Raw genomic sequence first — 57,487 nt, 5'->3', positions numbered from 1 at the left:
CCGGCTACCTGCTGACGCCCGAGTTGCACGATGCCTTGGCGGCCAGGATCGGTGCCGGCGTGGCGCGCAACAGCCTGCGGCCGATCGCTGGCGGCTCGATCTCGCGCGCGCTGCGGCTCGCTGGCACCGACGGTCGACAGTGGTTCGTCAAACTGAACGAGGGCGGCCTGGCCGAGATGTTCGCCGCCGAAGCCGACGGTCTACAGGCGCTCGCCGCCTGCCCGGCGCTGCGCGTTCCCGCGGTCTGCGGCTACGGCGTCGCTGGCGCTCAGGCCTATCTCGTGCTCGCCTACCTCGACCTGCGGCCGCTGCGCGAGCACGCCGCAACGGCCGGCACGGCGCTTGCCGAACTGCACCGGATGAGCGCCCCAAACTTCGGTTGGCGGCGCGACAATTTCATTGGCAGCAGCCCGCAGGCGAATACCGCGAGCACCGATTGGCCGCACTTTTTCGCCCGTCGCCGTCTGCAACCGCAACTCGAACGCGCCGCGCGCCAGGGCTACGCCGGCCGCCTGCTTGCCGACGGCGAACGCCTGGTGGACGCCTTGGCCGTACTGTTCGCCGACGAGCAGCCGCGGCCCAGTCTGCTGCACGGCGACCTATGGTCGGGCAATGTGGCCTCAGACGCCGCCGGCCGGCTCGTTCTCTTCGACCCCGCCGTCTACTTCGGTGATCGTGAAGCCGATCTGGCCATGAGCGAACTCTTCGGCGGCTTTCCCGCCGCCTTTTACGCCGCATACCGGGCTGCCTGGCCGCTCGCCGCCGGCTACGCCGTGCGCAAGACGCTCTACAACCTCTATCACGTGCTCAACCACCTCAATCTGTTCGGTCGTGGCTACCTGGCGCAAGCCGAGGCGATGATCGGGCAACTGCTGGCCGAGATCAAGCGCTGAGACGCGCTTCCCGTGGGTGGCGACGAGCGGCCGCGGACAAGCGATTGCCCCGGCACCCTGAAGTCGACTTGCGCACGGCGGTAGCTGTCTTCTATTACGTTACTGCCGCCATTCGTAATCGTCGTCCAGTCATCCTGCCGAAAGCAGGATGACCTCGATTTCCTCGGTGATGTCTTCCTGGCGCTGCGCGTTGTAGGCCTGCTGTAGATGCTCGCTGTCTTCTTCCAGCCTTTTCAGCGATCGGTCCATATGGGCGTGCCGCTGCCGATTCTCGGCCATCAACGAACTGTAGAGCACTTCGTTCAGCGCCGCGTAGAGGTAATATCCGGTCAGGGCTGTGCGTAGCTCCCCGTCAGGCAGATTGGTTTCCGGCGGATAGGGAGAGGCATCCGGCGCCGGCAGGTCACGCAGTGGCAGCAGGTGGCGCAGGCGGATATCGCCGGTGGCATCGCAATGGTAGAGGACCGACAGACCACAACCGGCGAGTTCACCGGTGGTGAGCAGCCGATTCAGTTCGCGGGTCAGGCGCAACAGCACCGCCGGCACCTCGTCGGCAACGCTGGCGCCGGGGAGTCGCAGCACTGCGAGTTCGCTATCACCAACGAGCCGACTGGCCAGGCGATGGCCCAGCGTGAGGACGTACCCAGGGGTGGCTTGGTTGTTGCAATGCGCTTCGCGGTAACGCAGCAACGCCTCGTTGAAGTCACCGCAAAAGCCCTGCTCCGAGCCGATCAGGATACATATTTCGCAAGCGGGCTCGGCAACCGGCAGCAGTTCTGGATGCCAGGCGAGGAAGGTGGCCGCTGTCTTTTCGATACTGGCCACCATCCTTCGTTGCGTCAGCAGAAACTCCTGCAGGATGTGCGTTTCCATCAGTGCGACGCCGCGCATGGCGGACATGATCCCAGAAATTTCCGCCAAGGCGCCCAGGCGTCTCGACAGTTCACGCCGCCGGCTCATCTCGCGTGCCTTGTAGCGCGGCACGAAGCGCCTGCCGCCACTCCTCCCGGCTGTTTTCCAGGCGCAAAGACGAGAGCCGCGGGTCTGCGATCAGCGAGGAAAGTGTCGTCGCCAACTGATCCTTCGCCAGTCCGTCGAACCAGCCCTCGTTGTAAGCAAGCAACCAGGCCATGTGCTGTTCGGGCGCCAGAGGGGCCAGGCGTTCCTGCTTCAGTAACTCGCGCAGCAAGCTGCCACGCCGGATCTTGGCTGCGACGCCGGCCTCCAGTCGCGAGCCGAAACGCGTAAAGATCTCCAGCTCCTGAAACTGCAGGTAGTCGAGTTTTATTCGCCCAGCCTCGGCCTTGATCGCCGGATGCTGGGCTTTGCCGCCAATACGCGAGACTGAACGGGTGATGTCGATCGCCGGCAGAAACCCTGCCGCGAACAAGCGTGGGTCGAGATAGACCTGGCCATCGGTAATCGAAATCAGGTTGGTCGGGATATAGGCGGAGAGTTCCCCCTGCTCGGTTTCGATCAAGGGTAATGCCGTCATGCTGCCGCCGCCGCTAGCCGCGGCCAAACAGGTGGAGCGCTCAAGCAGGCGCGAATGCAGGTAGAAAATATCGCCCGGATAGGCTTCACGCCCGGGCGGGCGGCGCAAGAGCAACGACAGCTCGCGGTATGCCTTGGCGTGCGTCGTCAGATCGTCGTAGACCACCAGCACATCCCGCCCGGCCGCCATCCAGCCTTCTGCGAGGGCGCAGCCGGCAAACGGCGCAATGTATTTGAGCCCCGGCATGGCAGTCGCTTCGGCGACCACCACACAGGTGTATGCCAATGCGCTTGTCCGCCGCAGCGTTTCGATCGTCGCCACGACACTGGAGCGTTTCTGGCTGATCAGCACATAAACACACAGCACCTTGCGCCCCTTCTGGGCAATCACGGTATCCAGGGCGAGCGCGCTTTTTCCGACTCCCGCATCGCCGATGATCAGTTGGCGCTGCCCCTTGCCAATCGGAATCATCGTATCGATCATCTTGCAGCCGGAAACCAGCGGGCGATCAACAAAATCGCGCGCCGGAATGGGTGGTGAAGCGGTCTCCAGCGGTCGACGTGAGGTCGCCGGTATCGGTGCTCCGCCATCGAGCGGACTACCCGTCGGGTCAACCACACGACCAAGGTAGGCATCGCCGACCCCGATATCCAGCGTTCGACCGGTCAGATAGGCTGCCGCCCCGGCCTTCAGTTCCAGCTCGCCTCCACCCTGATTCAGCAAAATGGCGCCGATTCGTTTCGCCCCAAGATGAAAGACCAGGCCGCGGCTACCATCCTCGAAGCGCAACACCTCATCCATCGCAGCCGATGGCAAGCCATCTACCCAGGCTATGCCATCGCCAAACGAGATGACCCGCCCCTGCTCGACCAGTCGCAACTGCGGGTCGTAAGCTTTGAGCCAGTCAGCCTGACGCCGCAGCGGCGAAGTCAGCGACTCATCCGTCGACATGATTGGCGGCTGCCGCAAAACTGGCTGACTCATCAGTGAAATTGAAATGGACTTGCCAGGCGCCCAGGGAGATGCGCAAGCCAGCCAGTAGCCCCGGAGCCACTTCAAAAACCACGGCTACCGGCCGACCCAGGCGCTGGCTCAAGGCCTCGACAACCCGGCCGCGCTGCGCCTCATCCAGCGCAAAGGCGCTGCTTACCTTGGCCTCGAGCGCCGAGTCCCCGGCCGCCGCGCGCAAACCGGAAAGCTGTTGATCGGGAAGCTTCGCCCAATCCGCGAGCAGCAGATCGAGCATGCGCGCTTCCAGCGCGGGGGTCGCCAAGCGGCCGAGCAAGGTCGTGACAAACTGCTGCGCCTGGGCCAGTGCTGCGGTTTCCATTTCGCGCCGCATTTCCTGTTGTCGATGCGCGTCGACCGCCGCATTTCGCGCCCGCTCATCGGCCAGATCCTGCGCCAAGGATTGCATCTGCCGCGAGCGCTCAAGCGCCAGCTCGGTTTCCAGTTCAGCTCTCGCTTGAGCTTTTTCCTTACCCCAGTCAGCCAGCCGACCCTCGTACTGTGCCTGCAGACTGTGTGCCCGCAGTTCGGCTGCATGCGCTTCGCGCAAGGTTTTCTCGATGCCGGCACGTCGCTGGTTCAGCGTCTCCAGCACCGGTTTGTAGAGAAAGCGCTTGAGTATCCAGACCAGGACCAGGAAGTTGATGATCTCAAGCGCGAAAGTGGTCCAGTCGATGTGCATGACCGGTCCTATTTGAGCAGATATTCAAGAAGTGGATTGCGAAAGAGGATGATGAGGACGATCACCAGCACGTAGATGGCCAGCGACTCGATCATCGCCAGGCCAATGAATAAGGTTCGGGTAATGGACTTCTCCGCTTCCGGCTGCCTGGCAAGCGCCTCCAGCGCCTGGGTGATGGCCTTGCCCATGGCCATTGCCGGAAAAATGATGCCCAGCGCAATGGCCAGTCCGGCCACGATGGTGGATATCAGGGCAAACCAGTGCAGGTCGCTCATGGCTTGTTTCCTTCCTTGTTTGAATGGGTGGATGTCTGTTCGGCTTGGGACTGCATGCCGCCGGCGATGTAGATCAGCACCAGCATGCCGAAGATATACGCCTGAACCAGCGCCTCGATGACGTGCAGCATCAGGACGGGCACAGGAACCAGCAGCCCGGCAACAAGCAGGACGAGCAGCGCGGCCATTTCCAGGCTCATGATGTTGCCGAAGAGACGCACGGCCAGGGCCAGGGTGCGTGAGAACTCGCCGAGGATATGGAAGGGCAGAAGCACCGGACTGGGCGAGAGGTAATGGCGCAGATAGGCGCGCGGACCAGCGCTGCGAATACCATACCAATGGACCGACAGAAAGACCAGGACGGCCAGCGCCATCGTCGTCGACAAATCGCCGGTCGGCGCATGCAGCCCCGGGATCAGGCCGATCAGGTTGGCTACGGCAACGAAAATCCACAGCGTCCCGACGAAAGGCAGCAACAGTGTCGAACGTTCCGCCAGGACGGTCGCAATGGCCGAATCAATCGCCTGCACGACCCCCTCCAGCGCGCTCTGCATCATGCCTGGCTGTTCGACGGACAAGCGGCGGGTCGCCAGCCAGCAACCAAACCCGAGCACCAGCAGAATGCCCCAGGTGGTGACGACCGTTCGCGTGATGGCGAAAGGTCCGATGCTGAAAATGACGCTGAGCGCTTCCATCACCAGTTCTTCCGGATGAAGGCACAGACATTGAACACGCCGAACGCCAGACCGAGGACGATCAGATTGATCGTCCACCGCACCGAATAGCCTTCGCTCAAGCCATCCAGCCAGCGTCCCAGGTAAGCCCCACCGATCAGCGGCGCCAGGAAGAGCACCGACAAGGTACCGAGAAAGACGCTCTGGGCGAGCAGCGAGCGGCGTTCGCGCTCGGCGCCCTTGAGCCGTTCGCTATCCCGGTGCACCATGCGACGCCACTTTTCGTCGTTCATACCGGCCACCGGTTCAGTTGATGCAGGCGCCGGAACAGCTCATGTTCGAGGCGCTGCAGGTTGTCCTTCACGGACTTGAGTTCAGCCTCTTCGGCGGCCAATTGCCCGTTCAGCAACTCGGACACCCGCTGGCAATCGTCGTCGCGCAGATAGCGGCGGGTGTTCAGAAAAAGCTGGTTATCGGCGAATGACAGCACCGCGCCGGGACAGGCCAGGTAATGCCACTTCCCGTTCGCCAGGCGGAAACGGGCGAGGCCGTAGGCGAGCACGGTGATGAAGCGGGCTCGCCCGGACAGAATGCCAAAACTGCCGCTGGCGTCCTGGCCGACAAAACTGTCGACGCCTTCGATGCATTCGTAAAGCGCCGCACTTTGCAGATGCAGGGTAAACCCGCTGCTCACGCCACACCGCCTTTCCCCGCCAGACTACCCTGCATGTAGCAAGCGTCCTCGGGCAAGCCGTCGCAATCGCCACGCAGCAAGGCCTCGCAATCGCTCAGCGTGCGCTCGAGGGGAACCGAGGCACCGGCAATGCCGGTATGGTCAGCCACCACGAAGAAAGGCTGGGTCAGGTAACGTTCCAGTCGCCGCGCCCGGTGCACGATGCGCCGGTCGGCCTCGGACAGTGCTTCCAGGCCGAGCATGGCAATGATGTCTTCGAGGTTGCGGTAACGCGCCAGGTGTTCGCGCACCCTCTGCGCCACCCGGTAATGACGGTCGCCCAGGACGCTGCGATCCATGGCCCGACTGCCCGAGGCGAGCGGATCGACGGCTGGATAGATCCCCCTGGCCGCCTGCTTGCGCGAAAGGATCACCGTCGTATCGAGGTGCGCGAGGATGGCGCCGACCGCCGGGTCGGTCATGTCATCAGCCGGCACATAAACGGCCTCGACCGCGGTAATGCTGCCGCGCCTGGTCGACAGGATGCGTTCCTGCAATTCGGCCACTTCGGAAAGCAGGGTCGGCTGATAGCCGACAGTCGCCGGCATCCGCCCGAGCAGGCCGGACAATTCGCTGCCTGCCTGGACAAAGCGAAAGGCGTTGTCCATCAGGAACAAAACCTCCTTGGCGACCGTGTCCCGCAAATACTCGGCATAGGTCAATGCCGATAAGCCAATGCGGAAACGGACGCCTGGCGACTCATCCATTTGCCCAAACACCATCAGCGTGCGCGGCATCACCCCAGCATCCTGCATGTCGTGCCAGAGTTCATGGCCTTCCCGGATACGTTCCCCGACGCCGGCAAAGACTGAAACCCCCTGGTGCAGACGCACGATGGCATTCATGAATTCCATGATTAGCACGGTCTTGCCCACCCCGGCGCCACCGAACAGGCCGGTCTTGCCACCGCGCACGAAGGGGCAGAGCAAGTCGATGACCTTGATCCCGGTAAGCAGCACGTCGCCGGCACCAGCGACTTCCGACAAAGGAACAGGCGCCGCCACAATCGGGCGCATGGCTTCGGGAACAAGCGGCGGGCCACCATCGAGCGGCCAGCCGAAAATATCCAGCAAGCGCCCGAGGCAATCCGGCGTGACGGGTATCTGCAAACCGCCGCCGCCATCGAAAACCGGCATCTGCCGCTTCAGGCCACTGGTACGATGCAGGGCAATGGCCCGCACCCGATGTTCATCGAGATGGCGATGCACCTCAAAAGTGAAACGCTCCCCGTTCAGGCAAACGTAAATCGCCCGGTGCAACGGTGGCAGGCGGGAACAGCGAACATCGACGACCGGCCCTTGCACCTCCTCGATGACACCCAAAGGCGGGCCAGCCGGCGCCGGGCAACCCGGCACCAGTTCCTGATAGGCAGACGATGGCCCGCATGTGTTCATGGTCAAGATGCTTTCGCCAAAGTCCCGATACGGGGTTTTCCCAGCAACTCGTCAGCATGAGGCGCATGCGGAAGACCTTTGGTTAATACATTGTAGGCTTCCGTCGTTCCCTTGGCGCAACAGGGCAGGTCAATGTCCGGCGCAAAGGCAGTGCCGGCAGGTCGTTCCGCAGTCGGCCGCGCGGTTGTCTCACCGCGTCCGGGCGAGCAGCAGCGGACGGCTGGTGATCGCCTCCGAGCCGCCTTTCGATGCGCCAAGCGGAGATACCAGCTCGCCCCTTTGTAAGTCAGTGCAACCGCTCGCGCCGAGAGCTTGCGTCGTGTAGCCGCCCCAAACCCGTTGATTCTTCAGTTTGTCGAAGCCGTTCTCGCAATCGGCCCGATCCCGGTAGAGCCGACCCCTGGCCGAGGCAAGGTGTCAGCGTTGGTTACCAGGACGGCGTACTCGCAGACTTTGGTCTTCTCGGAAGGGCCAATCAACTACAGTTCTGGCGGGCGACTCTGGCCGCTTGTCTGAATGACCAGACTCGATTTGAGGAACTTGCGCAGGACCACCACGCGCCGTGCGCTGCTCCAAGCCATCAACCGGAGCTCACCTTCGACGCGCTGTACCCGACCTCGGCACCTGCCTGGTGGCCGTAGAGCATCTTGACGCTGGTATCGATGTCCAGAATACGGGGTGCGTGTTCTCCGAGAGCGTGCTGTATTCATCCAGGCCGTACTCCTGACCAAGCTGGACCGCGCGCACCGCGCGTTCTGCCTCGCTGCAGAGCTTGGCTTGGTTCGGCGCCAGGTGCGCCAGCACAAGGCGCAGGCTTTCGTCGCTGATGGTTTTCGTCATGCGGAGAAGCTGCGGCGCGACTTCGTCGCCGCGTCGCCCAGTCAAATGCGCGTAGCGCCACAGCCGGGCAGTTCCGCTTCTGTGGCGACGAGCGCCAGCCAAGACGTGCAAGCGCCCGTTCTACGCGCACCGGCGCGTTGTGCCTTGCTTGGCAGGCCCGGCCCGCCCGCGCTATGCTTGACGCCAGGCTGAAACGCAGACGCGTGGCCGCCGAAGCGAGCATCAACTTCGTCATCCACCTGGCAAAGGAGACCGGGCGTGCCGAGCAGCCCATCGTTCTGGAACAAGCGACGTGTTTTGGTCACCGGCCATACCGGATTCAAGGGGAGTTGGTTGTCGCTCGGCTTGCAGATGCTCGGCGCCGAAGTCGTCGGCTATGCACTCGCGCCGCCGACGCAGCCCAACCACTTTGTCGTCGCCGACGTCGGCCGCGGCATGACTTCGCTGCTCGGCGACATCCGGAACGCCGACGCGCTGTCTGCCGTCTTCACCCGTTACCGCCCCGAAGTCGTCTTCCACCTGGCAGCGCAGGCGCTGGTCCTGCCCGCCTACGAAGACCCGGCGACCACGTATTCGACCAATGTCATGGGAACGGTGAATCTGCTCGAGGCGGTTCGGCGTCATCCCGGCGTGCGCGCCGTGCTCGTCGTGACCAGCGACAAGTGCTACGCCGACGGCGCTGCCACTCGCCCCTGCCGCGAGGACGATCGCCTCGGCGGGAATGATCCGTACAGCAGTAGCAAGGCCTGTGCCGAACTCGTCTGCGCCGCTTATCGCGCGTCGTACTTTGCTGACGGCACCGCCGGCGAGCCGCCAACCGCGCTCGCCACGGCACGCGCCGGGAACGCGATCGGCGGCGGTGACTGGTCGGCAAATCGCCTGATCCCGGACGCACTGCGCGCCTTCAGCGAAAACCGGCCGCTCGCCGTACGCCATCCGGCAGCGGTTCGACCCTGGCAGCACGTCCTCGACGCGCTCGCCGGCTACCTCGTGCTGGCCGAAGGACTCTATGCGCGCGGAGGCAAACTGGCCGATGCCTGGAACTTCGGTCCGGCTGAGGCGGCTAAGCACAGCGTTGCCGATGTTCTGCAGGAACTCGTCCGACTGTGGGGCGGAGCAGCCGCATGGACGACTGACGAGACGCCTTCCCGGCACGAAGCCGACGTCCTGCGCCTGGACGCCACGAAAGCCATTGGCCAGCTTGGCTGGCGCCCGCGCTGGTCGCTCGACGAGGCGCTGGCGATGACCGTCGAATGGTCTCGCGCCTACGTGCAAGGCCACGCCATGGCGGTCGTTTCGCGCCAACAGATCGCCTGCCATGGACTGGCGTCGACCAGCCCGATCCAGATTGCTCCAGTGAGTCTCCAATGAGCGCCGACCTGCTGCGCCGACAAATTATCGAGCTGGTCGAAACGTACGCCGCCGGTATGAGCACCGGCAACGCCTTTCGTGCGGGCAGCACGCCGATCCCGCCCGCCGGCAAGTTGATTGGCGCGAGCGAACTGTCGAACATGGTCGACGCCGTGCTCGACGGCTGGCTCACCGGCGGCCGCTTCAACAGCGCTTTCGAGCGCGCGCTTGCCGACCATCTGGGGATTGACTACGTCCTGACGACCAACTCGGGTTCTTCGGCCAACCTGCTGGCGTTCAGCGCACTGGCCTCGCCCAGCCTGGGCGAACGCGCCCTGCGACCCGGCGACGAAGTGATCACGGTGGCGGCGAGCTTTCCAACGACGGTCAACCCGATCCTGCAGAACGGCTGTGTGCCGGTCTTCGTCGATCTTGCGCTGCCCACCTACAACATCGCTGTCGAGCGCATCGAAGACGCGATTTCCGATCGCACGCGCGCGATCATGCTGGCGCACACGCTGGGCAACCCGTTCGAAGTCGACGAAGTCTGCCGAATTGCCCGCCAACACGGCCTATGGCTGATCGAAGACTGCTGCGACGCGCTCGGCTCGACCTACGACGACCGTCCGGTCGGTGGCTTTGGCGACATCGGAACGCTCAGCTTCTACCCCGCGCACCACATTACGACCGGCGAGGGCGGCGCCGTATTCACGCGCAGCGCCGAACTGAAGCGCATCCTTGAATCGCTGCGCGACTGGGGCCGCGATTGCTACTGCCCGACAGGCTACGACAACACTTGCGGTCGGCGTTTCGCCCGGCAGCTTGGCGAGTTGCCATTTGGCTACGACCACAAATACATCTACGCACAACTCGGCTACAACCTGAAGATCACCGACATTCAGGCCGCCTGCGGACTGGCGCAGATCGACCGCCTGGCCGAGTTCGTCGACGCACGCCAGCGCAACTTCGCCTATCTGGCGGCGCGGCTCGCTCCGCTGCAGGACTTCCTGCTCCTGCCGCAAGCCACGCCGCGCAGTCGGCCCGCCTGGTTTGGTTTCCCGCTCACCTTGCAAGCGGCCGCCGCTTGTGACCGCGTCGACCTGTTGCGCTACCTCGACGAGCACCGTATCGGCACGCGTCTGATCTTTGCCGGCAATCTGACCCGGCAACCCTACATGGCCGGGCGTCATTACCGCGTCGCCGGTTCGCTTGGCGCGACTGATCGTGTCATGAACGACAGCTTCTGGCTTGGTCTATGGCCGGGGCTGAGCGAAACGATGCTCGATTACGTCGTCGAAAAGCTGGGCCACTTCATGGGCGTTGGGCTGTGAGGCCGTGCTCTGCCGGCGTCGAAGACGCTGGCGAGGGCACCCGCCAGACGCATCGGGGACTCGCCGGGATGCCGCGGCCCGTCACGGTGCCGCTCGTCGACCTGGCGCAGATCGTCGAGCGTTGCGCACCATTGTGGCAGCAACTTGCCGGGCGACACCTCCTGATCACCGGCGGAACCGGCTTTTTCGGAACCTGGATTCTCTCTGCCCTGGCGGCTGCAAATGCCGCGTGCAAGCTTGGTTTGCAGGTGAGCATCGTCAGCCGAACTCCCGCCCAGCAGCGCGCACGCCTGCAGCACCTCGAAAAGGAAATGGCGTGTAACTGGATCGCCGGGACTGCGGGCGATTTTGCCTGTCCGCATCAGCCACCCGACTTCATACTCCACCTGGCCACGGCAACCAGCGCCTACGCGGGCGAAACCGATGCGCACCGGATGCTCGTGGAGAAGCTGATGGGCATCCGGCACGTGCTCGAGGTCGCTCGGCGATCAGGCGGCGCGCGCCTTCTGGTGACGAGTTCGGGGGCGGTATATGGTCGGCCCGGCGCGCACCTCGAGCAGATCCCGGAAACCTGTTGCACTGCCCCCGACCCGATGAACGCCGCGTCGGCGTACGGGAACGGCAAGCGGCTGGTCGAACAATTCTGCGCCGCCAATGCCGACTTGCCGATCGTCGTCGCGCGCTGTTTCTCCTTTCTCGGTCCGCATCTACCGGTCGACGCCCGCTTCGCCGCGGGCAACTTCATCCGTGACGCAATGGCTGGTGAACCGATCACCGTGCACGGCGACGGCCGGGCGATCCGCAGCTATCTTTATGCCGGCGACCTGGTCGTCTGGCTGTTGACCCTTCTGCTGCAGGGAAAACCGGGTACGGCGTACAATGTGGGCTCGGACGAAGCAGTAACGATTGCCGAACTGGCCACACGCATCGCCGCGCTCACCGGCCAGGCCGAGTTGCGAATCCTCGGCACGCCGGGGAACGGACCGGCTGAGTGCTACGTACCGAGCATCGATCGGGCACGTGAGCACTGCGGGCTGCGGGTATACACTGATCTCGACGAAGCGATATGGCGGACGCTGGAGTGGCATTTGCGGCAGCGGAAAACTCGGTTCGGGATCGTGACCCCATGACCGTCAGCCCACCTGTCGTACTGCGCGATGGTCGATCTTGCTCCAATCACGATAGGAAGCCCGGAATGACGCTCAGGAAGGTCATCTATACTCCGGATGGAGCACTCGTCACTGGCGAGGGCGGTCGGCTGGACCGTCTGCGTTCAGTTTCTGAGAGGTTTGCCCGAACCAGCGAACTGGTATGGTGTCTGTTCATTCGCGACTTCAGCGGCCGCTACCGCCAGTCGATTCTTGGTATCGCCTGGGCCTTGATCCTGCCCTTGGCGACGGTTGGCGTCTTTCTGCTAATGAATCGCTCGGGACTCGTCACACTTGGCGAAGTCGGTGTTCCGTATCCGGTCTATGCAATGACCGGTTTGACCTACTGGACCTTGTTCGCAACCGGGGTGAGCGCCTGCGCAAGCTGTCTGATCAATGCAAGCAGCATGCTGGCGAAGATCAACTTCACGCGTTCGGCCCTGGTCTTTTCTGCCGCAGCACAAGGCGGGGTGGAATTCCTGATCCGCGGCCTGCTGACCGGCGCGGTGTTTGTCAGCTTCGGATCGACTCCCCACAGTCTTGCGCTTGCCCTCCTCTGCACACTACCTTTATTCCTTTTCACGCTTGCGGTCGGCTTCATCCTGGCGATCGTCGGCAGTCTTCTGCGCGACATCATCAACGCGCTTGGCACCTTGTTGGCGGGCCTTCTCATCCTGACGCCCATTCTTTACCCGGTGGCCGCTGGCTCGCCGCTGGCCACGCTAAACACATACAATCCAATCAACTATTTGATCGGCTTTCCGCGCGAGTTGATTTTGTACGGGACGGCCAGCATGCTAGCCGCTTTTCTCGCAAGCGCAACGTTCTCGGTACTGCTGCTGCTGGTTGGCTGGCGGCTGTTTTGCGTTGCTCAGACAAGAGTCGTTGAAAGAATCTGATGTCTGAGGAGCCGCTGATCAGCGTCGAACGGCTCGGCAAGAAGTTCGGCAAGTCGCTCAAGCATAACATGCTCTACGGTGTTGCCGACCTCACTCGAGATTTCCTGGGCCAGTCCCGACGCGGCGCAACGCTGCGAGAAGGCGAGTTCTGGTCGCTTGAAGACATCAACTTCCAAGTCGGGCGGGGCGAATGCCTTGGGATCATTGGACCAAACGGCGCTGGGAAATCCACTCTCCTGAAGCTTCTCAACGGCATTATCGCACCCGATCAGGGGCGGGTCGAGATCGCGCACCGAGTTGGTGCGCTCATCGAGGTTGGCGCCGGGTTTCATCCGATGCTGACCGGACGCGAGAATATCTTCGTGAACGGCGCCATTCTCGGCATGTCAAAGGAAGAGATCGGCAAGAAGTTTGATGCGATCGTCGACTTCGCTGATATCGGCGCCTTTATCGATTCCCCGGTCAAACACTACAGCTCAGGCATGTACGTTCGCCTCGGTTTTGCCATTGCTGCGCAAGTGGAACCGGATGTCCTGCTCATCGATGAGGTTCTCGCGGTGGGCGACGCGGGATTCCGCAGCAAGTGCTACAACTGCATCGGTCATTTGGCATCGCGTTGCGCAATTGTCTTCGTTTCGCATGCAATGGCAGCGATCAGCCGCCTTTCCACTCGCGTGCTGGTGCTCGATCATGGCCGGGCTGTCTTCCACGGGCAGCCACCTGAAGCGATCTCGTGCTATCACCGCTTATTCGATGCGCGGGTTCAGCCAAGCCGTCAGGGGTTAGGCACTGCACGCATTCACTCGGTCGAGTTCATCGACGCCAGCGGTCGGAAAGTCCGTTCAATCCGGCAGGGACAGCCTCTCGGCGTGCGGCTTGCTGTCTACAGTCAGGTAGCGATCACCAATGTCTGCCTCGACTTGGTTTTTGTCAGTCTGGCCGATGAAGTCGTTGCCGAGTGCAATAGCCAGCTTTCCGGCATGAGCATCGATCTGATGGCGAACAGGGAGATCCAAGTTCTGGCTTTGATTGACTCCTTCTCACTGAACGCTGGCGACTACCGGCTTTCCGCCCTCGTTCTGTCGGCTGATATGGTGACGCACTATGACTGGCAGAAGGACGTGGCCAGCCTTGAGGTATGCGCCGATCGCGTAGGCGTCGCCGGACAGCAGTATCGAGCACAGTGGACAATCGAAGAGCGAGCATCGATGGACAGCAAGGAAGCGCGGTGAAAGACATTCTTCGGTGGCTTCTCCGGCAGCACCCGACCAGCCGACCTGAACCCGAACGCTTTGCCCTGCATAGCGGGGAAAGGCAGACCGCAACGACGCTCGAGCAAGTTCGCTTCGACCATGTTGCGCGCTATGAGTTGGCAGTGTGCCTCGTTAACCAGAGATACCCGATGCATTGCCATGGATTTGGTCTTGATGTCTTCTGCGGGACCGGCTATGGCACCCACATGATCAGCCAGAGGGTTAATTGCCCCGTATTGGGGATAGACGCGTCCTGTGAGGCGATCGCGCTGGCAAATAGTCATTTTTCCGGCCCCAAGACCTTCTATTGCGCAAAAGTCTTTCCTTTCCTCTTACCGTGCGCGGCGTTCGACTTCGTCGTGTGCCTGGAGTCGATTGAACATGTCGCGCAGGGCGAAACCTTTCTTCAGGTCCTCGCGCAAAGCCTGAAACCGGGTGGCTTGCTGGTCGTATCGAGCCCAAATTCAGCTTGCTGGTCGCTGGAACTGAACCCTAATCCATTTCACCATTGTCATTATGCGCAGAAGGAACTGATTGACTTGGCAACGAAAGACGGTCTTTTCGCCTTCGCAATGTCCTACGCACAAGATCTCTACCATTTCGAAGCCGGCCGTATTGTGCAGCCGCTCCCTCCGGAAGCGATGCACGTTCGCCCCGGAGCCGACGGCCAGGTGCTGATCATGGTCTTTACACGAAGGGGCTGACGCATGTTCCTGTCGTATCTACTGCCATTTCCGGCACGCGGGCAACCGGCGCTGTACCTGTGGGTTCTCTACAAACAGATCGCGCATTTCACACCTCAGGAGATTGCCTTCATCGGGTCAGCGGCATACTTCCGCTCACCCGAAGAGTACCAGCGCTCCGCGCGGCGCGACATCTCGACCGAGTCTCAGGAGATTTATGGTTTCCGGATCCCGGCACAAGCCGAGCTTGATTTGTACACACGCTACGTGATGCCCGACGATGTGTTTTTCGATTGGCAGGCGCTCGAGCCGACTGCTGACGGTGTGATGCGCCGGATTCTCAGCGAACGCTGCCCGCAGTTTGAGAGCGCTCTACGCCGCGTGCTTGATGAATCGACCTGCGAGTACGAGGTCGAGGCAGTTCTCACATGGTGCAACATGCCTAGTCTTTCGGCGGTTGCCGCCGAGTACGGCCTGCCTGTTGTGCACGGCGAGCTTGGTCCCTTGCGCGGCCCGTGCTACCACTGGACCGCTTACTTTGACCGCTCCGGCGTCAACGGGAACACCGAATCAGCGCAGCGCTACGAGCGTTTCCTGCGCGAGACAGATTCCGCTGACGTTCCGGTCCTTGGCACGCAGGAACTCCGTGACCTCCTGGTCGTAACGCGTTCGGTAGCGGCGCCAGCGAGCGGCCACGACTTTGAAATGGGTGTTGCCCTACAAGTCGAGAATGACTCCAACATCATTGCCTACGCCAATGGTTGGAGCAACGAACGGCTGATCGCTGCGGTCGCTTCTGCCTACGGCGACAACAACATTCTGGTACGCAAACATCCCGGCGGCTTGCACGACTATGGTCAGGTCTGCGCAAACGTCGATCAATCTGCCAACTCGATCGAGTTCATTAGGCGCTGTGCCGGCATTGCAACGATCAACTCGAGCGTAGGGCTCGAGGCGCTGCTGTTCGATCGCCATTCGATCATTCTGGGCGACAGCCCCTTCCGATTCGCCGCACAAGGGCACCTTGGCGCTGCACCAGCAAACCGGACCTCGGCCGACCACCTGCGGGCTTTGAACTTCCTGCTTTTTGGCTATCTTGTTCCCTATGAATTCGTGTTCGACCCTGGCTACCTACGCTGGCGTCTGTCCGAACCCAGCGAGTTGGCGATCTATCAATTTCACCTGGATTACGTTCGCCAACGGCGGCATTGCATCGACGATGGTGCACGCTTTCGGCCGCTCGGCCTCGGACTGACCGAGCGTGGACTGATGAGTTTCTGGCAATCGAAGACGCACAGTATGTGCTACCGCATAGCAGCGCTGCGGTTGCAGCTCGACGAAATGAGCGAACGCCACGCTGTGGTCGAACGTACCTTAGGCAATACCCTTGCCTCGTGGTCTTGGCGGCTGACCGCGCCCCTGCGCTGGATACACCGAAGGAGCCAATGGCGAACGCGCAGGCGCACTCCGCGGTCATGCCCTTGATTCGGTGGCTACGCACGATCGGAAAGGGGCTGTTCGCACCGGCCAGCAGAGCGTTGTCGATGCGAGCGGGCGCCGCGCAAGGTGGGCCTGTTTCCCGCCTGGTGGCGCCGGCTGATGGTTCTGGCAGGCATCCTGGGTGATCGACAGCGACTGTCAACTTTCACGTGAGACCGACGAATGACCCTCCGACTGCGTAGCCAGACCCTGCGCAACGTTATGGCGTATTGGCAATTGCGCGGCGCGCGGGCAACCCTACAACATGCGCTCTCGGAAATCGCCAAGATGAGAAGGAGGCAGCCAGACAAGAGTTTCGCTTCCATTGTCGGCGGAGAACTATTCGACCGCGACAGAACTGTCGCCTTTGATCATGAACCACGCGTTTCAATAATCATCTGCAATCTCGATGGACTGCCCCATCTCCCGGCGCTCTGCGACGCGCTGACCGCCCAAAGCTACACCAACTTCGAAATCGTCTTTGTCGACAACGCGTCCACGGATGGCTCGCCCGACTATCTGCGCGAGCGCTTTCCCACGGCGAAGCTGATCCGACTGACGCGAAACCTTGGTTTCGCCGCAGCCAATAATGTGGGCTATCTGGCAGCCGTCGGCGAGCTGGTCGCTTTTCTCAACAACGATACCGTCCCTCACGAAGACTGGCTGGCGGAGCTCGTCAGCGAGCTACGTCGTCGACCGTTCGCCGGTTCTGCCGTTCCCAAAGTCCTCTTCAATCGCTTCTTCAGCCGACTGACGATCACCTGTACGGAGCAAGCCAGCTTATCGGCGACGACCCTGCTGGACAGCCTCGACTATCGCAAGGTGTTTGTGGACGAGCATGAGCTCAACAGCGAAGAGGATATCGCGATCAACGCAAGCCTGACGCTGGTGCTGCCGCAACAGGAGAACCCAGTGATTTTCGAGTTCAGATCCGCGGGTGAACTGGCAAGAGTGAGAATCCAGCGCGAGCAAAGAACGGTTGCCTCCGGCTACACGTCACGCGACACTCATCTGAGACTGGAAATCGCCAACTCGTGGCGAAGTGTCGCCCACTGGTACCGGGTCATCAACAACGCTGGTTCGACTTCGCATCGGATCTTCGCTACTGCCGACCGGGGATATGGAGAGATTGACGCGAGCCAATACGATCGCCGGACGGTGGTCGATTACATGTGCGGTTGTGCCGCGCTGGTCCGCAGGTCAGCTCTTGGTGCTGAGCTCCCCTTTCGCGAAGAGTTTTTTGCCTATTTCGAAGATAGCGAGCTCTCTCTTCGGTTGCGGCGACGGCGGTTCCCGATTCTCTACGTGCCGCGATCGGTCGTTCTCCACACCCACAGCGCAACGGCCAGCACTAACAGCACCTTCCGGAGCTACTTGATCAAGCGTAACCGTCTGATCTTCATGTACCACCGAGTACCGGTAGCTCTCCGACGTGCGTTGTTGATCTTGGCTGTGTTGCGCGAACACGGTACCGATCGGCGCAGGAAAACGCTTCGCCTTGCCCGCAGGGTTTTTCAACTGTATGCCCTCGCTCGAGACCCCAAACTGCTGGCGGGCGAATGCAACGACCAAGCGCTTCGGGACGCGCTGCTGCTCGTCGCCAACGCCCCGGTACCAACCGTCCCGCGCAAGCGGGTGTGCATTTACAACGATTACTGGAACTCATGTGGGGGAGGCGAGGCGCATGCGCTGGAATTCGCTCGCTACTTCATGGACAAGGGCATTGAGCTCACCCTCGCGTCGAAGAGCAGCATCGATGTTGCTCGGTTGTCCATGCTTTTCAACATAGATTTGCAGACCGTATTGCTTTTCACCAAGCCCGACTTCTGCTCGGCGGACACGCAGCATTTTGACCTGTTCATCAACTCCACGTATCAGTCGACGCTGGTTTCGCGCGCTCCGTACTCGATGTTCATCGTTAGCTTCCCATCCCGGAAGAGCAGCAAGGCCTTTCGTAGCTCGTATTTCTTCGCCTTCAATTCCGACTTTACGCGCGATTGGTCGTCGCGATTCTGGGGGGAAACGAATGGCGCAGTCATCGAACCGGTTGTTCGGGAGATCGGGATGGCGGCTGACCTGTCGGCCAAACGAAACCTCATCCTCAACGTTGGCCGCTTCTCCAATCGTGGACACGCGAAGAACCAGCACGTTATTGCGCGAGCGTTTATCGCCGCGTTGGAGGCGAACCCGGCGGCCAACTGGCATCTGGTGCTCGCCGGGACGCTTGACCAAACAAGTCGGGTTGACGTGGAGTATTTCGGCAAGCTCCTCGAGACGAGTGCTGGCTATCCCATTTCCTTGGTCGAAGGTGCAGAGAAACGGGATATCGCTGCTTTGTATGCTCAGGCGAAAGTCTATGTGCACGCTGCTGGACTTGGCGTGGATAGCGAAGAGCGCCCAGAGCTGAGCGAACATTTCGGGATGACTGTAGCTGAGGCGATCCACGCCGCATGCTATGTCATTGTTCACAATAGCGGGAACCCGCCTTTTATGGTGCAAAAACATGGATTTGGATCAACCTATCAGTCCGAGGGCGAACTCACCAGAATGCTGGCAGAGATGATCGGCAAGAACGACTTGACGGTCGATCGGCCACCAAGGCCGGGCTGCGAAAAAGCGTTTGCGCCTGAGGTTTTCACCCGGAAGCTGGCGGCAGCACTGCAGTCGATTGGATTCACGCCCTAGGTGCGACACGACCCGAACCCGACGCAGAGCAGCGCAGCCAGAGGCACACTCTGCGCGATCATCGTCACCTATGACGAGCGGCACGAGTACTTGGCGCGAGTTCTTGGTCGGCTTGTCGAATGCCATGTAGACCAGATTGTCGTCGTATACAACGGCAACCAACCGGCGGATGGGTTGCCGGACGTCGTCAACATCTCGATCATCAACGCGCAGAACCTCGGTAGTGCTGGCGGCTTCCGCGCGGGAATTGAAGCAGCGCTCAGACTTGACGTTGACTACCTGCTGCTTCTCGACGACGACAACCTACCCGCCACAGACTGCATAGAACGCCTGTGCACCACCCACGCTCTACTTGGCGGAGGACCATCGCTGGCGCTACAGGCGTTTCGCCCGGCGCAGCCATGGCAATGCGCTGTCCTCCATTACGGCGTGGCGCCGATAGGACGACGCAACACCTACGGCTGGTTCAATCTGGCGAACGAAAGGTATCTCTTGGGTAGGCAGCTTGGCCTGCGCGCTACCAAGGGGTCACCGCTCGACGCGCCTTTCAAGCTCGCGAGAATAGAGTTGGCTGCGTATGGTGGTCTATTCCTGCGCCGCGACGGCCTGCTGGCTCTAGGCGAGCTGCCTGATCCACGTTACTTCTGCTACTACGACGACTTCGAGTTCTCTAGTCGGCTCGTTCGCCGAGGGCTGTCGATACGCCTCTGCGCCGACGCCGTAATCGAAGACATGGAAGCATCGTGGCACGTACCCGCGGAGCGGGTACATCCGGTCTTTTCGCCAGGGGTCTCCGACCAGCGTGTGTACCTTGACTTGCGGAACGCTTTCATCTTCTATCGCACACGACAAACGAGCCGCGCCCTGTACGCGCTCAATGGACTTGGCTTCTGGCTTGGTTTGGCCTATCTTGCGCTCTTTCGTTCGGCTGACGTGCGTACCACGCGACGGCGGCTAGCCTTGATTCTGCGAGCGGTGCGCAGCGGAACGCGCGGTCAGTTCATAGCCTACGGCAAGTAGACAACGGCTCCGACGTCTGACGGCGGTGTCTGGTATCTGATACGGGTGTGGCCGACACGCCGACATCCGTCGCGCGGTCCACTCTGCGCTTCGGCTGATCGGCGATTTGCCAGCCGAGCAGTACCAGGCCTGTCAGGAACCTACGCATTCGGAGATGGACGAACTGCACGAGTCGCTGGTGGCCCGCCGCGATGTGACCATAGTTTGTCATGGCGACTAGGGGCTGAGCGATCAGCAACTCGTAAGTTAGCAGCGCGGTACCATATCCCTGACCCCGCCTCCGCGCAGGAAAGTCCATTGCTATAGGGCGGGTTGTGCGGCGTCGGTGCGCTGCGGCCGCCGTCAAGGGTACGCTGCGCCGGGCTGCAGCCGCCCTTGACCGTGCGCACCGTTTGAGCGCGCCCGACGGAGGCCCGAACCACCTGCCAGACAGCCACGCTGACCGGCGTTTATCAGGCGAGAGAAGGGAGCAAGCTTGGCGGTTTGTCATCAGACCAACCAAGCGAACACGCCGCAACCGTTCGACTTGACGGCGCAATGTGCCCATCGCGTGTGCCCACAATTTGGGGATTGGGCACGCTCTTGGGCACCGTATTAGCAGGATTGACACGCGAAAAAAAGACCGCCTTATGCATCAAACGCTTTGCTTAAACACATCTTCTTGTCCGACGCGGGCCATGACAAAAGGATTCAAAAGCCTGTTTACTTGCCGATGCAAAAGCGGCTGAAGATCTCCCCCAGGAGTTCGTCCGGAGTGAACTCGCCGGTAATCGCGCTCAGGGCGAACTGCGCCAGGCGGAGTTCTTCGGCAAACAGTTCGAGGTGGCTGGTCAACGCGCGCGCTTCACAGAGATGAGCGGCTGTTTCCCTGAGCGCCGCCAGGTGGCGTTCGCGCGCAATGAACACGGCTTCGGTCGGCTGCCAGCCGGCCAGGCGGAGGAGTTCCTGGCGTAGCAGTTCGATGCCTTCACCGGTCTTCGCCGATAAGGCAAGCCGCACACCCGAGGCGCTTTCCTGCCGCTCCGGTTGGCGTTTCGCCAGGTCGATCTTGTTCTCGACCGTGATGCGTAGCAGCCCGGCGGGCAGACGATCGGCAATCGCCCGGTCTTCTACCCCGACACCAAGGCGTGCGTCGACCAGTTGAACCACGACATCCGCCCGCTCGAGTTCGCGCCAGCTCCGTTCGATACCGATCTTCTCGACCTCGTCGCTGGTTTCACGCAAGCCGGCGGTATCGATCACGTGCAGCGGGATTCCTTCGATGCTCAAGGTACCGCGCACCAGGTCGCGCGTCGTACCCGGATGAGCGGTGACGATGGCCAGTTCGTCGCCCGCCAGGCGGTTGAGCAGACTGGACTTGCCGACGTTCGGCTGACCGGCGAGGACGACATGCAGACCGCTGCGCTGCAAGCGGCCTTGCTGCGCGCGTGCGAAAACCCGTTGCAAACGTTCATCCATGCGCGCGAGTCGGCCAAAGGCATCGGCCGCGGCAAGGAAGTCGATTTCCTCGTCGGGAAAATCGAGCGTCGCTTCGACGAGCACGCGCAAAGCGATCAGTTCGTCGAGCAACGCTCGAATCTCGCGCGAGAACTCGCCCTGCAGGGAGCGCACGGCACTGCGTGCCGCAGTTTGCGTTTCGGCGTCAATCAGATCGATGACGGCTTCCGCCTGCGCCAGATCGATCTTGCCGTTGAGATAGGCGCGCCGGGTGAACTCGCCCGGTTCGGCGATGCGCGCTCCCAACTCGAGGCAGCGGCCGAGCAGCATGTGCAGGACAACCGGCCCACCATGCGCGTGCAGCTCGAGCACGTCCTCGCCGGTGAACGAGTGCGGAGCAGGAAAGTAGAGAAGCAGGCCACGGTCGATGACGCTGCCCTCGGCCGCCATGAAGTCGGCTACACGCGCCACACGGGCAACCGGCCGCTTGCCGCTCAAGGTAAGGGCAAGTGCACTCAGTTCGCTGCCGCTGATGCGGACGATGCCAATGCCGCCACGCCCGGCCGGCGTTGCGATCGCGGCGATCGTCGCCGGCTGGCTCGTGCTATCGCGTGCTTCAGACTTTGCTGTCGTTGGCCGCCTTGGTTCCACCTTCGATCATTCGCGTGATCTGCCATTGCTGGGCAATCGACAGCAGGTTGTTGACCACCCAGTAGAGGACCAGACCAGCCGGAAAGAAGAAGAACATCACGCCGAAGATGAAGGGCATCATCATCATCACCTTGGCCTGTATCGGGTCGGGCGGCGTCGGATTGAGCTTGGTCTGCACCAGCATGGTGACCATCATGATCACCGGCAGAACGTAGTAGGGATCGGCTGCCGAGAGGTCGGTGATCCACAGTATCCATGGCGCATCGCGAATCTCGACCGCGCCGAGCAGCGCCCAGTAGAGGGCGATGAAGACCGGGATCTGGACGGCGATCGGCAGACAGCCGCCAAGCGGGTTGATCTTCTCGCGCTTGTAGAGCGCCATCATCTCCTGGTTGAGCTTGGCGCGGTCTTCGCCGTAGCGCTCCTTGAGCGCCATCAGGCGCGGCGTAACCGTGCGCATCTTGGCCATCGACTTGTAGCTCGCCGCCGACAGCGGGAAGAAGAGCAGCTTGATGGCGACGGTCAGCAGGACGATTGCCCAGCCCCAGTTACCGACGATCTTGTAAATGGCTTCGAGACACCAGAAGATCGGTGCCGCCACGATCGTCAGCCAACCGTAATCGACCACCAGCGGCAGGCCCTGCGCGCCGATGCCGCCGTCCGTTTTCGGCTTGGCGAGCTGTTCGAGCGTCGCCTGAATCTGCGGGCCAGCATAAAGCGAGACCGTAGATGCCAGGCGCGAGCCGGGCGCGACGACCGGGACGGGGACGATCACTCCGGCGGTGATCATCAGGTTGGCGCCACCGTCAAGCTTGCGCACGTAGAACTCGCGCGCTTGACCGACTTCCGGTATCCAGGCGGCGACGAAGTAATGCTGCACCATCGCGATCCAGCCATTGTCGGCGCGCGTAGCGAACTTGGCGTTGCCTTTCACAATGTCGTCAAAGGCCACCTTCTGGAATTTCTCCTGGTCGGTATAGACGGCCGGCCCGGTGAAGGTTGAGACCATCGAACTCTCGCCATCTGGTGCCTTGGTATCCCGCTGCAACTGGTAGTAGGCGTGCGCCGCGACTTCCTTGTCGCTCGTATTCTCTACCTCGTGCGTAACGCCAATCAGGTAGCTGCCGCGCGTAAAGGTATAGATTTTTGCCACCTTGAGGCCGTTGCTGCCTACTGCCTCCAGCCGGAGTTCGAGCGTCTGCGCGCCGGTCGCCAACTCGCGGGTGCCTGGCGCGACGGTAAATGCCGTCTTGTGATTCGGCAGACCTTCGCCGATCAGGCCGCTTTGCGCGACATACAGGTGCTGCGCACCGAAGAGCGAGAGTGTCTTCTCCTTGTTGATGCTGTCCTTGTAGTCCTTGAGTTCGAGGCGGACGATGTCGCCACCTTGCGTTGCCACATCGACAACGAAGAGATCGGTGCGTACGGTGACTATTTCTCCACGCTGGGTCGCCGGCAGCGTAGTTCCTTGCGGCGCCACCGGTGTGACGGCCTGCGGCGCGTGCAGACTACCACTCGGCTGCGGCGCTGGTGCCGAAACGCTGGCCGGCGGGGTTGCCGGGCTTTTCGCTTGATTGAACTTCAGCCAGGCATCCCAGAGCATGACCAGCGAAAAGGTGAAGATGAGCAGCAGGAGCAAACGTCGATTATCCATGCAAGCCTAGGTCAGTCGATTGATTTTTCAGGGTACAGGGTCGAAACCCCCGGGGTTCCACGGATGACAGCGAAGCAGCCGACAAGCAGCCAGGTATGCTCCCTTGCCGGCACCGTACTTCTCGACCGCCTCCGCTGCGTACTCAGAACAACTTGGCGCAAAGCGACAACGCGGCCCGAGACACGGGCTTATCGCGTAACGGTAGAAGCGTATCAGCACCAGGAGTAGAGTTTTCACAGCCCCATTTGTCGCGTCGAAGCCATCCTGACCAACAAGCCCCTGATCTCCTGTGCCAGCTCCCGCCGTTCGAGGCGCGCCGGTTTGGCGGCCAGGCGCAGAACGAAATCGCAGGCCGCCAGCCGAACACGAAGCAACCGGAAGCTCTCCCGGGCGAGGCGGCGTACCAGATTGCGATCGACCGAGCGGCGCAAGAAGCGTTTGGCCACGACCAGACCCAGGCGCGCTCCGCCCGTTTCCAATGCACTGCGCGGACGGTAATGTAGCAGGAAATGGCGGCTCTTCAGCGCCCTCCTGAAACCAAAAACGGATGAGTACTCATCCGTCTTCAGTAAGCGATAGTGCTTGGGAAACGCGGCTGAGCAGGCGCCAACCCCGCTCGCTTCGGTCGGCTGGCCGTTCAAACGGCCAGGCGATGGCGACCTTTGGCGCGGCGCGCCCTGATCACGGCGCGGCCGCCACGGGTAGACATACGGACTAGAAAACCGTGCGTGCGCTTGCGTCGGACAACCGACGGCTGGTAAGTGCGTTTCATGTTTGAACCTTCTCGGTCAAAGCGGGAAAAAACGCGTGATTAGACTGCTCTGGAGCATGTTTTGTCAAGGCTATATTTTTCTTCTTGCTGTGGATAACTTCCGGCCAACAGGTTAGAATGCGCCTCTTGCGCCACGCGGAGGCCGGCCGGCCTGCCCGGCGCACACGGCCTGCCCGCGGGCAGGCTCGCTGCCTGCCGCTCGCCCCAAGCCGACATGACCGCTGCAATTAACCAGTTGAAAAGACGATGACTTGTGACCGGTTGCTGCTGCAAGCACACGCCCTGCCTGGCCGCGATGACGCGCGATGAATAGCTTCTGGGCGTCCTGCCTGAGCCGGCTCGAAGAGGAACTTCCGCCTCAGCAGTTCAACACGTGGATAAAGCCCTTACGCGTCGATGGCGTGGATGGCGGCGAGCAACAGATCCGCCTGCTTGCACCGAACGGTTTCATCCTCAAATGGGTCAAGGAACGCTACTTGGCACGCATCGAGGAGATGAGCGGCGAGTACTTCTCCACCCCGGTCAGCGTTTGCCTGACGCTAGGCGAGCGCACGCCGCTGCCGACGCCAACGGCCACCAGCGAGAACGCGGCGGTCGCCAAAGCTGGGCCGAGCAACGGCGAAACACGCGCCAAGGCCACGTCTCCGGTCGACAAGGAGAGGAGCAGCTACGAAAAGACCCGGCTGATTTCCTCGTTCACCTTCGACAATCTGGTCGTCGGCAAGGCGAACGATCTGGCGCGCGCCGCTTCCCGGCAAGTTGCCATCAGCCCGGGCGAAGCGACCTACAACCCCTTGTTCATTTACGGTGGCGCCGGACTCGGCAAGACGCACCTGGTGCACGCGATCGGCAACCAGATCGTCGGCGCCTATCCGGAGAAGGTCGTTCGCTACGTGCATGCCGAAGACTACTACTCGGATGTCGTCCGCGCCTACCAGCAAAAGTCCTTCGACGTTTTCAAGCGCTACTATCGTTCGCTTGACGTACTGCTCCTCGACGATGTTCAGTTCTTCAACGGAAAGAACCGGACGCAGGAAGAGTTTTTCTTCGTTTTCAACTCGTTGATCGAGTCTCGCAAGCAGATCGTGATCACCTGCGACACCTATCCGAAAAACATCTCCGGGCTTGAGGACCGCCTGATCACGCGCTTCGACTGGGGTCTGACGGTACAGATCGAACCGCCGGAAACTGAGATGCGGGTCGCCATCTTGAAGAACAAGGCGCAGATCGAGAACGTCACGCTGGACGAGGAGGTCGCCTTCTTCATCGCCAAGCATCTACGTTCGAACGTCCGCGAACTCGAGGGGGCGTTGAAGAAGGTCCTCGCCTATTCGGCTTTCCATGGGCAGACGATCGGACTCGAACTGGCCAAGGAAGCGCTGAAGGACGTGATCGGTTCGGTCAATCGTCAGATCACCGTCGAGAACATCCAGAAGACGGTAGCGGATTATTTCAAGATCAAGGTCAGCGATCTCTTCTCGAAAAAGCGCACGCGCCAGATCGTTCGCCCACGCCAGATTGCCATGTGGTTGGCCAAGCAACTGACTTCGTTGAGCTACCCGGCGATCGGCAGCGCCTTTGGCGGGCGTGACCACACGACGGTGCTGCATGCGGTGCGTACGATCGACGAGCTGCGCAGCCGCGACAACGAGCTTAATCACGATGTGCACGTCCTGCTCCAGGTCCTCAAGGCCTGATGGCGCTGTAGAAACCGGTGGATAGGCGGCGGACGCGTTGTGGAAAAAGTGCTGAAAAGCAGCCTGTGGACAGGTCTTCCGCTTTTCTCCACAGCCCCATACCTCCCCCATACACCTGATAGACTGTCTACAAGATACTGAATTGAAATATAAGAATCATATACTCACAGGTTTTCCTGGACCATAGTCTTTATAGGATCTAGATACATGCTTCTTGTTAGAACCCGGCGGGAGACCTTACTGGCACCCCTGCAGGCGGTCTCCGGGATAGTCGAAAAGCGCCATACACTGCCCATTCTTGCCAACGTGTTGCTGGAGAAGAAGGGTGATCTGCTGACCCTGTTGGCAACCGACGTCGAGATGCAGATCACCACTTCAAGCAGCGGTGCGGCGGGCGATGAGGATGGAGCGATTACCGTCGCGGCACGCAAGCTGCAGGAGATTCTGCGTTCGCTGCCAGAAGGCATCGAAATCAGCCTGGTGCTCGACAACCGGCGCCTGCAGCTGCGTGCCGGGAAGAGCCGCTTCAACCTGCAGACGCTGCCCGCCGAGGATTTTCCCTGCATGTCCCTGGCCGAGGGCGAGAGCCTGAATCTGCGGCTGACGCAAAGGGATTTGCGCCATTTGCTGGCGCAGACGCAGTACGCCATGGCCAATCAGGACGTGCGCTATTACCTCAACGGCTTGTTGCTGATGATCGCGGACGGCGAATTGCGCGCGGTCGCTACCGACGGCCACCGGCTGGCGTATGCCAGTGTGCCGGTCATCGATCTACCGGCTGACGCCAGGCACGAGCTGATTCTGCCGCGCAAGACGGTGATCGAGCTCGGCCGCCTGCTTGCCGACAGCGACGAACCGGTCGAGGTTGGCGTGCTCGACAACCAGGTCTGTTTCCGCTTCGCGTCGATGAACCTGGTCTCCAAGCTGATCGACGGTCGTTTTCCAGATTATCAACGCGTGATTCCGGCGAGTCTGCGCAATGTCGTCGTGGTCGAGCGCAACGCCCTGCTCCAGTCGATGATCCGCGCGGCCATTCTGACCAACGAGAAGTTCCGTGGCGTCCGCCTGATTCTGAACGAAGGCAGTCTGCAGATCGTCGCCGCCAATACCGAGCAGGAAGAAGCCGAGGACGAAATCGAAGTCGACTACCACGGCGAACCGCTCGATGTCGGTTTCAACGTTACGTATCTGCTCGATGTGCTCAACAACACGAACGCGGAGACCGTTCAGTGGGGCTTCAACGACGCCAACTCGAGTGCTTTGCTGACGGTTTCCGGTAACGAGCGATTCAAGTACGTCGTAATGCCGATGCGCATCTGAGAGCTTGTGAAGGAATAGTGATGAGTGAAGAGAACGTGCAGCCCGTCTACGACGAGGAGAGCATCCAGCAGCTCGAAGGCCTGGAGGCGGTGCGCAAGCGGCCGGGCATGTACATCGGCGACACTTCGGACGGCACTGGTCTGCACCACATGGTCTTCGAAGTGGTGGACAACGCCATCGACGAAGCGCTGGCTGGCTACTGCGACGATATCGTCATCACGATTCACGCCGACAACTCGATTTCGGTGAGCGACAACGGGCGCGGCATACCGACCGGCATCAAGTTCGACGACAAGCACGAGCCGAAACGCTCGGCGGCCGAGATCGTGATGTGCGTTCTTCATGCCGGCGGCAAGTTCAACCAGAACTCGTACAAGGTTTCCGGCGGACTGCACGGGGTCGGCGTCTCCTGTGTCAATGCCTTGTCGAAGTGGCTGCGCCTGACCATCCGGCGCGATGGACGCAAGTATCTGCTCGAATTCCAGCGCGGCGCCGTCGTCGATCGGCTGATCGAAATCGAGCGCGGGGTCGAGGTTTCGCCGCTCCGCGTGGTCGGCGAAACCGAGAAGCGAGGAACCGAGCTGCACTTCATGGCGGACGAGGAAATCTTCGGCCAGGTCGAGTTCCATTACGAAATCATCGCCAAGCGCTTGCGCGAATTGTCCTTCCTGAACAATGGCGTGAAGATTCGTCTGCAGGATCAGCGGACGGGCAAGGAAGAGGATTTCGCTTTTTTGGGTGGCGTCAAGGGTTTCGTCGAATACATCAACCGGACGAAGGCCGTGCTCCATCCCAACGTCTTCCACGCCAAGGGAGACTCGCCGGGAATTAACGGGACGATCAGCGTCGAAGTCGCCATGCAGTGGAACGACAGCTACGTCGAACAGGTCCTCTGCTTCACCAACAACATCCCGCAGGCCGACGGCGGAACGCATATGACCGGCTTGCGCGCGGCCATGACGCGCGTCATCAATCGTCATATCGAGGAAAACGAAATCGCCAAGAAGGCGAAGGTCGACATCACCGGCGACGACATGCGCGAAGGCCTGGCCTGCGTTCTGTCGGTCAAGATGCCCGATCCGAAATTTGCCTCGCAGACCAAGATGAAGCTGGTTTCGTCGGAAGCGCGGCCGGCCGTCGAAGAAGTCGTCGCTGCCAAGCTGAGCGAGTTCCTGCAGGAAAGGCCAGCCGACGCCAAGGTGATCACGAGCAAGATCATCGAAGCCGCGCGCGCGCGCGATGCGGCGCGCAAGGCGCGCGAAATGACCCGCCGCAAGGGTCTGCTCGACGGCGTCGGACTTCCCGGCAAGCTGGCCGATTGCCAGGAGAAAGACCCGGCGCTCTGCGAACTCTACCTGGTCGAGGGCGACTCCGCCGGCGGCTCGGCCAAACAGGGGCGTGATCGCCGTTTTCAGGCCATCCTGCCGCTCAAGGGCAAGATTCTGAACGTCGAAAAAGCGCGTTTCGACAAGCTGATCTCGTCGCAGGAAATCGCCACGCTGATCACCGCGCTCGGCACCGGAATCGGCAAGGACGAATACAAGCCGGAAAAACTGCGCTATCACCGCCTGATCATCATGACCGACGCCGACGTCGATGGCGCGCATATCCGGACACTGCTGCTCACCTTCTTCTATCGGCAGATGCGCGAGCTCGTCGAAAGCGGCCACATCTACATCGCCCAGCCACCGCTGTACAAGGTCAAACACGGCAAGACCGAGCGCTACATCAAGGACGATCAGGCCTTGAAGCAGTTCCTGCTCAGCCTGGCGCTGGACGGCTCGGTGCTCACACCGCGCGCCGGAGCGCCCGAGATCGCCGGCACCGCACTGGAAGAAATGGCGCGCGAGTACCTGCTCGCCGAAGCTGTGATCAACCGCCTGTCGCACCTGATCAATCCGGAAGTACTGCACGCCTTGATCGAGGCGAATCTCAGCCTCGATCTGAGCGACGAGACAGCGGCGGCGAAAAGCGCCGAAGCACTGATGAACGCCGTCGGCAGCAAGCTGGGAATCACCATCGGGACGCGCTACGACACCGCCAAGGAGCGCTGGCAGTTGCGCCTCGAGAAAGTGCTGCACGGCAATCTGAAGCTCGGCGTGATCGATGAGGACCTGCTGGTCAGCGGCGACTACGCGCAATTGCGCAAGACGGCCGAGCTCCTCGCCGGGCTGTTCGGTCCCGGCGGCGTCGTCGTGCGCGGAGAACGGAAGCAGTCGGTCAGCAGCTTCGCCGAGACGATGCAGTGGCTGCTGAGCGATGTCGAACGCAGCATCAGCAAGCAGCGCTACAAGGGGCTGGGCGAGATGAATCCCGAACAACTGTGGGAAACGACGATGGACCCGAAGGTCCGCCGCCTGCTCAAGGTACAGATCGAGGACGCAATCGGCGCCGACGAGACGTTCAGCACCCTGATGGGCGAACTGGTCGAACCGCGACGCAACTTCATCGAATCGAACGCCCTGGCGGCGCGCAACATCGACGTCTGATCGTCTGGCGCGCGCCCGGCGGTCGATTCCTTGGGCGAAGCCTTGCACGGTAGCGTGCCACGCTGTTCGAGCGATCGGCACGACCGGCGCCTGGCGGAAACCGCGCAATGCGATGCTGGAATCGGCCGCTTTTCCCACCCGCCTCTGGATGGAGAAAGATCATGTTTTCCGGAATCGTTGCTGCAATTGGCCAGATTGTCGACATCACACCGCGTGGTGATGGTGCGGGAACCGTTCGCCTGAAGATCGATGCGCGCCAGCTTGCGCTCGACGATGTCGCCTTGGGCGATTCGATCGCGTGCAGCGGCGTCTGCCTGACCGTTGTGGACCGGCAAGACGCGTTCTTCTTCGTCGATGTCTCGCCCGAGTCGCTCGCATGTACGGTCGGTTTGGCCGCACCCGGCCCGGTCAATCTGGAAAAGGCGCTGCGCTTGGCCGACCGTCTCGGTGGCCATCTGGTTTCCGGTCACGTCGATGGGGTCGGCGAAGTCGTCGCTTTCGACGCACTGGGCGACAACCGGCTGCTCACGATACGCGCGCCGGAAGCGCTGGCCCGCTACATTGCGCGCAAGGGGTCAGTCACCGTAAGCGGCGTCAGTCTGACGACCAACACCGTCGACGGCGCGGTGTTTTCGATCAATCTCATCCCGCACACGCTGCAGGCAACGACGCTCGGCTTTCTACAGGTCGGTGACCGGGTCAATCTCGAAATCGATCTGATTGCGCGCTATTGCGAACGGCTGCTCGGCGTTTCGGATAGTGTCAAATAGCTGATTAAATCACTTGAAATGCAGTGAGTTATTACACAACCGGACACCGCTGGATATGGTTGATTATGTGAATCGGTGAGAGGTGGCCCCGTTTGTTTGGACAGAAAACCCGCTTTGATAAGTGGAGCCCTGCCGGTCGTGGCCAAGTGACCAGTATTGCGGTTGGTTTTGACTTTCCGGGATTTTATCCCAGCCGAATAGAGCTCGGTGGAGCTTGTGGGCGAGGGGACGCGCGGTGGGAAAGTCGCCAGACTTTTCCACGGCAAGCGGCCCGGTGCGCGCCAGCGCATCGTCCACAAATCCACGGAGCCCCTTGCTCATGCCCTACGCCGCCGGTCGCGTTGCGGCCGCGAGTGCTGCGAAGCCATCGTCTTGCGGGAAGCCTGCCCGCCTTGGTGAGCGCATGTTCTAAATAATCGTTTTCCAGCGTCAACTGGCCGATCTTGGCGTGCAGTTTCGTCAGGTCCGGATCACTGCTCGCGGGGCTTCCGGCGTTTCCAAATACCTGAACCGCACGCTCTGTCAGTTGCCGCTTCCAGTCCGTAATCTGGTTCGGGTGAATGTCATACCGCTGCCTGCGCCAACTCCGCCAGCGTCTTGTCGCTCTTGAGCGCCGCCAGTGCCACTTGCGCCTTGAATGCCGGTGTGTGGTTCCGCCCCGTCCTTCTCGTCATGCTCTTGCTCCTGTTATGGCCGCTCCCGCAGCCGTTCGTGGGGGCAAGGCTACCACTTATCCTGCTGTCCGAATTTCCGGGGCCACCTCTGTTGCGGCATTGCTGACAAATTTCATCGACTGGCAGCTCCCTATCTATTTTTTCTTGATCAGATAGTACTTTGGCATCGGGGTTAATGCCCCCAATGTCCCTCGAAGTCGAACGAGAGTTGTCGCTGGTGCCGGATAGCCAGCAGGTAAATCGTTCCACCAATCTGCACGTAGAGCAGCAGGTAATCCTTGAGCACGTATTCGCGCAACGCCTCCGGGTCCGTGGTCAGCGCCAACAACTTCGCTCGTAGCGTCGCCAAGGCATTGGTGGTCTCGACGGAACGCGGCTGCCGGAGCATGAACGGCCTGCCCATGCCGGGGAAGCGTTCAAGGTTGGGAATGACCGTTTCCAGCAATTCATCGAGCAGACCATCGTAGGCCTGCGGCGCTTCTGGTTCGGTCAGGAAGCGTTCGATCTCTTCCAGATTGCGCTCGAAGTTAGACGTGAATTTGATGACAAGCATTTTCGCCATGCGCAGCACCTGAGCGGTCAGGCGCTACGCTTGCGTTTCAGGGCAGTGATGGCGCTGCGGGCATCTTTGACCTTACCGGCAGCCACATCATCGAGGCCTTTGCCAGCCTCGTCGATCAGCAACAAGTGGATGCGCTCACGCTCCAGCTGGTGGTAGTAGTCCAGCCGCTGGGCATCGATTAGAGCGATGTAGCTTTCGCCGTTCTTGGTGATGATCTTCTCGGCACCGCCCTTGACCTCTTCGGCCAGCTCAGAGAAGTTGGCACGGGCGTGCGAGAGGGGGATAACGTCGCTTGCAGCAATTCCCATGTTGGTCTCCTAAGTTGCACGAGATGTGCAGTATTTTGTACATCATACGCTTAGGTGGCCGGAAGCGAAAGTGGAACCAGCGAGGCTCATCGGGGGGCACAGTCGGGCAACTACGGAATGCAGGTTCGACGCGATATGGCGGTCCAGTTCGTCCCAAATATCGATCAGCGAGGCATCGCCACTGAAACGATTGATCCATCCTTCGTTGGAGAACGCCATCACCAAGTTCGCGTCGCGCCGCATCTTGATCTGTGGCAGATCAGGATTGGCATCGTTGGCTAAATCGACGGACTCCAACGCGTGCGGGCCGAGATCGACGCAAGCGTAGCTCAGCAGCGCGCCCGCTTGCCCAGAACATTGCTTGCCCAACGCAATGCCAAGATGGCAACCACCTGCGCCGATGCCGATGATTGTGCATGAGGGGGCTGGTGATGCGACGGCGGGAAGACTCAGGCTGGCAACACCGGCGCCAAGCCCCATCAAGAACTCTCGTCTATCCATCATTCAACCGCAGTTGCCAGAAGGCAATCGACACCGCTGCGGTTACCACTCCGCCAGAATTTGTTCATCGGTCTTCTCCACAACACCACCGGTGACGCTGCCTCTCGGTGGCTCCCTCGGTTTTACTGCTCGCACCAAGACGTCACCTTAATCAAGGACGCGAACATAGACCTTGTCACCGACCCGTAAGCCTGCGCATTCCACGACCTGGCGACAAATACGAAGTCCAGGACTGTTACCCCAGCGGGTAATCCGCACTCCCATGTCTATCTCCTTCGGCTACACATCGGCAATCAAGCGAAAATTGCTCAACGGTCGCAGCCGCGAGCGATGAGTTTGGCGTGGTGAGCAGCGTTGATGCCTTACCGATGGCTCAGGAAGGTCGGTTGAGGCGTGCGTAACCGGCCTTGACCATGTACCGGTTACGCTACCTACGGCGTTAATTTCCTTCCCGTTTCATGGGCGTGACCCCGATGTGCCACGAAATCGGGAAGCCCTTGATGTCAGTGCGCACGTGCTGACTCGGGTCGATCCAGTAGGCCGGGTCGATGATGTATTCCGTACTCGCCTTTCCAGCCAACCCCGGTTGCCTGACGAAGATCACGTGGCGATCTATCTCGGTTTCGGGGTCAAAAGCGACGAGTCCGATGCAGACATCCGGCAGCGATGTGATACCTGTGCTTTCTTTCCAGATGGTTGCCGTGAAACGCCAGTGTGCTGACAACTTGGCAATCAACGCATCGTCCATAGAAGTGTAGGGGCCATGCACCGGATGTTGAAAACGATCCACCGCTACGGCATGGACCTCGTCGAGTGTTTTGCCCACGATGGTCGCTATGCAAGCCAGCCATAGAAGGACTCTTTCTGAGCGACGCGAGCAAATGCAGGTTTGGAATTTTGAGTGGCGCTGGGCGCTGCGGTAGAGGGGATAGCCATCTGGCCTCCTTGAAAAGTAGTGCAAGGAAAAGGCGCAGCACTACCCGCCCGATGGGCGAGGCCTCGGGTTTGGTTTCAACGAGTAGGGAGTTTGCCAGACGGCGACGCCGCACCCGATACGAATTTCGGGGGCTATCCGATCAAGCGAGTGTTGCTGCGCAGTGAGTCACGTACCGGTCTGCAAGCCGGTGGCCTGCCGCAAACGCGACAGCGAATTGTTACCCAGGCCACCAGAAAATGCTGAAGTGAAAAACTTTGCCGCTGGCGCCGCCAAGACATTGCTCGTCCGGGCTACCCGGCTTGGGCGAGCGAACATTCCTGGCTACACGTGTGTCTAGTGTGGGAAAATGCGCGATTAGCTATGGATTTAACGGCGTCTTCTGGCCGAAAGATCGCTGCATTCTATTGGCATATGTTGTTGACGGTATCGGTGACGGTATACGACGTGTTGCCCTGCTAAACACCGCATGGATACTGAGTTATGAAGCAATTAAACATAATCGCGCTATTGCGAACGGCTGCTCGGCGTTTCTGGTAGTAGCAAGCCGGCAACTGAAGTTTAGCCACTCGCGCTCGCCGGCAGGTGCCGGAGGCGCTCGGCTGGCACAAGAAAACTTCGCGTAGTGCCACCGGGTCAGTTGTCAGCGCCAACCACTTTGCGCGTAGCGCCGTCAAGGCATTGGTGGTGTCGACGGAGCGTGGCTGCCGGAGCATGAATGGCCTGCCCAATCCGGAGAAGCCTTCAGGATTGGCAACCACCGGTTCCAGCAGTTCATCAAGCAGCGCATCCCAGGCCTGCGGCGTTTCGGCGCCGGTCGAGGATCAACGCTACCAGGCTCCGACCGGGAATTGCGCGGCAGCCTTGCCTGGGCTACCGTTGCGGTTGCCGCGTTTGCCGCGCGGCGTTTCTCCGAGCGTCCGATGGCAAGCCCTGTTCGGGAGCAGGCATGAAGAGCAACGAGCCCACAGACGAGCGTGTTCCCGGCAGCAGCCGACGCGCTGCCGGCGATGCGCCAGGCGTGCCGACCGCCGCGGCGCTTGCCAATCCATCCGAAATCGCACGGGCTCGGCGGGCGGGTGGCGGTCGGTGCGGACAACAGCGGCGACATCGACACCGGCGACCGCGTGCTCGCCGCGCACCCCGGCGCGCAGATCGTCTATGCCGAAAATGGTGCCACGGTCGTCATCGGCAACGACGCGCCGGTGTCGATGACCGCCGTGGACCGCGCCAGCGCGCTCGGCCGCTACCTGCAGCACGTGATCGGCGAGTGCGCCTTCGCTCCCGGCGAGCGACAGCGCAGCTTGCCCGGCGGCGGGCAGGCGGGCGCAAGGATGGCCGGCAGGATGGCCGAAAGCGACGGCGAAGCGGCGCGCCTCGAGGTGCGCGAAACGGGCGAGATCAGCGTCAACCAGGCGCTCGCCGAGCATCGCCGGCTGGTCGTCCTCGGCGACCCCGGTTGCGGCAAGACGACGCTGCTGCGCTACCTGGCGCTGCTCTACGCGCGCGACCTGGCCGAAGGCGGCGAGCACCTGCGCCGCGAACTCGCCATCACCGAGAGCGGCACGCTGCCCATCCTGCTGCCGCTGCGCCAGTTTGCCCGCTACCTCGGCGAGCAGCGCGACGACGGCACCGAAGGGCACCTCGTCTTGCTGCGCTTTCTCGTCCGCCGGCTTGCCAACCAGCGCATCGACGTGCCCGAGAACTTCTTCGACGAGTGGTTGCACCACGGTCGCGCCGTGCTGCTGCTCGACGGCCTCGACGAGGTCGCCGATCCGGCGCTGCGCCGCCGCGTCGCGCGCCGCGTCGACGACTTCACGCGCGCCTGCGCCGGTTGCCGCTACGTCGTCACCAGCCGCATCATCGGCTACACCGAGGCCTCGCAACTGGCCGCGGGCTACGCGACGACGACCGTGCGCGAGTTCACGCTCGCCGACGTTCGCCGCTTCCTGGCGCAATGGCACCGGCTGATCGCCATCGGCCAGATGGGTCCCGGTGCCGGCGCCGAAGCCGCCGCCGCGCGGCAGAGCGAACAACTGCTCGCCTCGATCGAAGCCAACGAGCGCGTGCGCGAGCTGGCGATCCACCCGCTGCTGCTCACCGTCATCGCGCTCGTCCATCGCGACCGCGTCAAGCTGCCCGACCGGCGCGCCGAGCTTTACCAGGAAGCGATCGACGTGCTGCTCGGCAAGTGGGACGACGCGAAGGGCATCGGCGAAGGCGTTGGCGAAAGGTGCCTGATCGGCGATCGTCCCTTCGACACCAGCGACCGCCGCCTCGTCCTGCAGCGCCTGGCGTACCGCATGCACGACGAGCGGCAGAAGGAAATCGATCGGCAGCCGCTGCGCGAGTCGCTTGCCGACGGACTCGCCGGCGCGGTGAACGACGCGCGCGACCTCGACGCCGCGGTCGATCGCCTGCTGCGGCTGATTCAGGAGCGCGCCGGCCTGCTCATCGCGCGCGGCGAAGGCAGCTATGCCTTCTCGCATCTCACCTTTCAGGAATATCTGGCGGCGCTCGAGATCGCCGGCAGCGACGACTACGTCGCCAGGACGCTGGCCCGCAGCGCCGACCCCTGGAGGCGGGAAGTGATCCTGCTCACCGCCGGCCACCTGAGCACGCAGACCAAGGAGCGCACGACGCGGCTGATCCGCGCCATCGCCGACGCGCGCGCCGAGCCCGTGCCCTAGCACAACCTCGTCCTCGCCGCCGAGTGCGTGCGCGACGCGGGTTCCGGGCGCCTGATCGGCAATCTCGAAGGCGAACTGCGCGCACGGCTGCTCGAAGAGCTCGAGCGGCCGGCACCGGTCGGCTGACTGGGCCGGGCGAGAACGCTGCTCACGCGCGGCATCGGTGCGCAGGCGGCCCTTGCTCGCCGCATCGCCGCCGCCGAAGCACTCGGCAAGATCGGCGGCAACCGCTTCTGGAGCCCGCCGCACGGCGAAGCCGAATGGGTCGACATTCCGGCCGGAGAATTCACCATGGGCGAGGGCGCCGACGCGCACCGCGTGACGCTGCCGGCGAGCGGTGCGAAGTCGCTTGCCCATCCATCATCCTACGCAGGAGATCGTCCCGATGTCGACGACCAAGGAACTGGTCATTTTCACGCAAACCTTCGACCTGCTGAGCTGGCTGCTGCCGCAGTGCGAGCATTTTCCCAAGAGCCACCGCTTCGTCGTCACCCAGCGGCTGCAGGCGGCTGCGCTCGACTTTCAGGAGGCAATTTTCGCCGCCAATGCGCACAAGCGCGCCGAGCGCGTGCAGCACCTGCGCATTGCCGATGGCGAACTTGACAAGCTGCGCCTCTACCTGCGCCTCGCCTGTCAGTGGAACTGGTTGAGCAGCGGGCAGTACGAGCACGTCAGCCGGATGGTCGCCGGCATCGGCAGGCTGCTCGGCGGCGGGTTGCGCCAGAGCGCGCAGGCTTTAGCACCGCGCCGGCGCCGGGGCGGACACGGCGGGCGTTGCGCCAGGCCGTGTCCGTGCTTCGCTATCTGCCCGGCGCGAGCGCTGCCCCGATGGCGCTCTGCCTTGCGGCGCGCGCGCGGACCAGACGCGTCTGGCGCTGTTCTTCTTCCTTCGCCTCGACCGGCAAATTCGCTTGCGCGAATCGGTCGGCATTTTCGGAATGCGTGCGGCACGGGAGTACCGTCGCACCGTTACGCCTGGCGGCGCAACCAGAAAAAGTGGGGAAGAACATGGGACCGGCGCAACAGAACCCGAAAACCACCATGGGCGAACCAGTGGTTCGGGGGCCGCCAGAGGCGGACGGCGCAGCGGGCGAGGTCTCGGAGAAGGTACCACGAGCCGCCCCGCACGACCCTGCGTATATCGTCTTTGGCAGAGAGATCTTCCCCGGGTCGCGTCGTGCGCATCGTAGGGGTAGCAGAAAGCGGGCGTTCTCCAGTCCTTTCCCCAGAGGCTGCGCGTCCACTCCCAGACGTTGCCGGCCATGTCCTCGCATCCTGCAGGGCTCCGGCCGCGGGAGAAGCAGCCCGCAGTCGTCGTCTGGCCGATGTCCTCATCGGCATTGCCCCGCTCGGGATTCCAGGTGTCGCCCCAGGGGTAGATCCGCTGCGCTTGCGGGTTCGCCTGCAGCGCGTGTTGCGGCGGCACGAAGCCGTCGGCGAGTGTCGCGCAGAGCGCGTTGCCCGGGATCTCGATGCCGCCGCGCGCCGCTTTCTCCCACTCGGCTTCCGAAGGCAGCGTCACCGCCCAGCCGGCGGACAGGCGCGCGCGCCAGCGGGTGTCAAGCCAGCGGCAAAAGGCAAGCGCCTCGTGCCAGCTTACCGACGCCACCGGGCGATTTTCCGGCGCCTGCAAGGCTTGCTGCTGGTGCCTGGCGTAGCCGCTGGCTTCGACGAACTGGCGGAACTGCGCGACGGTGACTGGCGATTCGCCGATCCAGTAGTCGTCGTCGAGCGTGTCGTTCTCGTGCAGCGGCGCATCCTCGTTGCCCGCCTCGCCCATCCAGAAGCGGCCGCGCGGCACGAAGACGAAGCGCATCGCGTCGACTTCGCGCAGGTGGCGGCGCGGGTCGCCAAGCTGCGCCAGCAGGTCGCCGGCGAGTGCGCGTTCGCGCGCCGGCAGCCGCGTGCCGGCGAGCACGACCAACTGCCGGTCGCGCACGCGTTGCCGTCGGCGCTCGTGGCGCGCCTGCAAGTCCGGGTTGAACGCGGCGAGGCCAGTTTCGTGCAGCACTTGCGCGGCGAGCAGCGCGCCCCAGTGTGCTTCGCCGGTTTGCTGGCCATCGGCGGCGTCGAGCGCATCGTCTTCGGCGCAGAGCGCGTCGACCAGCTCCCAGATTGCCGACGGTGAGGCCTTCGAGCGGGCGGCGGCGAGCAGCGTTACCTCGCGCCAGCGGTTCGGATCGCTGCGCGCGAGTTTGCTCAGCGTGTCGGGGTAGTCGAAGCGCGCCAGGTGGCAGGCGGCGAGATATTCCTGAAACGAGCGGTGCGGGAACTGGTACAGCCCTTCGCCGTGCGAGGTGAGCAGCCCGGCGCGGTCGCGCAGGTATTCCTCGATGCACTTCAGTCGCACGTCGGGGTCCGACGAGGCGGCGTAGAGTGCCTCGATCAGCGCGCTCTGCCGGAGGTCGGCGGTGCCGGTGAGCTGCGGTTGCTGCCGGTGGGCGTGGTAGGCGAGCTTGTCGAGCTGTTCGCGGATCCTGTTGCGCGGGGCGCTGAGCCATTCGCTGAGGCTGGGCTCGCTGACCACCGGCTTGCCGTTGGCGTCACGGCGCAGCTTGAGTCCTTCCCATTCGTCGAGCAGCATGTCGACCGATTGCGCGTAGAGTTCTTCGCGGTTTTCCGGCAGCGATCCGCCGCTCCTGCTCTGCAGGCGCGCCATCAGCGTCAGCAGCAGCGGCCGCCCGGCCAGTTCGCGCAGTTCGCGCCGCTGCGTGGCGCGCTTGAGCAGGGCTGCGCGTCCGTTGGCGTCGCTCTCGGTGAGCCGGCAGAGGTCGCGTGCCAGGTGCGCGTACCAGGTGTCGATGAAGCGCTCGATCTGCCTGCGTGTGAAGGGCAGCGGTTCGCGTTCGGCAAAACCGTCGAGCTTCCAGTCCTGCCGCTGGTAGGCGTAGGTGCGGCTGGTGACCAGAAAGCGGCAGCGCGCGTGCAGCGCGGCGAAGTCCTGCACCGCCCGCTTGACCTGTTCGCGTCGCTGCAGCGCGTCCGGCACTTCGTCGAGCCCGTCGAGCAGGATCAGGCCGCCGGTGGCCAGCAGCTCGCGCTGCAGCTCGTCGGCGTAGCGCGCCAGCGGCTGCGGCAACTGGCCGACGATGAAGGTCCACAGCGCGCCGTCGGCGACCGGGACGCCCGGCGGCGGCAGGCTGGCGGCGAAGTCGCGCAGCAGCACGCGCACCGGTAGCAGCGCGCCGTGGCGCCAGCGCTGGGGCTTGGGCGCTTTCGTTTTCTTGTTGGCGGGGGCGGTGCCCGCCTCGTCGTCGCCGTCGTCGACCGGCAACGGCTGGCGGAGGAGCCGCAGGTCGGTCGGCTGCTCGCCGAGCAGCTCGCCGGCCATGCACAGCGCGACGAAGTTGAGGAATGTCGTCTTGCCGCTGCCGGGACCGCCCATCAGCACGAGCAGGCGTTCGTCGTCGAGCGCTTCGAGCGCCGACTGACGCGGCGCGGCGTGCGGGTCAACTGCGACTGGCCCGGCGCGCCACGCGCTGGCCTTGCCGCGCCCTGCGGTCGGTACCCGCATTCTAGCTCAGGTTTTGTTGCAAGGGCCGTGCGTGTCTTTCTCGCCGTGGTCGGAAGCAGAACCGGCGGACAGGCAGTGCTGAGTGATCGCACTGCCGAACATCGACGCGCCTCAGTTGCGAGGCTGCTGGCTCAGGAGGGCTGGGGAGAGCCCCGCCCGCTTGCGGGGCGGGGCGATTGGAAGCGCATGACGCGCGCTATCGTCAGGCGGCGTGCCGTTGCCCGCCGAAGAGGTCATTCAGGTTGTTTTCCCAGAGACGGATGATGCTCTGGGCGCTGATCAGACCCAGTTTGGAAACGCGATTCTGGTGCCGCCACACCCATGACAGGCAGGTGCCGGCCTTGACCGATTCGCGGGCAACGCTGCGATTGCCCTCGGCCTCCGCGTAGTCGACGAAGCGCTCGACGGCCAGACGGTAGTAATCCGAACTGTCGCAGCAGCCGCACAGCGTTTCCGCTTCACCGGCTGCTCGACGCCAAAGCTTGAGCGCCAGTTCTTCGCTGATGCCGGTTCTGTGGGCGATCCAGGGTAAGATTTTTGGTGCTTTCATTGAGTAGTACTCCAAAATTGCATCGGCCAGATAGTGGCCTCCGCGCGCCGGAGCCTCGTGAACTCCAGCCTATTGCAACGCAGCATCATTATAAACACTTCAAGCAGCGAATATTAGGTTTCGCCACCCAATTCTCCGCTCCGGCTTCATCCTGCTTCGCCGCCGGGGTCAGACGATAAACGAAAAAGAAATAAAATTCAACGGGAAGATCCGCCAGCGCAGGAGGCACGTCGGATTTCCATCCACCCGATCCAGGTTCGGCGCTACGCCAGTTGCGCCGCAGCATCAGCGCCGCCTTGATCTAACGTAAGAGTAGCCGAATCGCCGACATGTGACCGTGCGCTATTGCACGAGTCGGGTCAAGGAAAACGGGTGCCTTGCTCGGGCGGCGCCGGGCGGCGCGGACGCGCCGGTCTTGCCCGCGGTCTACTCCGCCTGGCTGTCCGGCTTCGTTGCCGGCGGCGGGTCGTTCGGGCGGCTGGGTGTGTCGTCGATCCAGCTCGTGAGCAGCGTGTAGGCGACGGCGAGGACGACCGGGCCGACGAAGATGCCGACCAGGCCGAAGGCGAGCAAGCCGCCGATGACGCCGGCGAGGATCAGCAGCAGCGGCAGATGGGCGCCTTTGCGGATCAGGATGGGGCGCAGAAAGTTGTCGAGCGAACCGACGATCAGCGTCCACACGAGCAGGAAGCTTCCCCAGCCGGTTGCGCCGCTCCAGTACAGCCAGATCACCGCCGGGACGAGAACCAGTCCGGGGCCAAGCTGGGCAATGCACAACATCAGCATCAGGGCGGTGAGAATGGCGACGAAGGGAACGCCGGCAATCGCCAGGCCGATTCCGCCGAGAAGCGACTGGACGAGGGCGGTGATGCCGACGCCTAGCGCCACCGCGCGCACCGCCTGTCCGGCGAGGACGGCGGCGTGGTCGCCACGCTCGCCGGCGAGTCGGCGAGCGAAGCGCCGCACGCTGTCGGCCGCTGCTTCGCCCGACGAGTAAAGCACGGCGGAGAGCGCGACGGTGAGCAGGAACTGGACGAAGACCAGCCCGAAGTTGCCGACTTCGCGGACGAACCAGCGTGTCAGGTTGCCCGCGTAGGGGGCGGCGCGTGCCGCCAGTTCGGAAGCGCCGGCCGCGGCCACCTGGTTCCACGCGTTGACCAGGCGCTCGCCGATGATCGGCAGCTCGGCCAGCCACGCCGGCGGTGGCGAAGAGCGCAGTTCGGCCAGCGAGCGGGCCCAGTCGGCGATCCGATCGGCGTTGTTGACCAGCGTCGAGATGGCCAGCGAGAGCGGTACGACGAGAACCAGCAGGACGACCAGCGTCATTACGACGACCGCAGGCGCGCGCCGGTTGCCGAAGCGCTGTTGCAGTTGAAGCATCAGGGGCCAGGTGGCGATGACCACGGTGACCGCCCAGATCAGCGCCGGCAGAAAGGGGCTGACGATCCAGACCGAGGCGGCAATCAGCGCACAGAGAAAAAGCACGCCCAGCGTGCTGCGCGCCAACTCGGCGGGTAGCGGCTCTTTTATCATCATCCTGCCTCGCTCAAGGGGTGGTCGCCATGGTAGCGCAATTGCCCGGCACGCACGTATGATGCCGCATTTCTTCGCCAAGTCTCCGGCCACCGGCTGTCCGCGGCGCTCTGGTCGGTGTTTGAAGCGCGCCCTGCATGCAGCACGCCCTGCTCTTCTCAGTTTTCGTCGTCGCCTCCTGCGGGCTGGCCTATGAACTCATAGCGGCTGCCCAGGCGAGCTATCTGCTGGGCGATTCGGTGACCCAGTTTTCGACCGTGATCGGCGCGTATCTGTTTGCCATGGGTATCGGTTCGTGGCTGTCGCGCTACGTCGAGGAGCCGCTGATCGCGCGTTTCATTCAGGTCGAACTGCTCGTCGGCCTGCTCGGCGGTTTCTCGGCGGTCGCGCTCTTCTTCGTCTTCGCCTGGGCGCCAGCACCGTTCAAGCTGGCGCTCTACCTGGCCGTGCTCGCGGTCGGCGTGCTCGTCGGTCTGGAGATTCCGCTGATCATGCGCATTCTGAAAAGCGATCTGGTTTTCGCCGATCTCGTCTCGCGCGTTCTCACCTTCGACTATCTCGGCGCGCTGGCCGTTTCCATCCTGTTTCCGCTCGTCCTCGTACCGCAGCTTGGCCTGCTGCGCAGCGGCCTGCTCTTCGGCCTGCTCAACGTCGGCGTCGCGCTGTGGACCTGCGGCTTGTTCCGCACCCAGTTGGCAGCGTATCGCAGTCTGCGCGCGCAAGGTCTGGCCGCCCTGGCTGCGCTGCTGATCGCTTTTGCCGGCGCCGGCGCGCTGACCGCATTCGGCGAAGCGCAGCTCTACAGCGACGAGATCGTCCATGCGGAAAGCACGCCCTACCAGCGCATCGTCGTCACGCGCTGGAAGGACGACCTGCGCCTGCATCTGAACAACAACCTGCAGTTCAGCTCGCGCGACGAATACCGTTACCACGAGGCGCTCGTCCATCCGGGTCTGGCAACGCTGCCGCACGCGCGGCACGCGCTGGTCCTTGGCGGCGGCGACGGTCTGGCGGTGCGCGAGATCCTCAAGTATCCGCAGATCGAGTCGGTCACGCTGGTCGACCTCGACCCGGCGATGACCCGGCTGTTCGCCAGCGCCCCCGCTCTGCGCCGCCTGAATCAGGATGCCTTGCTTTCGCCCAAGGTGAAGATCGTCAATGCCGATGCGCTGCAATGGCTCGAAGAAAATGACCAGCTTTTCGACTTCGTCGTGGTCGATTTTCCCGACCCGGCGAACTTTGCCCTCGGCAAGCTCTACACGGCGGCTTTCTACCGCCTGCTCGACAAACATCTGGCCGGCGATGCGCTTGCTGTCATCCAGGCCACTTCGCCGCTCTACGCCCGCCGTTCGTTCTGGTGCATCGTCACCACGCTGGAGAGCGTCGGCCTGGTCAGCACGCCGTACCACGCGCTGGTTCCGTCTTTCGGCGAATGGGGATTTGTCCTGGCCGGTCGCCGCCCTTACCGCTTGCCGGAAGCCTACCCGGTCGACACGCGTTTCCTGACGCCTTCGGCAACGCCGGCGCTGTTCGTTTTCCCGAAGGACATGGCGCGTGTCGAAGCCGAGGTCAATCGCCTCAACAGTCAGGTTTTGGTGCGCTATTTCGAAGCCGAATGGCGCCAGGTGATCCGCTAGCGCGATGGACCGGCGCGATTTCCTGCGCTCGCTGGCGCTGACCGGAGCAGCCGCGGTCGCCGCGTGTCGCGACCCGCCGCGTGCGCTGCCGCCCGGCGATCTGCTCGGCCCGTCTTTCGCCAGCGCGCACCGTCTGCCGGCACAGGGCTTCCCGCCGCCGAGCGAAACGCGGCGCGTCGCGCTCGCCATCGTCGGCGGCGGGGTCGGCGGTCTGGCCGCCGGATGGCGGCTGGCGCGTGCCGGTTTCGCCGATTTTCTGATCGTCGAACTCGAAGACACACCCGGCGGCAACTCGCGCGCCGGCCGCAACGAGATCAGCGCCTATCCCTGGGGTGCGCACTATCTGCCGCTGCCGACGAGCGAAGCCGGCGCGGTGCGCGAACTGCTTGCCGAGCTCGGCGTTCTGCACGGCGATCCGCACGCAGTGCAGCCGACCTACGACGAGAACTACCTTTGTGCGACACCGCAGGAACGACTCTATCGCCACGGCCGCTGGCAGGAGGGGCTGCTGCCGATCGCCGCCGACGCGCACGAGCGCGCCGAGTACCAGCGCTTTGCCGAACTGATCGAGGGCTACCGCCACCGCCGGGACAGGCGCGGCCGGCGTGCGTTCGCGCTGCCGATGGAAAAATCGAGCCGCGACGCCGACCTGATCGCGCTCGACAGGCTGAGCATGCGCGATTGGCTGCACAGCCAGGGCTTCGTCTCGCCGCAACTGCACTGGTACGTCAATCACGCCTGTTGCGACGATTATGGTACCGGCAGCGCCGCCGTTTCCGCCTGGGCGGGTATCCACTACTTTGCTTGCCGCGACGGACAGGCGAGCAACGCCAGCAGCGACATCGTGCTGACCGCGCCGCAGGGCAACGCCTGGCTGGTCGATGGCATGTTGCGCTCGATCGGCCAGCGCGTCGGCGAACGGCTGCTCACCGGCGCGCTCGCTTTCCGCGTCGCCGGCGGCGAGACGCCGGGCAAGGAACCACTGATCGTCGATCTCTGGCTGGCCAGCGAACAGCGCACGCTGCGTCTGCTCGCCGGGCAAGTCATCTGGGCGGCGCCGGTTTTCCTCCTCGCGCACGTTCTGGCCGGCCGGGCAGCGCTGCGCGCCGCTGCCCGGCGCTACACCTACGCGCCCTGGCTGGTGGCCAATCTGAGCTTGGCGCGCTTTCCCGACGACCGGCTCGGCGCCGCGCGTTCCTGGGACAACGTCCTCTACGCGGGACAGGGTCTGGGCTACGTCGATGCGACGCATCAACGGATGCGCCTTGCGCCGGGAAGAACGGTGCTCACCTACTATCGCAGCTTCGCCGAGTTGACGCCGGAAGAGGGCCGGCTGCTGCTGCGCGAGGCGTCGCGCGAGTTCTGGGCCGAGCAGATCCTGAGCGAACTGGAGTTGCCGCACGCCAACCTTCGGCAGGTCGTCACCCGCCTCGACGTTTATCGCCACGGGCACGCGATGTGCCGCCCGCTGCCCGGTCTGATCTGGGGCGGCGAACGCGCGCGCTTTGCCGCCGACGGCGCCCGTCTGCGTTTCGCGCACGCCGACGTGAGCGGCTTTTCGCTCTTCGAGGAAGCGCATTATCGCGGCGTGCTGGCCGCCGAACGCAGCTTGCGCAGCCTCGGCGTGGCCAGCGCGTCCTTACTCGATTGACCGGGTGGAGACGCGGGAGTATAGTACTGACCAGTCGGTCATTATTACTTTCTGCCATGAAATCAGCCGATCCGCCGTCTGCCTTGCTTCCCGAAGCGCTTCCGGTGCCGGCAAGCGCTGGCGCCGCGCCGCGCCGCCGGCGCAAGGAAGCACGCGCCAGCGAATTCGCCGCCGCGGCGCTCGCCCTTTTCGCCGAGAAAGGCTTTTCCGGCACGCGACTTGACGACGTCGCGGCGCGCGCCGGCGCTTCGAAGGGTACGCTCTACCTCTATTTCGACAGCAAGGAAGCGCTCTTCCAGGCGGTGATCGAGGACGGCATGGGCGCCGCGCTGGCGACCGCCGAGGCGCGTCTGGCCGAGCATCACGGATCGGCTGCCGATCTGTTGCGCCAACTGGTCTTCGGCTGGTGGGAGAACATCGGGCAGACGCCACTGGCGGCGATCAGCAAGCTGGTGATCGCCGAATCGCGCAACTTCCCGGAAGTCGCGCGCTTCTACCAGCAGAACGTCATCGAGCGCGGCCGGCGCCTGCTGCGCAGCGCGCTGCAACGCGGAATCGCCAGCGGCGAGTTCCGTTGCGTGGACCTCGAAGGGGCGATCGATCTGATCGTCGCCCCTTTGCTGATGCTCGCCGTTTCGCGCTTTTCGTTCTCTCTCTGCGCGCCGCAGACCTCGCCCGAGAGCTATCTCGAGATGCACCTGGACCTTCTGTTGAACGGCCTGCGGCGGGCGGACGACGTATCGCCGGTCGCTGCGCCAGGGGACGACCCATGCCGATGACTCGCCCTGCGCGCCCAGCGCGCTTCCCTTCGCTTTCCCTCGTGCTCGCGCTGGCACTCGTGTGCACGGCTTGCGAGAAGAAGCCGGCGGCGACCGATCCACCGCGTACCGTTCTCACGCAGATCGTCGGCGCGGCGCAGGAGAGCGAGCCGCTCGCCTATTCCGGCGAGGTCCGTTCGCGCTACGAAACGCCGCTCTCGTTTCGCATTCCGGGCAAGATCAGCGCGCGTCTGGTCGATGCTGGCGCGGTGGTCAGGCCAGGCGACGTTCTTGCCCGGCTCGACCCGGCCGACACGGCGCTGACGGCGGCCGCGGCAAGCGCGCAGCTTGAGCTGGCGAGCGCCGAGGTGCAGCGCTTCCGCAGTCTGCGTGAACGGAATTTCGTCAGTCAGGCGGCGCTCGAGGCACGCGAAACGACCTTCAAGGCGGCTCGCGCGCAGGCCGACCTGGCACGCAATCAGGCCGCCTACGCCACGCTGCGCGCCGAACAGGCGGGTGTCGTCGGGCTCATTTCGGCGGAAGTCGGACAAGTCGTGACGGCCGGGCAGACGGTGCTGCGCATCGCGCGCGCCGACACGCTGGAGGTTGCAATTGCCGTTCCGGAAGCGCACATGCCGCTCGTCCGCTCGCTGCGCCAGGCCGAAATCGGCTTGTGGGCCGAGCCCGCCGCGCGCTATCGCGGCGAACTGCGCGAAATCTCGCCGGTCGCCGATCCGGTGACGCGCACCTACGCGGCGCGAGTGGCGATCCGCCAGCCCGACGCGCGCGTGCTGCTCGGCATGACGGCGAGCGTGCGCTTTCAGCGGGCGAACGAAAAGCCGGTCCTCAGCGTTCCGCTGACCGCGATCTTCCAACAGGCGGATGGCCAGCCGGCGCTCTGGGTCCTGCAAGCCGACCGGACGCTCAGCCTGCGGCCGATCGTCGTGCGCGCCTACCGCGAGGATCTGGCGATCATCGGCGAAGGCGTACAGGCGGGCGAGCGCGTCGTCGTCGCCGGCGTCCACAAGGTCAGTCGCGGCGAACCGGTGCGCGCGATCGACCAGCCGTCGGGGAACGTCGTTTCCGCCGACCCGCCGGCGGCGAACCGATGACGCTGCCCAACCTGTCCGAGTGGGCCTTGCGTCATCGCACGCTGGTCGCCTATCTGATCGTCGTGCTGATGCTCGCCGGCGTCATTTCCTATCTCAGGCTGGGGCGCGCCGAGGACCCCGATTTCACTTTCAAGGCGATGGTCGTGCGCACTTTGTGGCCGGGCGCGACGGCGCACGAAGTCGAACTCCAGGTGACCGAGCGCATCGAGAAGCGATTGCAGGACGTTCCCTGGGTCGACGTCGTTCGCTCGCAGACGCGCGCCGGCGACTCGCTGATCACCATTCTGCTGAAAGACTACACGCCGAAGAAGGAAGTCCCCGAGGCCTGGTATCAGGTGCGCAAGAAGATCGGCGACATTCGCAACACGCTGCCGCAAGGCGTCCTCGGGCCCTACTTCAACGACGAATTCGGCGATACCTTCATCAGCATCTTCGCCCTGACCGGCGACGGCTTCGATCTCGCCGCCTTGCGCCGCGAAGCCGATCGCATCGCGCGCGTGCTGCGCCAGGTGCCGGACGTCAAGAAGATCGAACTGGTCGGGGTGCAGGACGAGAAGATTTACATCGAAATCTCGCACACCAAGCTGGCTACCCTGGGACTCAATCCGCTCGCCATCTTCGATGCCCTGCAGAAGCAGAACGCGATGACGCCGGCCGGTTTCTACGAAACACCGTCGGCGCGCGTGCGAATCCGCGTTTCGGGCGACTTCGCTTCGGTCGACAGCATTCGCGAGATCGGCATCCAGGCGAACGGGCGGTTGTTCCGCCTGGGCGACATCGCGACGGTCAGGCGTGGCTTCGCCGACCCGCCAACGCCGCGCATGCGCGTGCAGGGGCAGCCGGCGATCGGCATCGCGATCGCGATGAACAAGGGCGGCGACGTGATTCAGCTCGGCGAGCGCCTGCACCAGGCGACCGATCGTATCCAGAAGGAGCTACCGCTGGGAATCGATCTGCACGTCGTGGCCGATCAGCCGCAAATCGTTCGGCAGTCGATGGACCTTTTCATGTCGTCGCTGAGCGAGGCGGTACTCATCGTCCTGGCGGTTTCCTTTCTCAGTCTGGGAATGCGCACTGGCGCCGTCGTCGCCTTGTCGATTCCGCTCGTTCTGGCGATCAGCTTCCTGCTGATGGCCGCTTTCGGAATCGATCTGCAGCGCATCTCGCTCGGCGCCCTGGTCATCGCGCTCGGTCTGCTGGTCGATGACGCGATCATTGCCGTCGAGATGATGGTGGTCAAGATGGAACAGGGCTGGGACCGCTTCCGCGCGGCGACCTTTGCCTATACGTCGACCGCGTTTCCCATGCTGACCGGAACGCTGATCACCGCCATCGGCTTCATGCCGGTCGGCCTGGCCAAATCAGGTGCCGGCGAATACACCTTCTCGATCTTCGCCGTCGTCAGCATCGCCTTGCTCGTTTCCTGGATCGTCGCCGTCGTGTTCACGCCCTATCTGGGTTACCTGTTGCTCGACGCGGAAAAGCTTCGCCGGAAAGCCGAGCAGCACGGCGACGATCGTTACGCGACGCCGTTCTACCGGCGCGTCCGGGCCCTCGTCGAGAGCTGTCTGCACCACCGCTGGCTGGTCATCGCGGCAACCGTGCTCGCTTTCGTCGCGGCGTTGGCCGGCCTCGCGCTGGGTGTGCAGAAGCAGTTCTTTCCGGCCGCCAGCCGGCCTGAACTGCTGGTCGACCTGTGGCTGCCGAACGGCGCCTCGCTGCGTGCCACCGAAACGCAGGCGGCGAAGGTCGAGCAGTTGCTGGGCACCGCCGAAATGGCGAAATCGATCAAGTATTACGCGAGCTATCTGGGTAACGGCAGCCCGCGCTTCTACCTGCCGCTCGACCAGCAGTTGTTCAACGACAACTTTGCCCAGTTCGTCATCACGACGCACGACATCGGCGCGCGGGAGGATCTCAAGCGTCGGCTGCAGGAACGTTTCGCCGACTCGAGCGGCGAGTGGAGCGGTTTACGCACGCGCGTGCTGCGGCTCGAGAACGGCCCGCCGATCGGCTTTCCGGTTCAGTTCCGCGTTTCCGGCGAAAACCTCGGCGAGCTGCGGCGCGCGGCCGAAGAGGTCGCCGCGGTGATGCGCCAGAACCCGCATCTGCGCGAAGTCAACTTCGACTGGAACGAGATGAGCAAGGTCGTCCGTCTCGACATCGATCAGGACCGCGCGCGCGCGCTGGGAATCAGCTCGCAGGAACTCTCCGCTTTCCTGAACTCGATGCTCAGCGGCATGACGGTTACCCAGATGCGCGAAGGCGACCAGTTGATCGATGTCGTGGCGCGCGCGCCGGGTGACGAACGCGCCCGTCTGGCGGCGCTGGCCGAGATCAACATCCATACCGCCGGCGGGCGTTACGTGCCCTTGGCGCAACTGGCGCGCATCCGCTACGAACTCGAGGACGGCCTGATCGCCCGGCGCAACCGCCTGCCGACGGTGACCGTACGCGCCGACATTCGCGACGGCGTGCAGGCGCCCACCGTCACCAGCGAAATCAACCCGCAACTGGACGCGATACGCGCCAGCTTGCCGGCCGGCTTTGCCATCGAACCGGGCGGCGCGACCGAGGAGTCGGCGAAGGGAGAAAACTCGATCAAGGCTGTGATGCCGATGATGCTGATCTGCGTCGTCACGCTGCTGATGATCCAGTTGCAGAATACCGGCCGCACCTTGCTCGTCCTGCTCACCGCGCCGCTCGGGCTGATCGGCGTTGCCTGTGCCTTGCTCGCCTTCGCCGTACCCTTCGGTTTCGTCGCCAACCTCGGCGTCATCGCGCTGTCGGGAATGATCATGCGCAACGCGGTTATCCTGGTCGACCAGATCGCGCAGGACGAAAAGGCCGGCAAGCCGGCGTGGGAGGCGGTCGTCGGCTCGACGGTGCGGCGCTTCCGGCCGATCATGCTGACCGCCGCCGCGGCGATACTGGCGATGATTCCGCTGACGCGCAGCGTCTTCTGGGGCCCGATGGCGGTCGCCATCATGGGCGGTCTGATCGTCGCCACGCTCCTCACGCTGCTCTTCCTGCCGGCGCTCTACGCCGCCTGCTACCGCATCCGGCCGCAGGATTGAGCCGACAAAGCCTGTATAATCGCTCGCCGATGGCCAAGCGCCCGTAGCTCAGTTGGATAGAGTCCTTGGCTTCGAACCAAGTGGTCGGGCGTTCGAGTCGCTCCGGGCGTGCCACAAGATGGGAAGGGCGAAATCAGCCGATTTCGCCCTTTTCTTTGCCTTTCTCCTTCTCCTTCGCCCGTTCCCTGTTCCGGTCGCGGGCTGGCCGCTGGCGGCCCCCGCCCGCGACACGTCGGCTCACGCCAGGTCGAAGCGGTCGAGGTTCATCACCTTGTTCCAGGCGGCGACGAAGTCATGCACGAAGGCGAGCGACGAGTCGCTGCACGCATGCACTTCGGCCAGCGCTCTGAGCTGGGAATTCGAACCGAAGACGAGATCGACGACGCTGGCCGTCCACTTGAGCTCGCCGGTCGCGCGTTCGCGTCCCTCGAAGACGCCGGCAGACCGGCTCGACTTCTGCCACTGCGTGCGCATGTCAAGCAGGTTGACGAAGAAGTCGTTGCTCAATGTTCCGGGCCGTCGCGTGAAAACGCCGTCCTGCGACCCGCCGTAATTGGCGCCGAGGACGCGCAGACCGCCGACCAGAACGGTCATCTCGGGCGCGCTCAGCGTCAGCAGCTTGGCGCGTTCGAGCAGCAAGTCGGCGGCCGATTCTTCGTAGCCCGGGCGAACATAGTTGCGGAAGCCGTCGGCATTCGGTTCGAGGACGGCGAACGATAGCGCGTCGGTCTCTTCCTGCGTCGCGTCCATGCGTCCGGGCGAGAAGGGAACGGTGACCTCGTGTCCAGCCTTGCGGGCTGCGGCTTCGACGGCGGCAGCGCCGGCGAGTACGATCAGGTCGGCGAGCGAGATCTTCTTGCCCGTCGACTGGGCGCCGTTGAACGCTTTCTGGATCGCTTCCAGCTTGTCCAGCACCTTGGCCAGCTCAGCCGGCTGGTTGAGCTCCCAGTCCTTCTGCGGCGCCAGGCGGATGCGTGCACCGTTCGCCCCGCCGCGCTTGTCGCTGCCGCGGAAGCTGGCGGCCGACGCCCAGGCGGTCGAGACCAGTTGGGCAATCGACAGATCGCTGGCCAGGAGGGTCGCCTTCAGTGCCGCGATGTCGTGCGGGTCCGGCAGCGGATGATCGACCGGCGGGATCGGGTCCTGCCAGATCAGTGTTTCCTGCGGCACCAGCTTGCCCAGGTAGCGCGAACGCGGACCCATGTCGCGGTGAGTGAGCTTGAACCAGGCGCGCGCGAAAGCGTCGGCGAATTCCTGCGGCTTGGCCATGAAGTGGCGCGCGATCTTCTCGTACGCCGGGTCGAAGCGCAGCGCGAGGTCGGCGGTGGTCATCATCGGTGCGTGGCGCCGGGTCGGATCGTGCGCGTCGGGCACTGTGCTTGCCGCCGCCGGGTCGGTCGGCTGCCACTGGTAGGCGCCGGCCGGGCTGCGGGCCAATTCCCATTCGTAGCCAAACAGCGTCGCGAAGTAGCCGTCGTCCCAGCGAATCGGATTGGCCGTCCAGGCGCCTTCCAGGCCGCTGGTGATCGCGTCTGCTCCCTTGCCGCTGGCGAAACTGCTGCGCCAGCCCAGGCCTTGCTCCTCGATCGCCGCGCCTTCCGGCTCGCGCCCGACGAGCGCGGCGTCGCCGGCACCGTGTGCCTTGCCGAAGGTGTGACCGCCGGCGACGAGCGCGACCGTTTCGTAGTCGTTCATCGCCATCCGGGCAAAGGTTTCCCGGATGTCGCGCGCCGAGGCCAGAGGATCGGGCTGGCCGTTCGGACCTTCGGGATTGACGTAGATCAGGCCCATCTGCACCGCAGCCAGTGGCTTGGCAAGTTGTCGCTCGCCGTGGTGGCGCTCGTCGCCCAGCCAGGTCGCTTCCGGACCCCAGTCGACCTCGTCGGCCGGGTCCCAGATGTCGGCGCGACCGCCGGCGAAGCCGAAAGTCTTGAAGCCCATCGATTCCAGCGCGACATTGCCGGCGAGGACGAGCAGGTCGGCCCAGGAAAGCTTGCGGCCGTACCTCTGCTTGATCGGCCAGAGCAGGCGGCGCGCCTTGTCGAGGTTGCCGTTGTCGGGCCAACTGTTGAGCGGCGCGTAACGCTGTGCGCCGGTACCGGCGCCGCCGCGACCATCGGCGACGCGGTAGGTGCCCGCTGCGTGCCAGGTCATGCGCACGAAGAGCGGTCCGTAGTGGCCGTAGTCGGCCGGCCACCAGTCCTGCGAGTCGGTCATCAGCGCGTGCAGGTCGGCGACCACTGCGTCCAGGTCGAGCGTCCTGAACTCGTCGGCGTAGTTGAACGATTCGCCCAGCGGATTCGCCGTGGCCGACGGCTGGTGCAGCATCGCCACCTTCAGTTGATGCGGCCACCAGGCGGCGTTGGTCGAAGCTGGGGCTGCCGTCGTCTTGGCGGCGTCACCCGAGAATGGGCACTTTGAATGGCTTGACATGGTTTTCTCCTCTGGCTGTGCGAAATGGGCTATCCGCGAGCGTCCGGGTTCTGCTTACCCGCAGTTGCTCGGCGTAGCTCGCCGAACGGGATTCGCTGGAACTTGAGCCGCATTCAGCCCGGACGAACCAAGTCTAGGATCGCGGGGTGGATAGGTCCAATCAATTATCAGCATAATGAGAATAGCGAATGGCTATGAATGCTCGCAGCCGCACGCGCCGCCCCGATGCTTCGGCTACAATTTCCGACCGAAGACTCTTCCCTTTCCCTGCTTCTCCTGTGGAGCGAACCGATGAAGCATATTTCTCCTGGTCTGACGCTGGCCCTCGCCGCGCTCGGCGTGCAGGCCGGCGATTTCACCCTCGTCTCGCCGCAAATCAAGCCGCAAGGCATGATCAACGCGCAGCAGGTCTATAACGGTTTTGGCTGCACTGGCGAGAATGTTTCGCCAGCGCTCGAGTGGAAGAATCCGCCGCCGGGCACCAAGAGCTTCGCCGTGCTGGTGCACGACCCGGACGCGCCGACTGGCGGCAGCGGCTGGTGGCATTGGCTGGTGATCAATCTGCCGGCCAGCGCCAGCGGGCTGCCGCTAGCCGCCGGTAAGGCCGACGGAAGCGCCCTGCCGGCGGGCGCCGTGCAGATCAACACCGACTTTGGCGGGCCGGGCTGGGGCGGCCCGTGTCCGCCGGTCGGCGACAAGGCGCACCGTTATCACTTCACCGTGTACGCGATGAAGCTCGAAAAGCTCGAGCTTCCGGCCGGTGCAAGCGCTGCGCTCGCCGGCTTCATGGTCAATGCGAACAGCCTCGGCAAGGCGACGCTCACCGGCCTCTACGCGCGCAGCAAGTAGCCGCGTGCAGCCGATCGCGCGAGGTCGGCGGCCGGCGCTCGTCGCGTTTCTTGCCGGATTGTTCGCGCTAGTCTGGCTGGCCTGCTCGCCGGCCTGGTCAGGCGCGCCAACCGAGGGCGCGGCGAGCGTGTCGACGGCGCACGCCAAAGTGACGCTGCTCGCCGATCCGCTGCAGGCCGCGCCCGGGCAGACGCTGTGGCTGGGGCTGCACTTCGAGCTGATTGCGCACTGGCACGTCTATTGGCGCAATCCCGGCGCTTCCGGCGCCGCTCCGCTGCTGCGCTGGACGCTGCCCGCCGGCTGGACGGCCGGCGAAGTGCGCTGGCCGGTGCCGCAGCGTCTGCCGGTCGGACCCTTGACCAATTACGGCTACGAAAAGGCGGTAACGCTGCTCGTCCCGCTGCGCATACCCGAAATAGCGCTGCCGGCCAGCGCGCAGCGCATCGTGCTCGACGCGGAATGGTTGGTCTGCCGCGTCGAATGCATTCCCGAGTCGGCTCGCCTGACCCTCGTACTACCCAGTCCGCACGCGGCTGGTGCGGCGCGCGGCGACCCGACAACGCAGAGGCTGTTCGCTGCTGCGCGCGCGCAATGGCCGGCAGACGGCCCGACAGGCGGGCGCTATCGGGTCTCCGACGACGCGCGCACGCTGACGCTGGAAGTGCCGGGTCTGGCTGTCGATGAACGCGCCGCAGTCTGGTTTGCCGCCTACGAATGGGGCCCGGTCGACCCGAGCGGCGCGCAGCAGCGGCAAACGGCCGGTGACGGCGTCGCTTTGCGCGTCACCGTCGGCGACCTGCCGCCGAGCGGGAACGCCCCGCTCGACGGCCTGCTGGTGGTCGAGACGCCGGAGCACGGTGGCTCCGCCCGGCGGGCGCATGCGCTGCGCCTGCACGCCGCGCCGGCGCTGGTTGCGGACGGCTCGGCCGGCCCGGCAGCGACTGCGGCGAGCCAATCGCCCGCTTTGCTGCTTGCCCTCGGCCTCGCCTTTCTCGGCGGTTTGCTGCTCAACGTGATGCCTTGCGTGCTGCCGGTGCTGGCTATCAAGGCGCTTGGCTTCGTCCGCGAAGCCGGCGCAAACCCGCGGCGGCGGCTTGCCCATGGCCTGAGCTACGCGGCCGGCGTCGTCTTCAGTTTCCTGGTTCTGGCGAGCACGCTGCTGCTCTTGCGCGCCGGCGGCGCTGCCCTCGGTTGGGGCTTCCAGCTCCAGTCGCCGCTGCTCGTTGCGCTGCTTGCCTATCTGATGCTGCTCGTCGGGCTCAACCTGTCCGGCGTGTTCACGCTGGGCGCCGGGCTGATCGGGGTGGGCCAGTCGCTGGGCGCCGGCAGCGGCTTGGGCAGCACTTTCGCGACCGGCGTTCTCGCCGTCGTCGTGGCCAGCCCGTGTACGGCGCCGTTCATGGGAACAGCGCTGGGCTTCGCGCTCACCCGCCCGGCCGGTGAAGCGCTTGCCGTCTTCGCCGCGCTGGCGGCCGGTTTCGCGCTACCCTTGCTGTTGCTCAGCGTTTCGCCCGCGCTGCTGCGCTGCTTGCCAAAGCCCGGTCCGTGGATGAAACGCCTGCAGCAGGCGCTCGCTTTTCCGCTCTACGGTACCGCCGCCTGGCTGCTCTGGGTGCTCAGCCAGCAGACCGGGGCAAGCGCTTTCGGCGCAGCGCTCGCCGGCCTGGTCGTTCTCGCCTTGGCTGCCTGCTGTTACGGGCAATGGCAGCCGCGCGCCTGGCGCCGCGTTCTGTTTGCCGCCGGCGCGAGCGCGCTCATCGTGCTGCTCTTGCGCCCGCTGATCGCACCCGAGGTCGCCGTTTCGACGCACGCGGAGGCGCAGCGCCTGGCCTGGTCGGACGAGCGCGTGCGCGAACTTGTCGCAGCCGGGCGCCCGGTCTTCGTCAACTTCACCGCCGCCTGGTGCATCACCTGCCAGGTCAACGAACGCGTCGCGCTGGCGACCGAAAATACCCGACGGCGTTTCGCCGAGCGCGCCGTCGTCTACCTCGTCGCCGATTGGACGCGGCGCGATCCCGCCATCACGCGCCAGCTCGAGCGCCACGGCAGGAGTGGCGTCCCGCTTTACTTGTTGTACGCGCCGGGCCGCCCGACACCGCTCGTGCTGCCCCAGTTGCTCAGCGAAGATGTCGTCGCCGAAGCGTTGGAATCCCTTTGACCCCCTGGAGAAAAACCATGCTCAATTGCTTTGACTTCCTGAGGTACCTTTTCCTGGCCTGCCTGCCGATCGTTTTCGCGCTGCACGCAGGGAGCGCACTGGCGGCGCCGCGTGTCGGCGAGCCGGCGCCTGAGTTCACCGGTGTCGACAGCCAGGGCAAGACGCAGCGGCTGGCCGATTACCGCGGCAAGACGGTGGTCCTCGAATGGACCAATCACGATTGCCCCTACGTGCGCAAGCATTACGGTGCGGGCAATATGCAGGAGCAGCAGCGGGAAGCCGCAGCGCAGAAAGTCGTCTGGCTGTCGGTCATCTCGTCGGCTTCCGGTCAGCAGGGGCACGTCAGCCCGGCCGAGGCGAACGAACTGACCCGCACCCGCCAGGCGGCGCCGCACGCCGTCGTCCTCGATGCCGATGGCCAGATCGGCCGGGCTTATCAGGCAAGAACCACCCCGCACATGTACATCATCGATCAGGCAGGGAAATTGATCTACATGGGAGGTATCGACAGCGTCCCCAGCGCAGACGTGGCAGACATTCCGAAAGCCACGCAGTACGTGCGCGTCGCACTCAAGGAGCACGCCGCGGGCCGGCCGATCAGCCAGCCGGTGACTCGCCCCTACGGTTGCTCGGTCAAGTATTGAGCGCAAGCTGGTGGCGCACCTTCGTGCGCTGCGCCGACGCGTCTGTCCAGAAGCGCGAAGGGCTACAATCGCGTCTGCTCAAGAACCCGGTCGCTTGACTCATCTTCCAGGAGAAAGGATGAAGACATTCCTCATCGCAAGCGCGCTGGCGCTCGCCTCGCTTGCCGCTCCGGCGTCCGCCGACATCCGGACGAAGCCCGTCCAGTTCAAAGCCGGGACGAGTTCCGCAACGATCAAGGGCACGCTGAAAGGCGACCAGACGATCGATTACACCCTGCGCGCCAGAGCAGGACAGACGATGAGCGTCAGCTTCAGCCCGAGCAACGACGCGGCCTACTTCAACGTGTTGCCGCCGGGCTCGACTGGCGAGGCGATCTTCATCGGTTCGACTTCCGGCAACGAATGGACAGGAACGCTGCCAGCCGACGGCGAATACAAGCTGCGTACCTACCTGATGCGCAGCGCGGCGCGGCGCAACGAGTCGGCGAGCTACACGTTGACGGTCGCCATCGACGCCGGCGCGCACGCCAGTGCGCCAGCGTCAGTGCGCGCTGCTCATGGTGAGCGCGCCGGGCAGGGGCGTTTCGACGCCAGTGGCCAGATCCCCTGCGCTCGCCACAAGGGGCAGCCAATGGGCCAGTGCGGATTTGCCGTGGCGCGCGATGCCGGCGGCAGTGCGACGATCAAGATTACCCACGCCGATGGGCGCGCGCGCTTGATCTACTTCGAAAAGGGCAAGGCGATCGGCGCCGACCTCAGCCAGGCCGACGGCGACATGAGTTTCAAGGCAACCAAGGAGGCCGACCTGTTCAAGATTCAGGCCGGCCAGGAGCGCTACGAGATTCCTGAAGCGGCCGTTTTCGGCGGTTGAGCCGGGAGGGAGCCGGCCTCGACCGGTCGAAGCAATCACAGTTCGCGTTGCAGCGGCGCCGGCTGGCCGCCGGTCGCGCCATCTGCGACCGCCGGTGGTGCCTGCGTTCGGATCGCTTGGCGGCGATGCATCTTCTACCAGGTCTTATGGATTCGTCATCTGCCCGACTGTATTCTTGATCTGGGCAATGGCGACCGACTGCCTCTCGGTGGCGGTCGCTGCTTCCTGAATGATGCTGCGGATCGAGGATATTTCGTTCATCACGCTGGCCAGTGATCCTGCCGCCTGGGCGAAAGCGTCGCGCGTCGCTTGCGCTTTGGCCTCGGCGGCATTGATCTGCCTCGAATTGACCTCGATCAGCGATTGCACCTCGTTGACCGTGCGCGAGGCCTCTTCAGT

The 57,487-nt window shown here is 63.6% G+C and carries 47 protein-coding genes, 1 tRNA gene and 2 pseudogenes (1 of these 50 cut by a window edge); 26 read left to right on the top strand and 24 right to left on the bottom strand.

Features of this window, described 5'->3' with window-relative positions:
• Positions 1-893, top strand: the 3' portion of a protein-coding gene (locus Q1L59_RS07600) for a fructosamine kinase family protein (protein WP_300330345.1). It extends 10 nt beyond the left edge of the window; only the last 893 of its 903 coding nucleotides appear in the window; its start codon lies off the left edge, out of view; its stop codon occupies positions 891-893.
• Positions 894-1,022: 129 nt separating this feature from the next.
• Here the strand turns inward: Q1L59_RS07600 and Q1L59_RS07595 are convergent, their stop codons facing one another.
• From Q1L59_RS07595 to atpD, 8 genes are read right to left on the bottom strand one after another with little or no spacing between them, the layout of a single operon-like run.
• A complete protein-coding gene (locus Q1L59_RS07595; protein WP_300330342.1) occupies positions 1,023-1,793 on the bottom strand; it encodes a FoF1 ATP synthase subunit gamma in 771 nt (256 codons plus the stop codon).
• A gap of 43 nt (positions 1,794-1,836) precedes the next feature.
• Complete coding sequence (locus tag Q1L59_RS07590; RefSeq protein WP_300330339.1) at positions 1,837-3,339, bottom strand: F0F1 ATP synthase subunit alpha; 1,503 nt, start codon at positions 3,337-3,339, stop codon at positions 1,837-1,839.
• Positions 3,326-4,078, bottom strand: coding sequence for a F0F1 ATP synthase subunit delta (locus Q1L59_RS07585; RefSeq protein WP_300330336.1), 753 nt, complete (start codon positions 4,076-4,078; stop codon positions 3,326-3,328). The genes Q1L59_RS07590 and Q1L59_RS07585 overlap by 14 nt, the downstream gene beginning before the upstream one ends.
• A gap of 8 nt (positions 4,079-4,086) precedes the next feature.
• Positions 4,087-4,353 carry an ATP synthase F0 subunit C gene (gene atpE, locus Q1L59_RS07580; protein WP_300330333.1) on the bottom strand — a complete coding sequence of 89 codons (267 nt, stop codon included), beginning with the start codon at positions 4,351-4,353 and terminating at the stop codon, positions 4,087-4,089.
• Entirely contained in the window at positions 4,350-5,048 is a 699-nt protein-coding gene (locus Q1L59_RS07575) for a F0F1 ATP synthase subunit A (protein ID WP_300330330.1), read from the bottom strand. Before Q1L59_RS07575 ends, atpE begins: the two co-directional genes overlap by 4 nt.
• Positions 5,048-5,320 (bottom strand): AtpZ/AtpI family protein, encoded by a 273-nt coding sequence (locus tag Q1L59_RS07570; RefSeq protein ID WP_300330327.1) that lies wholly within the window; start codon positions 5,318-5,320, stop codon positions 5,048-5,050. The genes Q1L59_RS07575 and Q1L59_RS07570 overlap by 1 nt, the downstream gene beginning before the upstream one ends.
• A complete protein-coding gene (locus Q1L59_RS07565) occupies positions 5,317-5,721 on the bottom strand; it encodes a F0F1 ATP synthase subunit epsilon (protein ID WP_300330324.1) in 405 nt (134 codons plus the stop codon). The genes Q1L59_RS07570 and Q1L59_RS07565 overlap by 4 nt, the downstream gene beginning before the upstream one ends.
• Positions 5,718-7,154, bottom strand: coding sequence for a F0F1 ATP synthase subunit beta (atpD, locus tag Q1L59_RS07560; RefSeq protein ID WP_300330321.1), 1,437 nt, complete (start codon positions 7,152-7,154; stop codon positions 5,718-5,720). Before atpD ends, Q1L59_RS07565 begins: the two co-directional genes overlap by 4 nt.
• A 1,098-nt stretch (positions 7,155-8,252) precedes the next feature.
• On the opposite strand from atpD, the gene rfbG reads away from it, so the two are divergent.
• The 9 genes from rfbG (at position 8,253) to Q1L59_RS07515 (ending at position 19,842) form a co-directional block, all read left to right on the top strand.
• The gene (gene rfbG / locus Q1L59_RS07555; RefSeq protein ID WP_300330318.1) at positions 8,253-9,365 is read left to right on the top strand and encodes a CDP-glucose 4,6-dehydratase; all 1,113 of its coding nucleotides are present in this window, start codon (positions 8,253-8,255) and stop codon (positions 9,363-9,365) included.
• A complete protein-coding gene (gene rfbH / locus Q1L59_RS07550; RefSeq protein ID WP_300330315.1) occupies positions 9,362-10,675 on the top strand; it encodes a lipopolysaccharide biosynthesis protein RfbH in 1,314 nt (437 codons plus the stop codon). The genes rfbG and rfbH overlap by 4 nt, the downstream gene beginning before the upstream one ends.
• Positions 10,676-10,743: 68 nt before the next feature.
• Complete coding sequence (locus tag Q1L59_RS07545; protein ID WP_300330312.1) at positions 10,744-11,805, top strand: NAD(P)-dependent oxidoreductase; 1,062 nt, start codon at positions 10,744-10,746, stop codon at positions 11,803-11,805.
• Positions 11,757-12,722 carry an ABC transporter permease gene (locus tag Q1L59_RS07540; RefSeq protein ID WP_300330310.1) on the top strand — a complete coding sequence of 322 codons (966 nt, stop codon included), beginning with the start codon at positions 11,757-11,759 and terminating at the stop codon, positions 12,720-12,722. Before Q1L59_RS07545 ends, Q1L59_RS07540 begins: the two co-directional genes overlap by 49 nt.
• Entirely contained in the window at positions 12,722-13,954 is a 1,233-nt protein-coding gene (locus Q1L59_RS07535) for an ABC transporter ATP-binding protein (RefSeq protein WP_300330307.1), read from the top strand. Before Q1L59_RS07540 ends, Q1L59_RS07535 begins: the two co-directional genes overlap by 1 nt.
• Positions 13,951-14,679, top strand: a complete 729-nt coding sequence (locus tag Q1L59_RS07530) for a methyltransferase domain-containing protein (RefSeq protein ID WP_300330304.1) — start codon at positions 13,951-13,953, stop codon at positions 14,677-14,679. Before Q1L59_RS07535 ends, Q1L59_RS07530 begins: the two co-directional genes overlap by 4 nt.
• Positions 14,680-14,682: 3 nt before the next feature.
• Positions 14,683-16,143 carry a hypothetical protein gene (locus Q1L59_RS07525; RefSeq protein WP_300330301.1) on the top strand — a complete coding sequence of 487 codons (1,461 nt, stop codon included), beginning with the start codon at positions 14,683-14,685 and terminating at the stop codon, positions 16,141-16,143.
• Positions 16,144-16,320: 177 nt separating this feature from the next.
• Complete coding sequence (locus Q1L59_RS07520) at positions 16,321-18,822, top strand: glycosyltransferase (protein WP_300330299.1); 2,502 nt, start codon at positions 16,321-16,323, stop codon at positions 18,820-18,822.
• Positions 18,823-19,842, top strand: a complete 1,020-nt coding sequence (locus Q1L59_RS07515) for a glycosyltransferase (protein WP_300330296.1) — start codon at positions 18,823-18,825, stop codon at positions 19,840-19,842.
• A 702-nt stretch (positions 19,843-20,544) separates the two neighbouring features.
• Here the strand turns inward: Q1L59_RS07515 and mnmE are convergent.
• The 5 genes from mnmE to rpmH are packed head-to-tail and all read right to left on the bottom strand — an operon-like array spanning position 20,545 to position 24,356.
• A complete protein-coding gene (mnmE, locus tag Q1L59_RS07510; protein WP_300330293.1) occupies positions 20,545-21,930 on the bottom strand; it encodes a tRNA uridine-5-carboxymethylaminomethyl(34) synthesis GTPase MnmE in 1,386 nt (461 codons plus the stop codon).
• A complete protein-coding gene (yidC, locus tag Q1L59_RS07505) occupies positions 21,896-23,584 on the bottom strand; it encodes a membrane protein insertase YidC (protein WP_300330290.1) in 1,689 nt (562 codons plus the stop codon). The genes mnmE and yidC overlap by 35 nt, the downstream gene beginning before the upstream one ends.
• Positions 23,585-23,611: 27 nt before the next feature.
• Complete coding sequence (yidD, locus tag Q1L59_RS07500; protein ID WP_300330287.1) at positions 23,612-23,821, bottom strand: membrane protein insertion efficiency factor YidD; 210 nt, start codon at positions 23,819-23,821, stop codon at positions 23,612-23,614.
• Entirely contained in the window at positions 23,818-24,225 is a 408-nt protein-coding gene (rnpA, locus tag Q1L59_RS07495; RefSeq protein WP_300330284.1) for a ribonuclease P protein component, read from the bottom strand. The genes yidD and rnpA overlap by 4 nt, the downstream gene beginning before the upstream one ends.
• Positions 24,222-24,356 carry a 50S ribosomal protein L34 gene (rpmH, locus tag Q1L59_RS07490; protein ID WP_081444259.1) on the bottom strand — a complete coding sequence of 45 codons (135 nt, stop codon included), beginning with the start codon at positions 24,354-24,356 and terminating at the stop codon, positions 24,222-24,224. Before rpmH ends, rnpA begins: the two co-directional genes overlap by 4 nt.
• 305 nt (positions 24,357-24,661) lie before the next feature.
• Between rpmH and dnaA the strand changes: the two genes are divergently transcribed.
• The 4 genes from dnaA to Q1L59_RS07470 all read left to right on the top strand — a co-directional run bounded on the left by dnaA (position 24,662) and on the right by Q1L59_RS07470 (position 30,632).
• Positions 24,662-26,053, top strand: a complete 1,392-nt coding sequence (gene dnaA, locus Q1L59_RS07485) for a chromosomal replication initiator protein DnaA (RefSeq protein ID WP_300330280.1) — start codon at positions 24,662-24,664, stop codon at positions 26,051-26,053.
• A 207-nt stretch (positions 26,054-26,260) separates the two neighbouring features.
• Entirely contained in the window at positions 26,261-27,373 is a 1,113-nt protein-coding gene (gene dnaN, locus Q1L59_RS07480; protein WP_300330277.1) for a DNA polymerase III subunit beta, read from the top strand.
• A gap of 20 nt (positions 27,374-27,393) precedes the next feature.
• Positions 27,394-29,862 (top strand): DNA topoisomerase (ATP-hydrolyzing) subunit B, encoded by a 2,469-nt coding sequence (gene gyrB, locus Q1L59_RS07475; protein ID WP_300330275.1) that lies wholly within the window; start codon positions 27,394-27,396, stop codon positions 29,860-29,862.
• Between the two features lie 161 nt (positions 29,863-30,023).
• Positions 30,024-30,632: a riboflavin synthase gene (locus tag Q1L59_RS07470; RefSeq protein WP_300330272.1), complete on the top strand. Its 609-nt coding sequence runs from the start codon at positions 30,024-30,026 to the stop codon at positions 30,630-30,632.
• A 365-nt stretch (positions 30,633-30,997) separates the two neighbouring features.
• Here the strand turns inward: Q1L59_RS07470 and Q1L59_RS07465 are convergent.
• The 5 genes and pseudogenes from Q1L59_RS07465 to Q1L59_RS07445 form a co-directional block, all read right to left on the bottom strand.
• Positions 30,998-31,306: pseudogene (locus Q1L59_RS07465) on the bottom strand (transposase); the annotation flags it as partial.
• A 172-nt stretch (positions 31,307-31,478) separates the two neighbouring features.
• On the bottom strand, positions 31,479-31,868 hold the full coding sequence (locus Q1L59_RS07460; RefSeq protein WP_300330270.1) for a type II toxin-antitoxin system RelE/ParE family toxin: 390 nt from the start codon (positions 31,866-31,868) through the stop codon (positions 31,479-31,481).
• Between the two features lie 17 nt (positions 31,869-31,885).
• Positions 31,886-32,176, bottom strand: coding sequence for a type II toxin-antitoxin system Phd/YefM family antitoxin (locus tag Q1L59_RS07455; protein WP_300330266.1), 291 nt, complete (start codon positions 32,174-32,176; stop codon positions 31,886-31,888).
• Positions 32,177-32,218: 42 nt separating this feature from the next.
• Positions 32,219-32,656, bottom strand: coding sequence for a hypothetical protein (locus Q1L59_RS07450; protein ID WP_300330263.1), 438 nt, complete (start codon positions 32,654-32,656; stop codon positions 32,219-32,221).
• Between the two features lie 460 nt (positions 32,657-33,116).
• The gene (locus tag Q1L59_RS07445; protein WP_300330260.1) at positions 33,117-33,503 is read right to left on the bottom strand and encodes a hypothetical protein; all 387 of its coding nucleotides are present in this window, start codon (positions 33,501-33,503) and stop codon (positions 33,117-33,119) included.
• 1,085 nt (positions 33,504-34,588) lie between these two features.
• Between Q1L59_RS07445 and Q1L59_RS07440 the strand changes: the two genes are divergently transcribed.
• On the top strand, positions 34,589-36,301 hold the full coding sequence (locus Q1L59_RS07440) for an NACHT domain-containing protein (RefSeq protein ID WP_300330257.1): 1,713 nt from the start codon (positions 34,589-34,591) through the stop codon (positions 36,299-36,301).
• A 385-nt stretch (positions 36,302-36,686) separates the two neighbouring features.
• Positions 36,687-37,001 (top strand): annotated as a pseudogene (locus Q1L59_RS16725) (four helix bundle protein); the annotation flags it as partial.
• A gap of 36 nt (positions 37,002-37,037) precedes the next feature.
• On the opposite strand, the gene Q1L59_RS07435 reads toward Q1L59_RS16725, so the two are convergent.
• From Q1L59_RS07435 to ydiK, 4 genes are all read right to left on the bottom strand, one after another.
• Positions 37,038-39,815 carry an SUMF1/EgtB/PvdO family nonheme iron enzyme gene (locus Q1L59_RS07435; RefSeq protein ID WP_300330254.1) on the bottom strand — a complete coding sequence of 926 codons (2,778 nt, stop codon included), beginning with the start codon at positions 39,813-39,815 and terminating at the stop codon, positions 37,038-37,040.
• A gap of 202 nt (positions 39,816-40,017) precedes the next feature.
• Positions 40,018-40,365, bottom strand: a complete 348-nt coding sequence (locus tag Q1L59_RS07430; RefSeq protein WP_300330251.1) for a hypothetical protein — start codon at positions 40,363-40,365, stop codon at positions 40,018-40,020.
• Between the two features lie 88 nt (positions 40,366-40,453).
• A complete protein-coding gene (locus Q1L59_RS07425; RefSeq protein WP_300330249.1) occupies positions 40,454-40,651 on the bottom strand; it encodes a hypothetical protein in 198 nt (65 codons plus the stop codon).
• Between the two features lie 140 nt (positions 40,652-40,791).
• Positions 40,792-41,901: an AI-2E family transporter YdiK gene (gene ydiK / locus Q1L59_RS07420; protein WP_366145629.1), complete on the bottom strand. Its 1,110-nt coding sequence runs from the start codon at positions 41,899-41,901 to the stop codon at positions 40,792-40,794.
• Between the two features lie 134 nt (positions 41,902-42,035).
• Here ydiK and Q1L59_RS07415 point away from each other — a divergent pair, with 134 nt between their 5' ends.
• The 6 genes from Q1L59_RS07415 (at position 42,036) to Q1L59_RS07390 (ending at position 50,247) form a co-directional block, all read left to right on the top strand.
• Positions 42,036-43,535 (top strand): polyamine aminopropyltransferase, encoded by a 1,500-nt coding sequence (locus Q1L59_RS07415; protein WP_300330246.1) that lies wholly within the window; start codon positions 42,036-42,038, stop codon positions 43,533-43,535.
• Between the two features lie 4 nt (positions 43,536-43,539).
• Positions 43,540-45,186 (top strand): NAD(P)-binding protein, encoded by a 1,647-nt coding sequence (locus Q1L59_RS07410; RefSeq protein WP_300330243.1) that lies wholly within the window; start codon positions 43,540-43,542, stop codon positions 45,184-45,186.
• A gap of 56 nt (positions 45,187-45,242) precedes the next feature.
• A complete protein-coding gene (locus Q1L59_RS07405) occupies positions 45,243-45,965 on the top strand; it encodes a TetR/AcrR family transcriptional regulator (protein WP_300330241.1) in 723 nt (240 codons plus the stop codon).
• Positions 45,956-47,056 (top strand): efflux RND transporter periplasmic adaptor subunit, encoded by a 1,101-nt coding sequence (locus tag Q1L59_RS07400; protein WP_300330238.1) that lies wholly within the window; start codon positions 45,956-45,958, stop codon positions 47,054-47,056. The genes Q1L59_RS07405 and Q1L59_RS07400 overlap by 10 nt, the downstream gene beginning before the upstream one ends.
• Positions 47,053-50,133: an efflux RND transporter permease subunit gene (locus Q1L59_RS07395; RefSeq protein ID WP_300330236.1), complete on the top strand. Its 3,081-nt coding sequence runs from the start codon at positions 47,053-47,055 to the stop codon at positions 50,131-50,133. The genes Q1L59_RS07400 and Q1L59_RS07395 overlap by 4 nt, the downstream gene beginning before the upstream one ends.
• A 37-nt stretch (positions 50,134-50,170) precedes the next feature.
• Positions 50,171-50,247: transfer RNA gene (locus Q1L59_RS07390), tRNA-Arg, on the top strand.
• A gap of 123 nt (positions 50,248-50,370) precedes the next feature.
• On the opposite strand, the gene katG is transcribed toward Q1L59_RS07390, so the two are convergent.
• Positions 50,371-52,566 carry a catalase/peroxidase HPI gene (katG, locus tag Q1L59_RS07385; protein WP_300330234.1) on the bottom strand — a complete coding sequence of 732 codons (2,196 nt, stop codon included), beginning with the start codon at positions 52,564-52,566 and terminating at the stop codon, positions 50,371-50,373.
• A 291-nt stretch (positions 52,567-52,857) separates the two neighbouring features.
• Here katG and Q1L59_RS07380 point away from each other — a divergent pair, with 291 nt between their 5' ends.
• From Q1L59_RS07380 to Q1L59_RS07365, 4 genes are all read left to right on the top strand, one after another.
• Positions 52,858-53,415, top strand: a complete 558-nt coding sequence (locus tag Q1L59_RS07380) for a YbhB/YbcL family Raf kinase inhibitor-like protein (protein ID WP_300330231.1) — start codon at positions 52,858-52,860, stop codon at positions 53,413-53,415.
• A 4-nt stretch (positions 53,416-53,419) separates the two neighbouring features.
• Positions 53,420-55,573 carry a protein-disulfide reductase DsbD domain-containing protein gene (locus tag Q1L59_RS07375; RefSeq protein WP_300330229.1) on the top strand — a complete coding sequence of 718 codons (2,154 nt, stop codon included), beginning with the start codon at positions 53,420-53,422 and terminating at the stop codon, positions 55,571-55,573.
• Positions 55,574-55,590: 17 nt separating this feature from the next.
• Positions 55,591-56,217: a redoxin domain-containing protein gene (locus Q1L59_RS07370; RefSeq protein WP_300330226.1), complete on the top strand. Its 627-nt coding sequence runs from the start codon at positions 55,591-55,593 to the stop codon at positions 56,215-56,217.
• A 118-nt stretch (positions 56,218-56,335) separates the two neighbouring features.
• On the top strand, positions 56,336-57,088 hold the full coding sequence (locus Q1L59_RS07365; protein ID WP_300330223.1) for a hypothetical protein: 753 nt from the start codon (positions 56,336-56,338) through the stop codon (positions 57,086-57,088).
• A gap of 144 nt (positions 57,089-57,232) precedes the next feature.
• Here Q1L59_RS07365 and Q1L59_RS07360 read toward each other — a convergent pair.
• The coding region (locus Q1L59_RS07360; RefSeq protein ID WP_300330220.1) for a hypothetical protein at positions 57,233-57,487 on the bottom strand (255 nt) is incomplete at its 5' end.

It is taken from the genome of Accumulibacter sp. (assembly GCF_029255125.1).
In the GTDB taxonomy this organism is placed as follows: Bacteria; Pseudomonadota; Gammaproteobacteria; order Burkholderiales; family Rhodocyclaceae; genus Accumulibacter.
This window is presented reverse-complemented; position numbering and strand designations above follow the sequence as displayed.

What these genes read in the sequence shown, in the direction of transcription:
- Q1L59_RS07595 (WP_300330342.1), bottom strand. Translation starts at nt 1,793, where the DNA reads ATGTCCGCCATGCGCGGCGTCGCACTGATGGAAACGCACATCCTGCAG.
- Q1L59_RS07590 (WP_300330339.1), bottom strand. Translation starts at nt 3,339, where the DNA reads ATGTCGACGGATGAGTCGCTGACTTCGCCGCTGCGGCGTCAGGCTGAC.
- Q1L59_RS07585 (WP_300330336.1), bottom strand. Translation starts at nt 4,078, where the DNA reads ATGCACATCGACTGGACCACTTTCGCGCTTGAGATCATCAACTTCCTG.
- atpE (WP_300330333.1), bottom strand. Translation starts at nt 4,353, where the DNA reads ATGAGCGACCTGCACTGGTTTGCCCTGATATCCACCATCGTGGCCGGA.
- Q1L59_RS07575 (WP_300330330.1), bottom strand. Translation starts at nt 5,048, where the DNA reads ATGGAAGCGCTCAGCGTCATTTTCAGCATCGGACCTTTCGCCATCACG.
- Q1L59_RS07570 (WP_300330327.1), bottom strand. Translation starts at nt 5,320, where the DNA reads ATGAACGACGAAAAGTGGCGTCGCATGGTGCACCGGGATAGCGAACGG.
- atpD (WP_300330321.1), bottom strand. Translation starts at nt 7,154, where the DNA reads ATGAACACATGCGGGCCATCGTCTGCCTATCAGGAACTGGTGCCGGGT.
- rfbH (WP_300330315.1), top strand. Translation starts at nt 9,362, where the DNA reads ATGAGCGCCGACCTGCTGCGCCGACAAATTATCGAGCTGGTCGAAACG.
- Q1L59_RS07545 (WP_300330312.1), top strand. Translation starts at nt 10,744, where the DNA reads ATGCCGCGGCCCGTCACGGTGCCGCTCGTCGACCTGGCGCAGATCGTC.
- Q1L59_RS07535 (WP_300330307.1), top strand. Translation starts at nt 12,722, where the DNA reads ATGTCTGAGGAGCCGCTGATCAGCGTCGAACGGCTCGGCAAGAAGTTC.
- Q1L59_RS07525 (WP_300330301.1), top strand. Translation starts at nt 14,683, where the DNA reads ATGTTCCTGTCGTATCTACTGCCATTTCCGGCACGCGGGCAACCGGCG.
- Q1L59_RS07520 (WP_300330299.1), top strand. Translation starts at nt 16,321, where the DNA reads ATGACCCTCCGACTGCGTAGCCAGACCCTGCGCAACGTTATGGCGTAT.
- yidC (WP_300330290.1), bottom strand. Translation starts at nt 23,584, where the DNA reads ATGGATAATCGACGTTTGCTCCTGCTGCTCATCTTCACCTTTTCGCTG.
- rpmH (WP_081444259.1), bottom strand. Translation starts at nt 24,356, where the DNA reads ATGAAACGCACTTACCAGCCGTCGGTTGTCCGACGCAAGCGCACGCAC.
- dnaA (WP_300330280.1), top strand. Translation starts at nt 24,662, where the DNA reads ATGAATAGCTTCTGGGCGTCCTGCCTGAGCCGGCTCGAAGAGGAACTT.
- dnaN (WP_300330277.1), top strand. Translation starts at nt 26,261, where the DNA reads ATGCTTCTTGTTAGAACCCGGCGGGAGACCTTACTGGCACCCCTGCAG.
- gyrB (WP_300330275.1), top strand. Translation starts at nt 27,394, where the DNA reads ATGAGTGAAGAGAACGTGCAGCCCGTCTACGACGAGGAGAGCATCCAG.
- Q1L59_RS07470 (WP_300330272.1), top strand. Translation starts at nt 30,024, where the DNA reads ATGTTTTCCGGAATCGTTGCTGCAATTGGCCAGATTGTCGACATCACA.
- Q1L59_RS07460 (WP_300330270.1), bottom strand. Translation starts at nt 31,868, where the DNA reads ATGGCGAAAATGCTTGTCATCAAATTCACGTCTAACTTCGAGCGCAAT.
- Q1L59_RS07455 (WP_300330266.1), bottom strand. Translation starts at nt 32,176, where the DNA reads ATGGGAATTGCTGCAAGCGACGTTATCCCCCTCTCGCACGCCCGTGCC.
- Q1L59_RS07450 (WP_300330263.1), bottom strand. Translation starts at nt 32,656, where the DNA reads ATGGGGCTTGGCGCCGGTGTTGCCAGCCTGAGTCTTCCCGCCGTCGCA.
- Q1L59_RS07435 (WP_300330254.1), bottom strand. Translation starts at nt 39,815, where the DNA reads ATGCGGGTACCGACCGCAGGGCGCGGCAAGGCCAGCGCGTGGCGCGCC.
- Q1L59_RS07430 (WP_300330251.1), bottom strand. Translation starts at nt 40,365, where the DNA reads ATGAAAGCACCAAAAATCTTACCCTGGATCGCCCACAGAACCGGCATC.
- Q1L59_RS07425 (WP_300330249.1), bottom strand. Translation starts at nt 40,651, where the DNA reads ATGCTGCGGCGCAACTGGCGTAGCGCCGAACCTGGATCGGGTGGATGG.
- ydiK (WP_366145629.1), bottom strand. Translation starts at nt 41,901, where the DNA reads ATGATGATAAAAGAGCCGCTACCCGCCGAGTTGGCGCGCAGCACGCTG.
- Q1L59_RS07415 (WP_300330246.1), top strand. Translation starts at nt 42,036, where the DNA reads ATGCAGCACGCCCTGCTCTTCTCAGTTTTCGTCGTCGCCTCCTGCGGG.
- Q1L59_RS07410 (WP_300330243.1), top strand. Translation starts at nt 43,540, where the DNA reads ATGGACCGGCGCGATTTCCTGCGCTCGCTGGCGCTGACCGGAGCAGCC.
- Q1L59_RS07405 (WP_300330241.1), top strand. Translation starts at nt 45,243, where the DNA reads ATGAAATCAGCCGATCCGCCGTCTGCCTTGCTTCCCGAAGCGCTTCCG.
- Q1L59_RS07400 (WP_300330238.1), top strand. Translation starts at nt 45,956, where the DNA reads ATGCCGATGACTCGCCCTGCGCGCCCAGCGCGCTTCCCTTCGCTTTCC.
- Q1L59_RS07395 (WP_300330236.1), top strand. Translation starts at nt 47,053, where the DNA reads ATGACGCTGCCCAACCTGTCCGAGTGGGCCTTGCGTCATCGCACGCTG.
- katG (WP_300330234.1), bottom strand. Translation starts at nt 52,566, where the DNA reads ATGTCAAGCCATTCAAAGTGCCCATTCTCGGGTGACGCCGCCAAGACG.
- Q1L59_RS07380 (WP_300330231.1), top strand. Translation starts at nt 52,858, where the DNA reads ATGAAGCATATTTCTCCTGGTCTGACGCTGGCCCTCGCCGCGCTCGGC.
- Q1L59_RS07370 (WP_300330226.1), top strand. Translation starts at nt 55,591, where the DNA reads ATGCTCAATTGCTTTGACTTCCTGAGGTACCTTTTCCTGGCCTGCCTG.
- Q1L59_RS07365 (WP_300330223.1), top strand. Translation starts at nt 56,336, where the DNA reads ATGAAGACATTCCTCATCGCAAGCGCGCTGGCGCTCGCCTCGCTTGCC.